This window comes from Rugamonas aquatica, from assembly GCF_009380215.1.
In the GTDB taxonomy this organism is placed as follows: Bacteria; Pseudomonadota; Gammaproteobacteria; order Burkholderiales; family Burkholderiaceae_D; genus Rugamonas; species Rugamonas aquatica_B.
The window spans coordinates 115344-173014 of the sequence record NZ_WHUG01000010.1; the positions used below are offsets into that span (position 1 = coordinate 115344).

47 protein-coding genes (1 of these 47 only partly in view) are annotated in these 57671 nt (G+C 63.9%); 21 read left to right on the forward strand and 26 right to left on the reverse strand.

Annotated features, from left to right (window positions below; genetic code table 11):
- The 17 genes from GEV02_RS22345 to GEV02_RS22425 form a co-directional block, all read right to left on the reverse strand.
- On the reverse strand, window positions 1-728 hold the 5' portion of the coding sequence (locus GEV02_RS22345) for an ABC transporter permease (RefSeq protein ID WP_152840163.1). It extends 364 nt beyond the left edge of the window; the window shows 728 of its 1092 coding nt (coding positions 1-728); its start codon is at window positions 726-728; the stop codon falls past the left edge of the window.
- Window positions 721-2271 (reverse strand): sugar ABC transporter ATP-binding protein, encoded by a 1551-nt coding sequence (locus tag GEV02_RS22350; RefSeq protein ID WP_152840164.1) that lies wholly within the window; start codon window positions 2269-2271, stop codon window positions 721-723. Before GEV02_RS22350 ends, GEV02_RS22345 begins: the two co-directional genes overlap by 8 nt.
- Before the next feature lie 4 nt (window positions 2272-2275).
- Complete coding sequence (locus GEV02_RS22355) at window positions 2276-3238, reverse strand: ABC transporter substrate-binding protein (protein WP_152840165.1); 963 nt, start codon at window positions 3236-3238, stop codon at window positions 2276-2278.
- A 107-nt stretch (window positions 3239-3345) separates the two neighbouring features.
- On the reverse strand, window positions 3346-5712 hold the full coding sequence (locus GEV02_RS22360; RefSeq protein WP_152840166.1) for a glycoside hydrolase family 127 protein: 2367 nt from the start codon (window positions 5710-5712) through the stop codon (window positions 3346-3348).
- Window positions 5709-6719 carry an arabinan endo-1,5-alpha-L-arabinosidase gene (locus GEV02_RS22365; protein WP_152840167.1) on the reverse strand — a complete coding sequence of 337 codons (1011 nt, stop codon included), beginning with the start codon at window positions 6717-6719 and terminating at the stop codon, window positions 5709-5711. Before GEV02_RS22365 ends, GEV02_RS22360 begins: the two co-directional genes overlap by 4 nt.
- Before the next feature lies 1 nt (window position 6720).
- On the reverse strand, window positions 6721-8292 hold the full coding sequence (locus tag GEV02_RS22370) for a glycoside hydrolase family 43 protein (protein ID WP_152840168.1): 1572 nt from the start codon (window positions 8290-8292) through the stop codon (window positions 6721-6723).
- A 4-nt stretch (window positions 8293-8296) separates the two neighbouring features.
- Window positions 8297-9844: an alpha-N-arabinofuranosidase gene (locus GEV02_RS22375; RefSeq protein WP_152840169.1), complete on the reverse strand. Its 1548-nt coding sequence runs from the start codon at window positions 9842-9844 to the stop codon at window positions 8297-8299.
- Between the two features lie 13 nt (window positions 9845-9857).
- Window positions 9858-11780, reverse strand: coding sequence for a glycoside hydrolase family 97 protein (locus GEV02_RS22380; RefSeq protein WP_152840170.1), 1923 nt, complete (start codon window positions 11778-11780; stop codon window positions 9858-9860).
- Window positions 11781-11933: 153 nt separating this feature from the next.
- Entirely contained in the window at window positions 11934-12701 is a 768-nt protein-coding gene (locus GEV02_RS22385) for an SDR family NAD(P)-dependent oxidoreductase (protein ID WP_152840171.1), read from the reverse strand.
- A 113-nt stretch (window positions 12702-12814) separates the two neighbouring features.
- On the reverse strand, window positions 12815-14383 hold the full coding sequence (locus GEV02_RS22390; RefSeq protein WP_152840172.1) for an aldehyde dehydrogenase (NADP(+)): 1569 nt from the start codon (window positions 14381-14383) through the stop codon (window positions 12815-12817).
- A complete protein-coding gene (gene araD1, locus GEV02_RS22395; RefSeq protein ID WP_152840173.1) occupies window positions 14380-15372 on the reverse strand; it encodes an AraD1 family protein in 993 nt (330 codons plus the stop codon). Before araD1 ends, GEV02_RS22390 begins: the two co-directional genes overlap by 4 nt.
- Window positions 15373-15480: 108 nt before the next feature.
- Window positions 15481-17223, reverse strand: coding sequence for an IlvD/Edd family dehydratase (locus GEV02_RS22400; protein ID WP_152840174.1), 1743 nt, complete (start codon window positions 17221-17223; stop codon window positions 15481-15483).
- 128 nt (window positions 17224-17351) lie between these two features.
- Entirely contained in the window at window positions 17352-18398 is a 1047-nt protein-coding gene (locus GEV02_RS22405; RefSeq protein WP_152840175.1) for an aldose epimerase family protein, read from the reverse strand.
- Window positions 18399-18491: 93 nt separating this feature from the next.
- Window positions 18492-19439: a glycoside hydrolase family 43 protein gene (locus GEV02_RS22410; RefSeq protein WP_152840176.1), complete on the reverse strand. Its 948-nt coding sequence runs from the start codon at window positions 19437-19439 to the stop codon at window positions 18492-18494.
- Window positions 19440-19458: 19 nt separating this feature from the next.
- Window positions 19459-20811, reverse strand: a complete 1353-nt coding sequence (locus GEV02_RS22415) for an MFS transporter (protein WP_152840177.1) — start codon at window positions 20809-20811, stop codon at window positions 19459-19461.
- A gap of 82 nt (window positions 20812-20893) precedes the next feature.
- The gene (locus tag GEV02_RS22420; protein WP_152840178.1) at window positions 20894-23791 is read right to left on the reverse strand and encodes a TonB-dependent receptor; all 2898 of its coding nucleotides are present in this window, start codon (window positions 23789-23791) and stop codon (window positions 20894-20896) included.
- 183 nt (window positions 23792-23974) lie between these two features.
- Entirely contained in the window at window positions 23975-25471 is a 1497-nt protein-coding gene (locus tag GEV02_RS22425; protein WP_408014863.1) for an AMP nucleosidase, read from the reverse strand.
- Between the two features lie 142 nt (window positions 25472-25613).
- Between GEV02_RS22425 and GEV02_RS22430 the strand changes: the two genes are divergently transcribed.
- Entirely contained in the window at window positions 25614-29636 is a 4023-nt protein-coding gene (locus GEV02_RS22430) for a Pls/PosA family non-ribosomal peptide synthetase (RefSeq protein ID WP_152840180.1), read from the forward strand.
- Window positions 29633-30205, forward strand: a complete 573-nt coding sequence (locus GEV02_RS22435; protein WP_152840181.1) for a 4'-phosphopantetheinyl transferase family protein — start codon at window positions 29633-29635, stop codon at window positions 30203-30205. The genes GEV02_RS22430 and GEV02_RS22435 overlap by 4 nt, the downstream gene beginning before the upstream one ends.
- On the opposite strand, the gene GEV02_RS22440 is transcribed toward GEV02_RS22435, so the two are convergent.
- Together GEV02_RS22440 and bla are read right to left on the reverse strand one after the other, a co-directional pair.
- Window positions 30202-30717 (reverse strand): hypothetical protein, encoded by a 516-nt coding sequence (locus tag GEV02_RS22440; protein ID WP_008449734.1) that lies wholly within the window; start codon window positions 30715-30717, stop codon window positions 30202-30204. The two genes, GEV02_RS22435 and GEV02_RS22440, sit on opposite strands and share 4 nt — an antisense overlap.
- A gap of 29 nt (window positions 30718-30746) precedes the next feature.
- Entirely contained in the window at window positions 30747-31634 is an 888-nt protein-coding gene (gene bla, locus GEV02_RS22445; RefSeq protein WP_152840182.1) for a class A beta-lactamase, read from the reverse strand.
- Window positions 31635-31739: 105 nt separating this feature from the next.
- On the opposite strand from bla, the gene GEV02_RS22450 reads away from it, so the two are divergent.
- Complete coding sequence (locus tag GEV02_RS22450) at window positions 31740-33272, forward strand: FAD-dependent monooxygenase (RefSeq protein ID WP_152840183.1); 1533 nt, start codon at window positions 31740-31742, stop codon at window positions 33270-33272.
- On the opposite strand, the gene GEV02_RS22455 is transcribed toward GEV02_RS22450, so the two are convergent.
- Window positions 33269-33997: a class I SAM-dependent methyltransferase gene (locus GEV02_RS22455; RefSeq protein ID WP_152840184.1), complete on the reverse strand. Its 729-nt coding sequence runs from the start codon at window positions 33995-33997 to the stop codon at window positions 33269-33271. The genes GEV02_RS22450 and GEV02_RS22455 overlap by 4 nt on opposite strands.
- Before the next feature lie 73 nt (window positions 33998-34070).
- Between GEV02_RS22455 and GEV02_RS22460 the strand changes: the two genes are divergently transcribed.
- From GEV02_RS22460 to GEV02_RS22470, 3 genes are read left to right on the forward strand one after another with little or no spacing between them, the layout of a single operon-like run.
- The gene (locus GEV02_RS22460) at window positions 34071-34664 is read left to right on the forward strand and encodes a YdeI/OmpD-associated family protein (protein ID WP_174999275.1); all 594 of its coding nucleotides are present in this window, start codon (window positions 34071-34073) and stop codon (window positions 34662-34664) included.
- A gap of 4 nt (window positions 34665-34668) precedes the next feature.
- Entirely contained in the window at window positions 34669-35940 is a 1272-nt protein-coding gene (locus GEV02_RS22465; RefSeq protein ID WP_152840185.1) for a D-amino acid dehydrogenase, read from the forward strand.
- A 40-nt stretch (window positions 35941-35980) separates the two neighbouring features.
- Entirely contained in the window at window positions 35981-36904 is a 924-nt protein-coding gene (locus tag GEV02_RS22470) for a tetratricopeptide repeat protein (protein WP_152840186.1), read from the forward strand.
- Between the two features lie 24 nt (window positions 36905-36928).
- Here the strand turns inward: GEV02_RS22470 and GEV02_RS22475 are convergent, their stop codons facing one another.
- Window positions 36929-37903 (reverse strand): LysR family transcriptional regulator, encoded by a 975-nt coding sequence (locus GEV02_RS22475; RefSeq protein WP_152840187.1) that lies wholly within the window; start codon window positions 37901-37903, stop codon window positions 36929-36931.
- A gap of 110 nt (window positions 37904-38013) precedes the next feature.
- Between GEV02_RS22475 and GEV02_RS22480 the strand changes: the two genes are divergently transcribed.
- Window positions 38014-38967 carry an MBL fold metallo-hydrolase gene (locus GEV02_RS22480; protein ID WP_152840188.1) on the forward strand — a complete coding sequence of 318 codons (954 nt, stop codon included), beginning with the start codon at window positions 38014-38016 and terminating at the stop codon, window positions 38965-38967.
- Between the two features lie 10 nt (window positions 38968-38977).
- Window positions 38978-39616: a response regulator gene (locus tag GEV02_RS22485; protein WP_152840189.1), complete on the forward strand. Its 639-nt coding sequence runs from the start codon at window positions 38978-38980 to the stop codon at window positions 39614-39616.
- 4 nt (window positions 39617-39620) lie between these two features.
- On the opposite strand, the gene GEV02_RS22490 is transcribed toward GEV02_RS22485, so the two are convergent.
- Genes GEV02_RS22490 through GEV02_RS22505 form a run of 4 tightly spaced genes read right to left on the reverse strand, consistent with a single transcriptional unit; the run spans window position 39621 to window position 42881 of the window.
- Window positions 39621-40277, reverse strand: coding sequence for a YoaK family protein (locus GEV02_RS22490; protein WP_152840190.1), 657 nt, complete (start codon window positions 40275-40277; stop codon window positions 39621-39623).
- A complete protein-coding gene (locus GEV02_RS22495) occupies window positions 40277-40690 on the reverse strand; it encodes a DoxX family protein (RefSeq protein ID WP_174999279.1) in 414 nt (137 codons plus the stop codon). Before GEV02_RS22495 ends, GEV02_RS22490 begins: the two co-directional genes overlap by 1 nt.
- Complete coding sequence (locus GEV02_RS22500; protein ID WP_152840269.1) at window positions 40690-42612, reverse strand: amidohydrolase; 1923 nt, start codon at window positions 42610-42612, stop codon at window positions 40690-40692. The genes GEV02_RS22495 and GEV02_RS22500 overlap by 1 nt, the downstream gene beginning before the upstream one ends.
- Window positions 42612-42881: a DUF1427 family protein gene (locus tag GEV02_RS22505; protein WP_152840191.1), complete on the reverse strand. Its 270-nt coding sequence runs from the start codon at window positions 42879-42881 to the stop codon at window positions 42612-42614. Before GEV02_RS22505 ends, GEV02_RS22500 begins: the two co-directional genes overlap by 1 nt.
- Window positions 42882-43065: 184 nt before the next feature.
- On the opposite strand from GEV02_RS22505, the gene GEV02_RS22510 reads away from it, so the two are divergent.
- Window positions 43066-44988, forward strand: coding sequence for a carbohydrate binding domain-containing protein (locus GEV02_RS22510; protein ID WP_152840192.1), 1923 nt, complete (start codon window positions 43066-43068; stop codon window positions 44986-44988).
- Here GEV02_RS22510 and GEV02_RS22515 read toward each other — a convergent pair.
- Window positions 44982-45647: a response regulator gene (locus GEV02_RS22515; protein WP_152840193.1), complete on the reverse strand. Its 666-nt coding sequence runs from the start codon at window positions 45645-45647 to the stop codon at window positions 44982-44984. The genes GEV02_RS22510 and GEV02_RS22515 overlap by 7 nt on opposite strands.
- Window positions 45648-45815: 168 nt before the next feature.
- Here GEV02_RS22515 and GEV02_RS22520 point away from each other — a divergent pair, with 168 nt between their 5' ends.
- From GEV02_RS22520 to GEV02_RS22575, 12 genes are all read left to right on the forward strand, one after another.
- The gene (locus tag GEV02_RS22520) at window positions 45816-46145 is read left to right on the forward strand and encodes a hypothetical protein (protein ID WP_152840194.1); all 330 of its coding nucleotides are present in this window, start codon (window positions 45816-45818) and stop codon (window positions 46143-46145) included.
- Between the two features lie 18 nt (window positions 46146-46163).
- Complete coding sequence (locus GEV02_RS22525; protein ID WP_152840195.1) at window positions 46164-46868, forward strand: LuxR C-terminal-related transcriptional regulator; 705 nt, start codon at window positions 46164-46166, stop codon at window positions 46866-46868.
- A 55-nt stretch (window positions 46869-46923) separates the two neighbouring features.
- Window positions 46924-47256 (forward strand): hypothetical protein, encoded by a 333-nt coding sequence (locus GEV02_RS22530; protein WP_235922884.1) that lies wholly within the window; start codon window positions 46924-46926, stop codon window positions 47254-47256.
- Between the two features lie 85 nt (window positions 47257-47341).
- Window positions 47342-49495 (forward strand): TonB-dependent receptor, encoded by a 2154-nt coding sequence (locus GEV02_RS22535; RefSeq protein WP_152840196.1) that lies wholly within the window; start codon window positions 47342-47344, stop codon window positions 49493-49495.
- Window positions 49496-49546: 51 nt separating this feature from the next.
- Window positions 49547-50200 (forward strand): MarR family transcriptional regulator, encoded by a 654-nt coding sequence (locus GEV02_RS22540; RefSeq protein ID WP_152840197.1) that lies wholly within the window; start codon window positions 49547-49549, stop codon window positions 50198-50200.
- 91 nt (window positions 50201-50291) lie between these two features.
- On the forward strand, window positions 50292-50834 hold the full coding sequence (locus GEV02_RS22545) for a carboxymuconolactone decarboxylase family protein (protein WP_152840198.1): 543 nt from the start codon (window positions 50292-50294) through the stop codon (window positions 50832-50834).
- A gap of 9 nt (window positions 50835-50843) precedes the next feature.
- Window positions 50844-51356, forward strand: a complete 513-nt coding sequence (locus tag GEV02_RS22550) for a peroxiredoxin family protein (protein WP_152840199.1) — start codon at window positions 50844-50846, stop codon at window positions 51354-51356.
- A 69-nt stretch (window positions 51357-51425) separates the two neighbouring features.
- On the forward strand, window positions 51426-52256 hold the full coding sequence (gene rhlP / locus GEV02_RS22555; RefSeq protein WP_152840200.1) for a rhombotarget lipoprotein: 831 nt from the start codon (window positions 51426-51428) through the stop codon (window positions 52254-52256).
- Window positions 52249-52770, forward strand: coding sequence for a rhombosortase (gene rrtA, locus GEV02_RS22560; protein WP_328595892.1), 522 nt, complete (start codon window positions 52249-52251; stop codon window positions 52768-52770). Before rhlP ends, rrtA begins: the two co-directional genes overlap by 8 nt.
- A 140-nt stretch (window positions 52771-52910) precedes the next feature.
- Window positions 52911-55307 carry a TonB-dependent receptor gene (locus tag GEV02_RS22565; RefSeq protein WP_152840201.1) on the forward strand — a complete coding sequence of 799 codons (2397 nt, stop codon included), beginning with the start codon at window positions 52911-52913 and terminating at the stop codon, window positions 55305-55307.
- Window positions 55308-56699, forward strand: coding sequence for a serine hydrolase domain-containing protein (locus GEV02_RS22570; protein ID WP_152840202.1), 1392 nt, complete (start codon window positions 55308-55310; stop codon window positions 56697-56699).
- On the forward strand, window positions 56696-57610 hold the full coding sequence (locus tag GEV02_RS22575; RefSeq protein ID WP_152840203.1) for a MaoC/PaaZ C-terminal domain-containing protein: 915 nt from the start codon (window positions 56696-56698) through the stop codon (window positions 57608-57610). Before GEV02_RS22570 ends, GEV02_RS22575 begins: the two co-directional genes overlap by 4 nt.
- The last annotated feature ends 61 nt before the right edge of the window (window positions 57611-57671 follow it).

Consider the following 57671-nt stretch of genomic DNA (forward strand, 5'->3'; position numbering starts at 1 on the left):
ACCGCTGTCTTCAAGCCCGCCAGCCGCGCGGCCACGGGGTTGATGCCTACCGCCTGGATGAACAGGCCCAGCGCCGTCTTGCGCATCAACAGCGCGGTAGCCAGGAACACGGCGCCGACGATGTAGAGCGAGAACGGCAGGCCGAAAAGGTAGCCGCTGCCCAGGAAGAAGAACGGCGTGTAGTAGACGGTGAGGATCTGGCCGTCGGTGAACAGTTGGGCCAGGCCGCGCCCCGCCACCATCAGGATCAGCGTGGCGACGATGGGTTGCAGCCCGAGGCCGGCGGCCAGCAGGCCGTTCCAGGCGCCGCACAGCAGCGCCGCGCCCATCGCTGCGCACAAGGCCAGGGCCATCGGCGTGTTGGCAGCGGAGGCGCCACCGATGAGCATCGCGGCGACGGTGCCGCTGATGGCCACCACCGCACCAACCGAGATGTCGATGCCGCGCGTGGCGATCACCAGCGTCATGCCGAGGGCGGCCAGCACCAGCGGCGCGGCGCGATTGGCGATGTCGATCAGACTGCCGTACAGGTGGCCGTCCTTGATCTCAAGGTGGAAGAAGCCGGGGACCAGCAGCAGGTCAACCAGCAATAGCAGGACCAGCGCCGCCAGCGGGCGGAATAAGGGATGGCGCACAAACATGGATGCAGTCGATGGTGAGGTGGGGCCGGCGCCACGCGTGGCAGCAGCGGTGCGCGGCATGGCGTTTTCCTTGAGTGGGCTATTCATGAACGTCTCCGGAGGCGATCACTTGCAGCACCGAGTTTTCGTCCAGCGCGCCACGGGGATACTGCCCCCCGGCTTTGCGGTCGCGCATGACGACGATGCGATCGCTGACCCGCAGCACTTCCGGCAGCTCGGACGAGATGAACAGGATCGCCATGCCCTTGCGGCACAGGGCCGTCACATAATCCATGATCTCCTGCTTGGCGCGCACGTCGATGCCGCGTGTCGGTTCGTCCAGGATCAGCATTTTCGGCTCGGTGGCCATCCAGCGCGCCAGCAGCACCTTCTGCTGATTGCCGCCGGAGAGAGTACCGATAGGCGTCTCGATGCTGGCCGTCTTGATGCCCAGCGCCTTGACGTATTCCTCAGCAAGCTGCTGCTGGCGTCTAAGCGGAATCGCGCGCAGGATGCCGGTGCGGGCTTGCAGCGCAAGGATCAGGTTCTCGCGCACCGACAGCTCCAGCACCGCGCCCTCATGCTTGCGGTCTTCGGAGCAGAAGCCGATGCCGGCAGCGATGGCGTCGCGAGGCGAAGCGAAATTGCACTCCTTGCCGTCGATGGCGATGCTGCCGCTGTCCGCCTTGTCCGCGCCGAACAGCAGGCGTGCGGCCTCGGTGCGGCCGGAGCCCAGCAAGCCGGCCAGGCCTAGCAGCTCGCCCTGCCGCAATTCGATATCCATCGGCGACAGCGCCCCCTTGCGGCCCAGGCCCACCGCGCGCAGGAAGGTCGTGAGTTTCGACGACGCGGATGGCGCCGGGGCTTGGGCCGGAGCCGCCGCCAGCGCCGGGGCGACAGCAGCCTGCGCCCCCACCATCTTGTTGACCAATTCAAGCCGCGACAGCTCGCTGCACGCGTACTCGCCCTCCCGCTCACCGTTGCGCATGACCGTGATGCGATCTGAAATTGCGTAAGTCTGGTCCAGGAAGTGCGTCACAAACAGTATCGCCATGCCCTGCTCGCGCAGCCCGCGCAGGACATTGAAGAGCAGTTCTACCTCCTTCTCATCGAGGCTGGAAGTCGGCTCATCGAGTATCAGCACCTTGGCCGACACCAGCAACGCCCGCGAGATGGCCACCATCTGCTGGATCGCCAACGGATAGCGCGCCAGAGGCAGCGATACATCGATCCGTATCTGCATCCGCTCCAGCAGTTCCGTCGCCTGCCGCTGCATGCCGGCCCAGTCGATGCCGCCGCGCTTGCGCGGATAACGGCCGATGAAGATATTCTCCGCCACCGACAGGTTCGGACAAAGATTCACTTCCTGATAAACGGTGCTGATGCCCAGGTTCTGTGCATCCAGCGTGGACGAAGGCTGTATCGCCCGTCCTTCCAGCAGAATCTGGCCCTGGTCCGGCGTGTACACACCGGTCAGCACCTTGATCAGCGTCGACTTGCCGGCGCCGTTCTGCCCCATCAGCGTATGCACCTCGCCCGGATATAGATTCAGCGCCACACCGCTCAAAGCCTGCACGCCGGGGAAAGCCTTGCTGATGCCGCGCAGCTCCAGTACCGGCACAGGCGCCGGCGCGGAAGATAAGATAGCCATCGGATCAGTATTTACGGTTCGGGAATTCCTTGGCCGCGACTTCGGCCGGGAACACGCCCTCTTGGGTCACAACGCGCTTGGGCACAGGCTTGTTCGCCACCACATCACGCGCCAGCTGCATCAGCTGAGGGCCCAGCAGCGGGCTGCACTCCACCGTCACATTCAGCTTCCCTGCGATCATCGCCTCGAAAGCGCCCTTCACGCCATCGATGGAAATCACAACGATGTCCTTGCCCGGCTTCATACCGGCTTCCTCGATCGCCTGGATCGCGCCAATCGCCATGTCATCATTATGCGCGTACAGCACGTTGATCTTCTTGCCCTCGGCCTTGAGGAAGGCTTCCATCACCTCCTTGCCCTTGGCGCGGGTGAAGTCGCCGGTCTGCGAGCGGATCACCTTCAGCTTAGGATTGCCGGCGATGACTTCCTCGAAGCCCTTCTTCCGATCCAGCGCAGGCGCCGAACCGACCGTGCCTTGCAGCTCAACGATATTTATAACTGTATCGGGCGTCTTCTTTGCGCGCTCCAGCAGCCAGCGGCCGGCGCGACGGCCTTCTTCCACGAAGTCCGAGCCGATGAAGGTCGCGAACAGCGAAGGATCGCTGACGTTGACGGCGCGGTCGGTCAGGATGACGGGGATCTTCGCGGCCTTGGCTTCGCGCAGCACAGTGTCCCAGCCCGATTCCACCACCGGCGAAAACGCGATCACGTCCACGCGCTGGGCGATGAAGGAGCGGATCGCCTTGACCTGGTTCTCCTGCTTTTGCTGGGCGTCCGCGAACTTGAGGGTGATGCCGTCCTTCTTGGCGGCGTCCTTGATCGAGACGGTGTTCGCGGTGCGCCACTCGCTTTCGGCGCCGACCTGCGAGAACCCGATCACCAGCGGCTTGGCCGCGAAGACCGGAGTGTTGAAGACGAAGGCGCCCAGGAATGCGGCGGCCAGTACGGTTCTGCGATTGCATGTCATAGCACAGTCTCCAGATGGATTTTTATGTATTTTCTGGATCACATACTATGAGAAACACGAATATCTATCCAATGACATTTTCTGGAAGTTTGATACTCGTTTTGACATCAGCGCAGTAAGCGCAAACCGTACAGGCGCCCGACCATGGAGCCCTCGCGCGCGACAAACTTGACCACCAGCTTGCCGCCGCTCGCCATGGACGATGGAATCGCGTAATCCTTGACGTCGATCTCCTTCAGTATCCCTGATCCCAGGGTCACTTCGGCCAACAGCCGATCATTGACGAATATATCGAAGCGCCGTCCGACACCCAGCGTCGAATAGGTCAATTGCAGCGTGCGTGCTTCGCTCTTCAGATCCTTAAACTCGTAGCTGAACCAGCCGCTCGCCTGCCGCCAATGCAAAGGCCCGTCGACGCCGGCCTCTGTGCCCTCGCCTTTGAAGAAGTGGTCGGACTCCGGCTGCTGCTCGCCCGGCGCCACCTGGTCGATGGTCTGCGCATTCAATGCCAGCCGCGCCGCCTCGTCCTTCGCGGCCTTGGTCTGCATGAAGGCCAGGTTGGCAGGCGTCGAATACGGCCAATACACCACATAGCGCGAATCGTGCAGCCGGAAGAACGGAATGAACGTGACGCTGCCGACGCTCTTGCCCTGCACCAGACCGGGCGCCGTGAACGTCAGCGGCCTGCCCGGCACCGGCTTGAAGCGGTCCATGAAGGCCTTGGTGTCGCTGACCAGCACCGGCGCGGACTCCAGCGGGCAGACCTGCCCTTGCGCCACGTGGCCCATGCGCGAATCGTCGGCGAAGAAGTTCAGCTTTTCACCGGCGAAGGGATTGGTCTTTGCCGCCAGCACGATGGGGCCGTGCAGCACCGCGTAGTAGTTGGACTTGTCCGGCATCTGCTCCAGATGGGTCTTCATCGGCAGGAGGATATCGACCTTGTCGCCGTCGCGCCATAGCCGGCGCAGGCTGACGTAGCGGTCCGCGCCCGCGTCGGCTGACACAGGCTTGCCGTTGACGGTGATACGCAAGGCGCCCCGCGCCACCCACTCCGGATAGCGGATCTTCATCGTAAAGGCTTTGCTGCCCTGGACCGTGATGGTGCTGCGGTCCTCGTCCGGGAAGCGGTTGGCCTGCGTGATCGTCACGCCTTGTGTGCGCCAGTTCAGCGTCGACGGGATGAACAGGTTCACATACAACTGGTCGCCGCGATGCACGTAAATGAATTCGCCGTACTTGGCATGGCTTTCGATCCCCGATCCCACACAGCACCACATGGCCTTGTCCACCTGCGAGTAGACGCGGTAGTGATTGGGCCGCATCGGCGTGAAGTAGACAAAGCCGCCGCTGTCCGGACGCTGCGAGGACAGGATGTGGTTGTACAGCGCGCGCTCGTAGTAATCGCTGTAGCTGCCCTTTGCGTCGCCGAGGAACAGCAGCTCGGTGAGCTTGAGCATATTGTAGGTGTTGCAGGTCTCCGGGCCTTCCACCTCATCGACCATGGACGAGAAATCCCTGCCGTCGTGGAAGTGCTCCTTGACGCTGTTGCCGCCGATGGCGACGGTGCGGTGATGGCGCACGGTCTGCCAGAAGAACTGCGCGGCCTGCTGCCACTCGCGCCGGCCGGTCATGTCGCCGATGCGTTTGAAGCCGATCACCTTGGGGATCTGGGTATTGGCGTGCAGGCCGGTGAGCTGGTCCTTGCCCTTTTCCAGCGGCTGCAGGATGGCCTGGTGCGAGAAGCGGATCGCCAGGTCCGTGTATTTTTTCTGCCCCGTCATCTGCGCGACATCGGCCAGCACCTCGTTCATGCCGCCATGTTCGCTGCGCAGCATGGTCTGCATCTGCTCTTCGCTCAGGTGCGACGTAAGCTCCAGCGCCCAGTCGGACATCGCTATCAGCATGGCGCGTGCATCCGCGTTGCCCGCATAGGTGTAGGCGTCGCGCAGGCCGGCGTACACCTTGTGCAGGTTGTACCACGGGACCCATTTGCCGTTGACGGAGAAGTTATCGGCATGGAGCTCGCCCCTGGCGATGGCCTGCCACGCGGCGCTGCCGTCCGGGATGCCGCCGATGTAGCCGTTGCCGTTGCGCTCCTGGCAGCGTTTGAGTTCCGCGACGAAGTAGTTCAACCGCCGCAGCACTTCCTCGTCGCCGGTGGACGCGTACATCAGCGCCAACGCGGACAGGTAGTGGCCGCCGAGGTGGCCGTCCAGGCCCGTGGACTCCCAGTTGCCGTAGCTGGGCTGCTTTGGTGGCAGACCAGCTTCGCGCAGGAATGGGGCCAGCAGGCGGTCGGGCTCCATCTCCAGCAGATAGTGGAGGTCCGTCCGCTGAGCTTCCAGAAACGGGCTGTCGCCAAGACGAACGTCGGCCAGGGGGAACAGCTGTAGCGGTGCGGCAGCGGCAGATGCGCCCAGCATCGCCGCGAGGATGAACGCAGCGCCCCTGCGCAACGCGACCGCCAACATCATGGCGTCGGCAGCTGCGTGCTGCGGTACCGGTTCAGGTCAGCCTGGTCCACCAACGGCCAGCCGCTGGCATCCCACTTCATTTCCATGATCTTCAGCTTTTGCAGGTAGTTGTCCGCCGTCTCGTAGGCGTGCAGCACCATGTAGTCCTTGCCATCGATGGTGTAGGCGCTGTTGTGGCCCAGGCCCTTCCAGTCCTTGTCACCGGCGATGACGGTGGAGCCGCCGCCTTTCATCATGTCCACGCCGTTTTTGTCGACATAAGGCCCGGTGACATCCTTCGACCGTCCGACCACGACATGGTAAGTGCTGTCGCCCTTGCGGCAGCACAGCCCGAACGATGCGAACAAGTAGTAGTACTCGCCCTTCCTGAAGATGAACGGCGCTTCGATTTCATCCGGCCCGGCCGACTTGTCCGCCACCGACGGCCCACGTGAACGGCTGGCGATAGCGTGCCATTCCTGCGGCTCCGCCAGGCCGGTCCAATCCGCGTTCAGTCTGACCAGTTTCAGCCCGCTCCAGAAAGAGCCGAACGCCATCCATGCACCGCCCTTGCCGTCTTCGACGATGTTCGGGTCGATGGCGTTCCAGTCGTCGCGCAGCGGCACCGATTGCAGCACCATGCCCTTGTCTTCCCAGCGGTAGTCCGGCGAGCGTGGGTTGAGCGTCTTGTTGATGGTGACGCCTATGCCCGACGTGTTCTTGCCGAAACCGGACACGGAATAGTACAAATAGTATTTACCGTTATGGAAGTGCACATCAGGCGCCCAGATATGGCCGTCGAAAGTCGGCGCGGCGCGCTTGGCCCACACCGGCTGCTCCTTGAAGACTGGGCCTTCCGGCATCCAGTCCTTCATATTCTTCGAGCTGTAGAAAGTGATGCCCGGCCCCGTGCTGAACACGTACCAGGTATCGCCCTCCTTCGCCATCACCGGATCATGGACGCTCACCTCCTTGGCGGAGCAAGCCGACAGCACCAGCAGGCCCAATGCAAATATCGCAAACTTCATTTCAACTCCCTGTACGCGCGCCCCAGATCGACACGCCGTCCACCGACTGTGCCGTCCACGTCACCACGAAAGCGCTGGCGTTGGTATTCCATTGGCGCGACAGCACGCCGTTGAAGGTTCCTGCTGCGCCCAGCGATATCGTGATCTTGTTGGCTCCATTATGCGTCCAAGTGCCGGCGGCAGCACCGGAAACCGTACCATCGGCGGCCAGCCTGATATTCTGCGACGCCTTGATCGCGGCCGTGATGTCCTTGCCGTGGTTGATCGTCTTGTAGGCGCCGGCGGCATCGGCCGCTGTCACGTCGGCCGACAGCACCGTCGCGCTCTTGCTGAGCGGCGCGTAACGGAACGGCGACACCACGATCCAGCCATCCTCGTTGATGAACATCTCGTGCACGCGGATCTGGTGCAGCTCGCCGGTGCCTGGGAAGCGCGTATGGAACACCAGGAAGTACTGGCCGGTCGCGGCCTCGTAGTAGGCCGAGTTGTGGCCGGGCGACACATAGCCCAGCGGCGTGCCGCTTTCGCCGTCGGCCAGCGCGAACTGGTGGTTCCCCATGATCTTCTGTCCAAATGGCGCGATGCTGGCGTCGTCGAACAGCGGCAGCGCAGGATTGGCCTTGACGTTCGCCATGTCGTTGCCCTTGGCGTCCACGTAGGGGCCGTCCGGGTTCAGCGAGCGCGCCACGCGCATATTGTAGGCGCCGTTGGCATCCAGTCCGCCAAAGGAGGTGAACAGGTAGTAGTACTTCGACTGAGGGCTGTACATCACGTACGCACCTTCGATGCGGCTGTGGTTCCCGCCCATCAGGTGCTTGCCGTAGCCTTGGCCCGGCTTCTGCAAGCCGGTGGCCGGGTCCATCGCCAGGATGAAGATGCCGCCCGAGTAGGAGCCGTAGACCATCCACAGCTTGCCGTCCTTGTCGAAGAAGGTGGTCGGGTCCACCACGTTCGGCATTGTCAGTGCATCGTAGACGTTGACGCCGTCCTCGCCCACCTGGCCCCACATGCCGGATTTGAGCAGGATCTGCTTGTTGACGTACGGGCCTTCGATCTTGTCCGCCACCGCCACGCCAAGTGCCGAGCGTGGGGAGTCACCCTTGCAGGCGTTGTAGTAGAAGTAGAACTTGCCGTCGCCGAGTTTGACCACGTCCGGCGCCCACAGGTCCGTCACCTGCGCCCAGGTGAATGTGTCCGCCAGCGCGGTGACGACGTTGTTGAACAGTGGGTTGGCGGCGTTGACGCCGTCGGCGATCTTCGTCCAGTTCATCAGGTCAGTCGATTTGGCGGCGGCCAGGTGCGAGCCGAAGACGTAGTACGTGCCATCCACCTTGATGATGGCGGGATCGTGCACGGAGGCCTCGCCGAACGTGATGCTGGTTGGCGTTGGCGTTGGCGTTGGCGTTGGCGTTGGCGTTGGCGTTGGAGTTGGAGTTGGCGTAGGAGCCGGCGCCGGTGTTGGCGTCGGCGCCGGAGCGGCCGTGCTACCGCCGCCACCACAACCCGCCAGCAGCAGCGCAACGCCGCCGGCGATGGCATTGCGGCGCGAGATCGAGATATCGTGTTCGCTCATGGCCTTACTCCACCGTGACCACAATGACAGCCTTCGCCGGAACCTTCACCGTCAGCTTGCCATCGACGGCCGTGGCGCTGTAAGGCGCCGGCTTGATGGCCTGCGGGGCCTGGAAGGTGTTGTGCGCGTCCATCGCGGCAGCGGTCAGCACGCGGCCCTTGACGGCCTTGATGGCCTGCCCCGGCACGTTGATCGCCACTTCCGCAGCCTGCGCTGGATTGGTGTTGACCAGCGCCAGATACAGCTTGCCATCCGTGCCGCGCGCGGCCGATGCGCTGATCTCCGGCACGCTCGCGCCATCGAGCGCGTACGGCGGATTGTTCGACAACGTCAGCGGCAGCGAAGCCGCGCCCTGGAATGGCACATACATCTCGAAGGCGTGATAGGTCGGCGTCAGCACCATCTTGTCCTTGTCGGTGATAATCATCGATTGCAGCACGTTGACCATCTGCGCGATATTGGTCATGCGCACCCGGTCTGCATGGGCATGGAAGATGTTGAAGTTAAGCGCTGCAACAACCGCATCGCGCAGGGTGTTCTGCTGAAACAGGAAGCCGGCGTTGGTACCCTTCTCCACGTCGTACCAGGTGCCCCATTCATCGACGAACAGGCCCAGTTTCTTCTCCGGGTCGTTCTTGTCCATCGCCGCGGAGTTCTTGCGGATGTGGTCTTCCATGCGCAGCGTGTTGGACATCGTGGACATCCACTCGTTCTCCGGGAAGCCGGTGGCCGCGCCCTTCACTTCCCATTTACCGGTCGGGATGGTGTAGTAGTGGAAGCTGATGCCGTCGGTCTGGCGCTTCAGCTGCTTGCTCAGCACCTCGGACCAGCTCACATCGTTGTCGTTGCCGCCGCTGGCGATCATCTTCGGACGGTATTGCTGCGGCGCGCGCAGGAAGGTCTCGACGTTCTTGTACAGGTCAGCGTAGTGTTCCGGCGTCATATTGCCGCCGCAGCCCCAGGCCTCGTTACCGATCGCGAAATAGGCAACCTTGAATGGCTTGTCGCGGCCATTCTTGCGGCGCAGGTTGGCCAGCGTGGACTTGCTGTCCGAGGTCAGATACTCGATCCACTCCGACATCTCCTGTGCACTGCCGGTGCCAAGGTTGCCGTTGACGTAGGCATCGGCGCCCAGCAGGTCGACCAGGTCGAAGAACTCGTGCGTGCCGACGGCATTGGATTCCTCCACGCCGCCCCAGTTGGTGTTGACCTTGACCGGCCGCTTCTCGCGCGGGCCGATGCCGTCCTTCCAGTGATATTCGTCGGCGAAGCAGCCGCCAGGCCAGCGCACCAGCGGCACGTGCATGGCCTTCAAAGCGCCGACAACGTCGTTGCGCCAGCCCTTGGTGTTCGGGATCTTCGATTTCGGGCCGACCCACATGCCTTCGTAGATGCCGGTGCCGAGGTGTTCGGCGAACTGGCCGTAGATGTCCTTGTTGATGACGGCGCCCGGCTTGCCGGCGTCGATGGTCAGGCCGATGGTGTCAGCTGCGAACGCGCCGCCCGAGGCGAGCAGGCACAGGGCGAGTACGCCATGTTTGATTTGGTTCATTGTGATCTCCTGTTTATAGTTTTATGACGAAGCCGCCGTGCGGCTTGATCGTTACTTCCACTTTCTTAACCGCTGCGATGCTGCGCTGGCTGAAACTGCGTTCGGCGTCGCCGTCGCCGATGATCGTGCCCTGCCTGGCGTTGGCAAAGGACAGGTCCAGCATCAGCGTCTTGTCTGCGCCGGTGGCATTGATGCCGGCGACGTACCAGGTGTCGCCGGAGCGGCGCGCTATGACGGCGTATTGGCCCGGGTAGCCATCCACCAGACGGCTATCGTCCCAGCTGCGCGGCAGCTCCTGTAGAAAAGATTTAACGTAGGCCGGCACGGTCGCCATGCCCTCAGGGATCTCGGCGAAGTGCTGGATGCCGGAGATGTACAGCACCGATGTCGCCAGTTCGAAGCCATTGCTGGAGCTGCGCTTGATCTTGGGGATATCGCCAAAGACCATCGGAGTGAAGTCCATCGGATCGAACAGATTGCGGGCGAACGGCAGCATGGCGGCGTGGGCCGGCATCTTGTCCTCGTCGACCTGCTCGAAGGTGGTGAACTCCATGCCGCGCACGGCTTCCATCGTCATCAGGTTGGGCCAGGTGCGGATCCAGCCGCGCGGCAGCGTGGCGCCGTGGAAGTTGACCAGCAAGCCAGCATCCGCAGCGTCGCGCAGGATGGCGATGTAGTAGGCGATCATCGATTGCGCGTCGCCGTTGAAGAAGTCGATCTTCACGCCCTTGACGCCCATATCGCGCAGGCGCTTGAACTCGGCCACGCGCTGCTCGTGCGTCAGCAACTGGCTCTTGGGCGAGTATTCGGTATCGTTCCACGGGCCGGACGAGTTATACCAGAGCAGAATGCCGACGTTCTTCATCGCCGCGTAGCCGACCAGCTCCTTGATCTTGTCGTAGCCGATCTTGCGGTCCCAGTCGGCGTCGATCAGGGTGTAATCCCAGTGCATGTCAGCGGCGTAGTCGATGAACTTCTTCTGCACGTCGTAGACAGTGGCGTCGTCCTTCATCAGCGCCCAGCTCCACGAAGCGTGGCCGGGCTTGACCAGTTGCTTGTCGAAGGCGATGGCCGGTGCGGCCAGGTCGGTGCCGAGCGTGGAGTTGACGACCGTCTTCAACGGCCCCAATGCCAGCAGGCGCCATGGCGACGTCAGCGTGCCGTCGACTTCCGCCAGCAAGCCACCGCCGGGGTAGACTTCAGCGGCCATCGGATTGCCGATGCTGTAGATGCCGCCCTTCGATTCGGGCGCCAGGCGCGAGGCCTGGAAGCTGCCGTCCATGCTGGCTTCGGAGATCGCCACCCAGTTGTCGCCACTTTTGAACAGCGCCGGGAACACCCAGCCCGCCGGTGACGGCGATGGCGTGCCGACCGGGATGTCCATCTGGTAGTGCTCTTCGTAGGATGGATTGGTGCGGCTCCACCCGGTCTGCGCGACGGCGATCGGTTGCAGCCAAGCCTTGGCTGCGGGAGGCAAGGCGAAGGTGGTGCGTTCCTGGATCAGCTTCTTGTGCGGCAGCGCAGGCTCGGCGACGATGTAGCGGAAGGCGACACCGTCGTTCGATACGCGGAACACGATGTCCATCGCCTGCTGCTGCGGGTTGCGCACAGTGTAGGTCTGCTCGTTGGCGCTGTAGCTGATGATGCTCTTTTTACCGACCGCCATCTGGTACTGGTCGTTGATGGAGCGGGCTTTGGAAGTCGCGGTCAACGTCAAGGCGCTGGCCAGGTCGGCCCCTTGCAACTGCAGGCCCAGGGTGGAAGCCAGCAGCACCGGCTTGCCGTCGCGCGAGATCGAGTAGCTCAACGCGCCACCGCCGACGGAATGCAGCGTGACGCTGACGTGGCGATCGGGACTGGTCAGCACCGGCGCCGCGACGGCAGCCGTCATTGCGCTGGCGGCGAGCGCCAGCGCGGAGAAACATGTCTTTACCATGTTCTTACCTTTTTTATGGTTATGTATCCCCACCGCCTCATCGGGCGGCTGTCTCCGGGGCTGGGGTCAAGTCTGACATTTGGACACGGCCTCTGCTGTAGCAACGACTAAAGCAGAGGCCGTGTCCAAATGTCAGACTTGACCCCATCGTTTTTATACCCAGCCTGCGTCGACGATGAACTCCTGAGCGGTGCACATGGCGCCGTCTTCGGCGGCCAGGAACAGCACCATCGACGCCACATGCTGCGGCATCAGTTTGGTCGGCAGGCACTGATTGCGTTTGATGTCCTGCTCGCCCGCGTCGTCCAGCCAGAGGTCGATCTGGCGTTGGGTCATCACCCAGCCTGGCGTCACCGTGTTGACGCGGATGCCGTGCGCGCCGAACTCGCGCGCCAGCCCGCGCGTGAGCCCGTGCACCGCCGCCTTGGACGTGGCGTACACCGGATAGCCTGCGTTTTTCACATGCCACGAAATCGAACCGACGTTGATGATCGAACCGGCGCCCTTCTTCTTCATGCCCGCCAATACGGCCTGGCAGGTGAAGAACATCGGCCGCTGGTTGATGGCGATGCGCTCGTTCCAGTAGTCCACCGTTACTTCCGCCGTTTCGTGGCGCTGGTCGTTGGCGGCGTTGTTGACCAGGATGTCGAAGTCGCCGACAGCGGCGACCATCTCGGACATGGTGTCCTGCAGCGCCGGAATGTCGGTGATGTCGCATTGGCGGAACAGCGGCTCGGGATAGCCAGCTTCCTTCACGCGGCGGACCAGCGCGAGACTGGCGTCGCGGGCGATGTCCACGAACGCCACTTGCGCGCCCTGCTCGGCGAAGGAAATCACCATCGCCTCGCCGATGCCGGTGCCGCCACCGGTGATGAATACACGCTTGCCACGCAAGCTGCCAAATTTGGCCAATTGGGTCATACAGTCTCCTGCTTTTTTTATCGGTATTTGCCAGCTCAGTATGGATTCCCGCTTTCGCGGGAATGACGAGGCGCGGTCGTTCCCGCAAAAGCGGGAACCCATACTGATTCTGCTTAGCTGCGCGTCAGTTCACCGTCGCGGCAGCGCCAGGCTGCGGCGCCGTTGTCGCGCAATACCTCCGGCAGCAGCGCCTGCGACAGGTTCTGATACGACACCGGACGCAGAAAGCGCGAGATAGCCCCCGTCCCCACGGACGTGCTGCGGCCATCGGACGTCGACGGGAATGGCCCGCCATGCACCATCGCGCTGCACACCTCAACTCCAGTCGGGAAGCCGTTGGCCAGAATGCGGCCCGCCTTGCGCTCCAATACAGGCAGCAACGCATGCGCCAGATCCAGATCGCCGTCGTCCAGTTGCAGCGTGGCCGTTAACTGGCCCTCCAAGCTCTCCAACACCTTGTGCAGTTCCACGATATCCTTGCATGCGACCACCAGCGAAGCCGGGCCGAATACCTCTTCCGACAACGCATGCTGCTCCAGGAAAGCCTCGCCGCTGGCGACGAACAGCGCCGGAGCGCCCTTGCCTTCCGACTGCGGCGCCAATGCCAGCGTCTTCACGTCCGTATGTTCCGCCAGTTGCGCGATGCCGCGCTGGAAGCTGCCGGCGATCCCCGGCGACAGCATCGCGCAGGCAGCGCCACCCGCCAGCGCCTGTGCCGCAGCATGGGAAAAGCGGTCCAGGTCCGGGCCGGCGATACCAATCACCAGACCGGGATTGGTGCACATCTGCCCCACGCCCAGCACCAGCGAAGCGGCGAAACCGGCGGCGATGTCCTCGGCGCGCGCAGCCAGGGCGCGCGGCAGCAGGAGCACCGGATTGATCGAACTCATTTCCGCATACACGGGAATCGGCACCGGCCGCGCGGCCGCAACGGCCATCAGCGCCAGGCCGCCACTACGCGAACCCGTAAAGCCGACCGCCTTGATGGCCGGATGGCGCACCAGCTCCTGGCCGATGCCGTTGCCGCTGCCGGTCAGCAGCGAGAACACGCCGGCCGGCAGTCCGCACAGTTCAACCGCCTTGACCACGGCGCGGCCCACCAGCTCCGACGTGCCGGGATGCGCGGAGTGCGCCTTCAGCACGACCGGGCAGCCGGCCGCCAGCGCCGACGCGGTGTCGCCGCCTGCTACAGAAAACGCCAACGGGAAGTTACTGGCCGCGAAGACGGCGACCGGACCGAGTCCGATCATGCGCATCCGCAGGTCCGGACGCGGCGGTGCCCGTTCCGGCAAGGCCTGGTCGATGCGGACATCGTTCCAAGAGCCTTCGCGCAGCAGGTTGGCAAACAGTTTCAGTTGGCCGACGGTGCGGCCACGCTCGCCCTCGACGCGCGCACGCGGCAGGCCGCTTTCGGCCATCACTCGCTCGACCAGCACATCGCCCAGCGCTATGATCTGGTCGCCGATGGTTTCAAGGAAGACGGCGCGCTTCTCGTCGCTCAACGCGCGGAAGGTGTCGAACGCGGCGTCGGCTAGGCGGCAGGCCTGATCGATCTGCGCGAAATCGACGCCGAAGAACTCCGGCTCCATCTGCTGTTGCAACGTTGGGTTGTAGGCGCGGATACCGCCGCCCGTACCTTTGACGGCCACGCCGCCGATCAGTGCTTCACCGGTGATGATCATAATGCTTTCACTTTCGCGACTTCGGTTTTGTACACGGCCAGCTTGTTGCGCAGGGCCGGGCCGAATTGCGACGCTTCGATTTCAAACGTCTCGCCGGGTTTGACGACGATGTTGTCGGCCACGCTCAGCGTCGCCGTGCCGAAGAAGTGGATGTGCACATCGCCGGGACGCTTGAACAGCGGGTACTTGAAGTGGTGGTGCTCCAGGTTGGCGATGGTGTGCGACATATTCTGTTCGCCGCTGAAGAAAGCCTTCTGCCAGCGCACTTTGCCTTCCACGTCGTAGATGCGCGACGTGCCTTCGATATGCGCAGGTGCTTCGCCGACCAGCAGCGCCGGGCCAAGGCCGCAGGCGCGCAGCTTGGAGTGTGCGAGGTACAGGTAGTTCTGGCGTTCGGTCACGTGATCCGAGAACTCGTTGCCGATGGCGTAGCCCACTCGGTATGGCTGGCCATCGTCGCCGATCACATACAGGCCCGCCACTTCAGGCTCTTCGCCGCCGTCGAGCGCGAAGTCAGGCATGTTCAGGGCCTGGCCGCTGGCGGCGACGATGGAGCCGTCGCCCTTGTAGAACCATTCCGGCTGCACGCCCGCTACACCCGCAGCAGGCTTACCGCCTTCCACGCCCATGCGGAACATCTTCATGGAGTCGCTCAGGGATTCGACATCGCCGCCGATTTTCTTGTGCATGGCGTCGCGGGTGTCGGCGCTGCCCAGGTGGGTCAGGCCGGTGCCGGTGACGTAGCAGTGGGCGTCGTCGCTGTGGTCCAGCGGCGGCAGCAAGCCCCCCGCTGCGGCCACGGCGTCGAACGCCAGCACGGCTTGGCCGGCGGCCTTGGCTGCCAGTTCGGCCAGCCCGACCGACTTGCGAATCGCGTCCTGCGCCAGCGCGTAGGTCGTGGCATAGCCTTCGATGACGCGGATGGTGTTCTGTTCCAGCACGCCGATCTGGCGCGCGCCTTGTTCGTTCTTGAATTGTACGAGCAGCATATAGTCTCCTTTGCATCCCGTCATTCCCGCGCAGGCGGGAATCCATGCTGAGCATGCACTCAGGCGTTCTATGGGTTCCCGCCTTCGCGGGAACGACGAGGGTGGTGGTTAGTGCGAATGGCGCGGCACGGCCGAGCCGCGGTTCCCGACCAGGAAGTCGAAGTCGCAGCCTTCGTCGGCTTGCAGCACGTGTTCGATATACAGTTTCTGGTAACCTGTCTTCGGCCCCGGCGCGGAGCCGGCGACGCGCACGGCCTGGCGTTCCGCCATTTCCGCATCCGAGATCTCCAGATTTAGCAGGCCACCCGCGCAATCGAGCGTGATCCAGTCGCCGTCCTTGACGATGCCCAGCGGGCCGCCGGCCATCGCTTCCGGCGCCACGTGCAGCACCACGGTGCCGTAAGCGGTGCCGCTCATGCGCGCATCCGAGATGCGGACCATGTCCTTGACACCGGCCGCCAGCAGTTTCGGCGGCAGGCCCATATTCCCTACTTCGGCCATGCCGGGATAACCTTTCGGGCCGCAGTTCTTCATCACCAGCACCGAGCTGGCATCGACTTCCAGCTCCGGATCAACGATGCGGCTCTTGTAATGCTCGAAGTCCTCGAACACCACGGCGCGGCCGCGATGCTGCATCAGCTCCGGCGTGGCGGCCGACGGTTTCAATACCGCGCCGCGTGGCGCCAGGTTGCCACGCAGGATGCAGATGCCGCCATCCTTCAGCAGCGGATTCTCCAGCGGACGTATCACCTCGTCGTCGTAGATCGGCGCTTCCTTGCAGTTTTCCCACAGCGATTTGCCGTTGACGGTCAGCGCATCCGGATGCGGCACCAGGCCGCCATCACCCATGCGGCGGATCGCGCCCGGCAGGCCGCCGGCGTAGTAGAACTCCTCCATCAGGAAGCGGCCCGACGGCAGCAGGTCGACGATGGTCGGCGTGCCGCGGCCCACGCGGGTCCAGTCTTCCAATTCCAGGTCGACGCCGATGCGGCCGGCGATGGCTTTCAGGTGGATCACGGCGTTGGTCGAACCGCCGATGGCGGCGTTGACGCGGATCGCGTTCTCGAAGTTTTCGCGCTTGAGGATCTTCGACAGCGTCAGGCCTTCCTTCACCATTTCAACGGCGCGGATGCCCGACATGTGCGCCAGGATGTAGCGGCGCGAATCGACGGCGGGGATGGCGGCGTTGTGCGGCAGCGTGGTGCCCAGCGCTTCGGCCATGCAGGCCATCGTCGATGCGGTGCCCATGGTGTTGCAGGTGCCTGCGGAACGGGAGTGGCCCGATTCCGCCGACATGAATTCGTGCATCGTGATTTCGCCGGCCTTGACCTGCTCGTGCAGCTGCCATACGGCGGTGCCGGAGCCGATGTTCTTGCCATTGAGCTTACCGTTCAGCATAGGGCCGCCGCTGACGACGATAGTAGGAATGTCAACCGACGCGGCGCCCATCAGCAGCGCGGGCGTGGTCTTGTCGCAGCCGACCAGCAGCACCACGCCGTCCATCGGATTGCCGCGTATGGATTCTTCGACGTCCATGCTGGCCAGGTTGCGGGTCAACATGGCGGTTGGGCGCAGATTGGATTCGCCGTTGGAGAACACCGGGAATTCAACCGGGAAGCCGCCGGCCTCCAGGATGCCGCGCTTGACGTGTTCCGCCAGCTTGCGGAAGTGGGCGTTGCAAGGGGTCAGTTCCGACCAGGTGTTGCAGATGCCGATGATGGGTTTGCCCTGGAACTCGTGATCAGGAATGCCCTGATTCTTCATCCAGCTGCGATACATGAAACCGTTCTTGTCCTGGGTGCCAAACCACTCGGCGGAACGCAGTTTCACCTTCTTGTCGTTATCAGACATGCATATCTCCTCAGTATGTTCCTGTACGGGGACGTGCTTGTCATGCCCCCGTATCGATAAGCCATACTAAGTTGTAGTGAGATATCTTTCCAATAAATTATTATTCGACTTTGATACCGGAATGAGTATCAGTCGTCGACGGAGAAGCGGTAGCCCATGACGGTGGTGTACTCCGCGCCGGGGCGCAGTATCGTCGATGGGAATTCGGCTTGGTTGGGCGAGTCGGGATAGTGTTGCGGTTCGAGGCAGAAGCCGCTGCGATGGCCGTAGATGCGGCCCTTGCCCTGCATGCCGTCGTGCAGGAAGTTCCCGCTGTAGAACTGGATGCCCGGCTCCTGCGTCACCACCTCCAGCACGCGGCCGGACGATGGATCGCGCACGCGGGCCGCCAGTTCCAGCGCGCCGGTCTGCGATTTGTTCAGCACGAAGTTATGGTCGTAGCCGGCGCCGTGGCGCAGCTGTTCGTCGTCCGCGTCGATGCGCGCGCCGATCGCGTGCGGCGTTCGGAAATCGAACGGCGTGCCGGCCACCGGTGGCAGTTCGCCGGTCGGTATTAGGCCGCCGTCCACCGGGGTGTAGGCGTCGGCCACGATGGTCAGTTCGTGGGCCAGGATGTCGCCCTTGCCGGCCAGGTTGAAATAGGCGTGGTTGGTCAGGTTGACCGGCGTGGCTTTATCGCTGATTGCGTGGAAAGCGATACGCAATTCGTTATCGTTGCGCAGTTCGTAGATCACCGTGACTTCCAGGTTGCCGGGGTAGCCTTGTTCGCCGTCGGGGCTCAGGTAGCTCAGGATCAGGCCTGCGGATTTGGGCGTGGCGAAGGATTCGGCTTCCCACAGGCGGCGGTGGAAGCCGTCCTGGCCGCCGTGTAAATGGTTTATACCGTTGTTGACGTCCAGCTGGTGGGTTTCGCCGTCCAGCGTGAAGCGGCCGTTGGCGATGCGGTTGCCGTAGCGGCCGATCAGCGCGCCGAAATAGTGGGATTCGCCCAGGTAGGCGGCGGGGTCGTCGAAGCCCAGGCAGATGTCGGCCAGCTGGCCGTTGCGGTCGGGGGTGTGGATTTCGGTGATGACGCCGCCGAGGGTGCTGATCTTGACGGTCAGGCCGTTGGCGTTGGTCAGTGTGTACAGCGTGGCGTCAGGGCCGAAGGGCGAACTGGTGATGGTTGGCTGCATGAGTGCTTTCTATGGCAACGGCGGCCGACGGGAATCGCTCCCGTGGCCGCCGCTTGTGTTCTATGGATTCCCGCCTGCGCGGGAACGACGCTTTTAAGCCAACGATGGCTTTCCGAAAACCGGCATGCCCTGCCCGTCCCATTTCAATGGCTTGACGTAGGTGTGCCGGTCCGGGTTCCACAGCGGATCGCCGATAATCTCGGTATAGGTGCGCGCATGATAAACCAACATGACGGTTTCGCCATCGTCGCCGACGGTGAAGCTGTTATGCCCAGGCCCGTACACGCCATGCTCGTAGCAGGTTTGCAGCACCGGCTGCGGTGTCTTGGTCCACGCGGCCGGGTCCAGCAGATCGGCATCCTCGTCCGCCCACAGCAGGCCCATGGCGTAGTTCTCGTCGGTGGCGCTGGCCGAGTAGCTGATGAAGATCTTGCCGTTCTTCTTCAGCACCGACGGCCCCTCGTTGACCCAGAAGCCGCGTATCTCCCAGTCGAATTCCGGCTTGCTCAGCATGACCGGCGGGCCGCCCAGCTGCCACGGCGTTTTCATCGGCGCGATGTACAGGTTGGAATTGCCTTCGATGGCCACGTCCTTCTGCGCCCACAGGTAGTACAGCTGCCCCTTGTGGCTGAAGGTGGTGGCGTCCAGGCAGAAGGTGTCGATGCCGGTGTCGATCTGGCCCATGAACTCCCACTCGCCTTCCAATGGATTCGGATTGGCGTTGCGGATCGCGTACATGCGGTGCTGGAACAGCTTGTGTTTGATCTCGCGGCTCGGCGCGGCGGCGAAGTAGACGTACCAGGCGCCATCGTTGAAGTGCAGCTCCGGCGCCCAAACCAGTTCGCTATACGGTCCGCTGTCCGGCTTGTGCCAGACATCGATCTTGGCCGCATCCGCCAGGCCGGCGATGGTCTTCGCGCGGCGCAGTTCGATGCGGTCGTACTGCGGCACCGAGGCGGTGAAGTAGTAATAGCCGTCGCTGTGACGAATGATAAAAGGATCGGCGCGCTGCTCGATCAGCGGATTCAGTACATCTTCCATTGCTTCGACTTCCAAAAAATTAGACTGCCACATAACCCTTGACTCCCATTTCCGCCTTGACCTCGGTGTAGTACTCGTCGTTGATACGGTACTTGAACATCAAAAGCCCCATCACGGTATGGAAGAAACCGGGGATCAGCGTCATCATCAGCACAATGCCGTGCAGCGCGTACGCGGTCTGCTCGACGTTGGGCACGTAGGCGAAATGCGTCAGCAGCTTGCCGACCAAAACACCGGCGATGCCCATGCCCGCCTTCTGGCAGACCGAGATGCCGCCGAAGGCGAAACCCGACACGCGCTTGCCCGTCTTGACCACGCCGTAGTCGATAGTCTCGGCGATGGCCGACCAGAACACCGGCGCATGCAAATCCACCACGAACGACAGCAGGAAATACAGCACGAAGGCCAGCACGGTGTCGCCCGGCCCGACGAAGAAGTAGATCGCGGCGCTGATGACGCCCACGCCGATCTGCGTCCAGCGGAACAGATTGACCTTGCAATAGAACTTGGTGATCCAGGTCGACGCGATCATCGACAGGATGGCGGCCACCACGCCGGTCGACAGGAAGGCCGAGATGGTCGGGCCGTCCGCGCCGAGATAGTATTTGGCATAGTAGATCGCCACCGAGCCGCGCACCACATAGCCGATGGTGCCGGTGACGCAGACGCCGCACAGGATCAGCCACTGGTCGTTCTTCACCAGCACCTTGACCTGCTCCCACAGCGACTGGCGCTGCACCACGTGCTGCACGCGCTCGCGGGTGGTGAAAAAGCAGAACAGGAACAGCAGCACGCCCATGCCGGCCATGACGGCCATGGCAAACTGGTAGCCAGCGGCAGCGTTGCCGCCACCCCAGCGCTCCGACAGCAGCGGCACGATGACCGTCACCATGAAGGCGCCGATCTTGGCGAAGAACAGGCGGTAGCCGTTGGCGGACAGGGTCTCCTGCGGCTCCTTGGACAAGGCGCTGGGCAGCGAGATGTACGGAATGCCCACGCCCGCCGTCATGATGGTCATGATGATGTAGGTGGAGTAGGCCCACACCAGCTTGGCGCTGTAGCCCCAATCGGGCGTGGTGAAGACGAAGAACACGCTGAGCCCATACGGCACGGCCAACAGCAGCAGCCACGGACGATAGCGCCCCCAGCGGCTGGTAAAGCGGTCGGTGATCTGCCCCATCGTCAGGTCGGCCAGCGCGCCGACGAACTTCACCACGCCAAACATCAGCGCCAGGTCGACCGTCTTCAGGCCGTAGATGTCCGTGTAGAAGAAGGTGATGATCAACATCATCGACGAGATCACCACGTTCAGCGCCATATCACCGGCGCCAAAGCCCACTTTTTCCAACAAAGACATTTTTTGATTCGACATCGAATACTCCAGCAGGTTGTCATTCCCGCGAGCGGGAATGACGTCAACACAACAAGACGGGAACGTTCTTGACCGTCGGGGCTTACATCTTCCAGCGCAAGCCAACCGAGACCGAACGTCCGATCTGGAGCGTACCGAAATTGGTCAACTGCGCGTTACCCGCACTGCCAAAGTGGTAGTACTGCTGCTGTACTTCGTTCGTCAAGTTGACTCCACTGATATCGACCGACATGTTGTCGTTGATTTTATAGGAGATCTGCATGTCGACGCTCTTTTCCGGATGACGCCAGATGCCAATCGGATTGGCAAACAAGGCGGCTTCGTTACTGGCCAGGAAGCCGGAGCGCCATACATAGGACAAGCGTGCGCTGACCGGGCCCTTTTCGTACGCCAGGGTGGCGTTGTAGGAACTGTTCGACACGCCGAAGAACGGTGTCTCAAGCTGGGAGACGATGACGCCGGCATCATTGGCGTCGGGCACGTTCTGCGACGAGGTCAGCCGCGTATAGCTGCCCTGGAATCCCAGACCGTCCAGCAAGCTCGGCAGCCCCTTCGGGAAGTAGATCAAGCCGAGCTCGGCGCCACTGATCGTGCCGTTGGAGGCGTTGACCGGCGAGTTGATGACGTAGTCATAGCCGTTCGTATGGTCGCCGCCCGAGGTCGAGTTGCGGAACGGGTCGTTCGCCGGATCGACGTGCACCTTGCGACGCAAGCCCACGACCAGGCCGTCGATCTTGCGCTTGAACGCCGTGCCGTAGAGTGCGCTGTCCTTCTGGAAATACCACTCAGCCGTCAGATCCAGGTTCTTGGAGTGCGTCGGTTTCAGGTCAGGATTGCCGCCGCTGCCCGAGCCATAACCCACCTTCGACACGTCGTCACCGAGCTGCAGGACAGGATTCAGATCGCCGAAGTTCGGGCGGCGCAGGGTTTCACCATAGTTAAAGCGCAGCACCACGTCCTTGGACGGATCGTAAATCAGCGTCATGCTGGGCAAGACCTTGCTGGTCGACTTGCTGGCACTGGACGGCGTGACCGCCTTGGTGCTGGCATCAACCTTGTAGAAGGTCATGTCGGTATCGACCTTCACGTAGCGCACGCCGAAATTGCCGCGCAGGCGATGGCCGAACAGCTCGTTCTGGGTATTCCCCATCATGAACAGGTTGCTCGTCTTTTCTTCGACCGCGAACGTCTGCTGCAGGCTCAGCTTGTCCGTGGTCAGGAAGTTCTGATCGACCGAGTTAAACAGCTTGCGCCAGTCGTCGATATGGTCGCGAATGTAGTAGGCATTCGGCTCCACCCACGAGCGAGGAACGTCCGAAATGGCCGTGCCGAAGTTCGAGTTGGTGGAGGAATACTCCGGCCCCAGCGTGGCGAGGTTGCGGTTCAGAGTGCTCGATTGGGTGCGGTTAGCCTCCGACGCCTTGCGGTCGTCGAAGCGCACGCCGAAGTGGATCGTCTCCAGCGCACCCCAGCCGGCATCGTAGACGCCTGACAGATTGGCCGTCGCGGCGCTGCCCTTGTTGCGATTGGCGTTATCGTAGAACTGCGCGACATTCCACTTGCTCGCGTCGGTCAGGTCGGCATCGTTATTGAAATGGAAGGCCGTGTTGCCGCCGCCGGCATTGAAGTCGACGTCGATCGAAGGGGCAACGCGATCAATGCGGGTGGCTGTGAATTCCGAGTGAAAGGTGCTGCTCTGATACGACAGATCGCCTTCCAGCTTCAGACGGTTGCCAATGTTCCACTTGCCGTTCAAGGCATAAACGTAGGAATCGGTTGCCGACGTGGTGTAGTCGCCGCTGTTGAAGCCATAGACGTTATTAACCTTACGGGTCTTGATGACGTTGGTTCCCGGGTACGTCGTGATCGAGCCCGCAGGGTTGCTGCCGAGATCGCCCCACCAGTCGACAAAGCTGAACAGCAACTGATTGAAGGACTTGTCACGATAACCGTTGTACATCGATTCGAAGGTGTAGACCGAATCGCTGTTAGGCTTCCACTGCAAGGCGAGATTGGCGGCCTGACGCTCGCGCTTCCCCTGAACGTCGCTCTGGAAAACGGCGTCACGCGCCAGGTAATACGGATAGGCTTTGCCGTTGAAATCCAGTGTTGAACCCGCGGCCATCGGCAAGCCGGTATGGGTGCCAGGCGCCCAGATATTGTTGTCGAAGATGCGCTGCAAGGGCGTGTAACCTGGCGGAACTTCGGAAGCATTGGGGCTGACAAACGGCACCATGGCGCCAGGCGTCACGCTTTCATTGCGGTACTTCGTCTCGCTGGCCGACAGATTGACCAGGGCGCCGACTTCGCCGATGCCGGTTTCCCAGCGGTTGCTCAACATGCCGCTGAGCTGCGGATTCGCCTTTTTGGCTGGATCGAGATAGGTTTCGCGCGCCGACAGCGACACTTTCGGCCCCTTGAAATCGAATGGCCGCAGCGACTTGACGTCTACCTGACCGGCAATTCCGGTGTCCAGCTGGCTGGCGTCACGCGTCTTGTAGACGTCGATCTGGCGCACCAGCGTCGACGGAATGTCCTGCAGCGCCACCTGCGTGCCGGACGCTGTGAAAATATTGCGGCCGTTCCAGGTGGTCTGGACGTCGGGCAGGCCACGAATGGACAAGGTGCCGACTTCGCCGCCGGCGCGGTTGGTGACCTGTACGCCCGTAACGCGCTGCAGCGCTTCGACGACATTGTTATCGGGCAGCTTGCCGATGTCTTCGGCAACGACCGATTCCACGACCTGGTCGCTGGTGCGCTTGATCGCCAGGCTCTTGATCAGCGATGCCTTGACGCCCGTGACGACCACGGTCGCGGTGTCGGTCGCGGTATCTTTCGGCTCTGTCTTTTCGGCGGCCGCTTGCGCCCACACCGAGGCGCTGCTGAGCACGCCGGCTGCGGCCAGCACGGCGACGCCGGTTTTCAGGACGAGGCGATGCTTCGCCTGGGACTCGAAAGTCCCGGTCAATAGTTGGTTCATACGTCTCCTGTGTTATCTGTTTTATAGTTTTGTGCTACGACCTCAAAATCATCTTAGGGTCTGAGCAAAAAACAAACCAATCAATTTTTTCGGGTTTTTGATACCAAAAAAAGTATCAGCACAGGCAGGAAAAACAATAAAAAAGCCCGCGCTTGGCGGGCCTCATGCATTTTTTGCATGACTTTACTGGAAGGCGACCTCCGTAAAGCTGCGTAACTTGCGGCTGTGAAGCTTGTCCACCCCCAAAGCGCGCAGCAGTTCCAGCGCGCGGATGCCGATCCGTAAATGCTGGTCAACACGGTCGCGATAAAACTGGTTAGCCATGCCGGGCAGCTTGATTTCACCGTGCATGGGCTTGTCGCTCACGCACAACAAAGTCCCGTACGGCACGCGGAAACGGAAGCCGTTGGCGGCGATGGTGGCGCTTTCCATGTCCAGCGCGATCGCCCTGCTCTGGCTGAAACGGCGTTCCGGCGTGCGCTGCGGCAGCAGTTCCCAGTTGCGGTTGTCGGTGCTGGCGACGGTGCCGGTGCGCATCACGCGCTTGAGATCATGTCCGGTCAGCTGCGTGACCTCGGCCACGGCGGCCTCGATCGCCACCTGCACCTCGGCCAGCGGCGGAATCGGCACCCACAGCGGCAAATCTTCGTCGAGCACATGGTCCTCGCGCACATAGCCGTGCGCCAGCACGTAGTCGCCCAGCTGCTGGGTGTTGCGCAGGCCGGCGCAATGGCCCAGCATCAGCCAGGCGTGCGGCCGCAGCACGGCGATGTGGTCGGTGATGGTCTTGGCGTTGGCCGGGCCGACGCCGATGTTGACCATCGAAATGCCGGTGCCGTCAGCGCGGATCAGGTGGTAGCCCGGCATCTGCGGCAGGCGCGGCGGCGGTGCGCCGTGCGCGTCGTTGGCCTGCACCTCCTGGCCGACGCGGCGCGTGACCATATTGCCCGGCTCGATGAAAGCGATGTAATCGTCGCCCGGCGCGCCGGACGCCTGGCTCATCAGCTCATGTCCCAGCTTGACGAATTCGTCGATGTAGAACTGGTAGTTGGTGAACAGCACAAACTTTTGGAAGTGCTCGCACGAGGTGCCGGTGTAGTGGCGCAGGCGTTGCAGCGAGTAGTCCACGCGCGGGGCCGTGAACAGCGACAGCGGCTGCGCCTCGCCCGGCGGCGGCTCGTGGGTGCCGTTGGCGATGCCGTCGTCCATCGCGGCAAGGTTGGGCAGGTCAAATACGTCGCGCATCAGCAGGCGCCGTTCGGCGCTCATATTGCCTTCGATGTGCTCGTGCTCGGCGAACGAGAAATGGATAGGGATCGGCTGCGAACTGGTGCCCACTTCGATGCGCAGGTGGTGGCTGCCGTGGTTCTTCAACAGCAACTTGAACTGCTGCTGGTAATAGCGCGCGAACAGGTCGGGCCGCGTCAGCGTGGTCTCGTAGGTGCCGGGGCCGGCGACGAAGCCGAAGGCCAGCGTCGAATCTGCGCGGGCCACGGTGTCGGTATGGACGCGCACGAAGGGATAGCAGCCGCGCACATGCTCGCCGACATCCTCGCCGGCGACAAAGCGTTTCATGGCGTCGCGCAGGTGGGCGACGTTGGCCTCGTAAATGGCCAACACCTGTTCATAGGCAGCAATCGGATCGTCAAATTGCAGGGGGGCGATAAACGGACGGGTCATGGACATTTGGCTCCTTGGTGGCGCAGGTAGTTCCTTATATTTCCTATTGTAAAGGCTGTAAGCGGAACTTGCATTCTCCCTCTAGGGGAACGCACAGGCGTACCGTACAATGACACCCGCCAACACAAAATAAAGTATCAGCATGAACGACCCAGTATCGCCGCACATTCCGCAATCGCATCCAGACATTCTGTACGGGGCGCCGCAAGGCGAACTGCTGCGCGAAGAAATACTGGCCGATCTGCTGGAAGCGAGCGCCGCCCGCAACCCCGGCCAGACCGCGCTGATCTTCGGCGAGCGCCGCCTCAGCTACGGCGAACTCAACGCCCAGGCCGACCTGGTGGCGGCGCGTCTGATCGATGCGGGCGTGCAGCCGGGCCAGATCGTCGGCCTGTGGCTGCCGCGCGGGATCGAGCTGCTGGTGCTGCAAGCCGGCATCGCCAAGGCCGGCGCGGCCTGGCTGCCGGTCGATGAAGACACGCCGGTCGACCGCCTGCAAGTGTGCCTGGACGACGCCGACGGCGCCGGCGTGCTGACCTGCGCCGCCTTCGCGCCGCGCCTGGCCGATATCGGCCGCCCCGTCTGGACCGCCGAAACACTGCTGGCCGCGCCGGCCGATGGCGCCACGCTGTCGCGCCGCGGCGCGGTTTCGCCCGACGTGCCGGCCTACGTCATCTACACCTCCGGCTCGACCGGCAAGCCGAAAGGCATCCTGATCACCCAGCGCAGCATCTGCCACTTCCTGCGCAGCGAGAACGCAGTGCTCGGCGTGACGGCGCAGGACAAGGTGTATCAAGGCTTCTCGGTCGCCTTCGACATGTCGTTCGAAGAAATCTGGATCGCCTACCTGGCCGGCGCCACGCTGTGGATCGGCCCCAAGGAAATCAGCGGCGACCCGGAAACGCTGCCGCGCATGCTCGATGAAAACCAGGTCACGGTGCTGCACGCCGTGCCTACGCTGCTGGCGCTGTTCAATCAGGAGGTGCCAAGCCTGCGCCTGATTAACCTGGGCGGCGAGATGTGCCCGGAATCGCTGGTGGAGCGCTGGTCGCGCGCCGGTCGCCAGATGTTCAACACCTACGGCCCGACCGAAGCGACGGTGTCGGCCAGCCTGGCGCGCCTGCAGCCCGGCCATCCGGTGACCATCGGCACGCCGCTGCCCAACTACGGCCTGCTGGTCATCGACGTCAACGCCCTGCCCGCCTTGCGGCTGCTGCCGCGCGGCGAAATCGGCGAGTTGTGCATCACCGGCCCAGGCCTGGCAGCTGGTTATCTCGGTCGCCCCGACCTGACGGCGGAAAAATTCCTGGTCAATCCCTGGTCCAGCGGCGCGCATGACGGCCGCCTGTACCGCACCGGCGACCTGGCCCGCATCGACGCCGACGGCGAAGTGCTGTGCCTGGGCCGCGCCGACGACCAGGTGAAGATACGCGGCTTCCGCGTGGAGCTGGGCGAGATCGAAGCCGTGCTGGCGCAACAGGAAGGCGTGGGCACCGTGGCCGTCCTGCTGCGCAAGGACGACGGCATCGACCAGCTGGTGGCCTACATCGTGCCGGAAGCGGGCGTGGAACTGGACAGCAAGGCGCTGCGCGCCAGCCTGGCCGCCAAGCTGCCGCCTTACATGGTCCCGGGCCGCTACGAAATGCAGGAAGCCATGCCGCGCCTGACCTCCGGCAAAATCGACCGCAAGGCGCTCAAGGCGATGCCGCTGAGCGCTCCGCCGGCCGGCGGCAGCGAAGACTCCGACTTGCCCGAGACCCCGGCCGAGGAAGCACTGTTCGCCGCGCTGGCCGCGCTGTTCCCCGGCCAACCGGTGCTGCGCCAGGCCGACTTCTTCACCGACCTTGGCGGCCACTCCTTCTTTGCCGCGCGCCTGGCCTCGGCCCTGCGCGCCGACCCGCGCTTCGCCCACATCACCGTGCGCGACATCTACCAGCAGCGCCAGATCGGCAAGATCGCGCAAGTGCTGGCCGACGCGCCCAAGGCGGCCGAAGTGGAAGCCGACTGGACGCCTCCCTCCACGCTCAAGCGCTGGACCTGCGGCCTGGCGCAAGCGGCCGCCATGCCGGCGCTGGTGGCGCTGCGCATGGCGCAGTGGCTGGCGCCGTTCTTCACCTACCACTTCTTCACCGGCGATCCGGGCGACTCCGTGGTGCGCGCCATCGCCGCCTCGGTCGGCGTGTTCCTGCTGGCGACCATCGGCGAATTCGGCATCGCCATCGCCGGCAAATGGCTGATCGCCGGCCGCCTGAAAGCGGGCGACTATCCGCTGTGGGGCGTCACCTACTACCGCTGGTGGCTGGCCGACCGCTTGGTCGAAGCCGCGCCGGCCTATCTGCTGAGCGGCTCATCGCTCAACGCCTGGTGGCTGCGCGCGCTGGGCGCCAAGGTGGGCAAGGACGTCATCATCGGCTCGATGACGCTACGCTCGCCAGACCTGCTGAGCATCGGCGACAACGTCAGCATCGGCAACGCCGTCAACTTCGAGAACGCCCGCGTGCAGCGCGGCCGCCTGCTGCTGGGCCAGATCACGCTGGGTGATGACGCCTGCATCAGCTCCTTCGCCGTTTTGGAGGGGAATACGCAGGTCGAAGCGCTGGGCCACCTGGAAGGCCAGTCCGCGCTGGGTGACGGCGCCCGCGTGCCGGCAGGCCGCGTGTGGGCCGGTTCGCCGGCGCGCGACACCGGCGCCTTCGACACCAACCGACTGCCGCCACGCCCGCAGGTCGGCGCCGCGCGCCGTTTGGGCGAAGGTCTGTTCTTCATCTTCGGCATCCTGCTGATCGTCACGCTGTTCTTCATGCCGGTGTTCCCGAGCTTCGTGCTGATCGACTGGTTCGACGAACAGGGCTGGCTGCCGTGGATACAGGGCGACGACGTGCGCATCCAGCTGCTGCGCTACTTCCTGCTGGCCTTCCCCGCCAGCACGGTGTTGATCGTGCTGACGGCGATACTGTCGGCCGGCATCCGCTGGAGCGTGCTGCCGCGCCTTCAGCCGGGGCGCTCGGCCATCCACAGCAACACCTACTGCGCCAAGTGGCTGGTCAGCCAGATCCAGGAATCGAGCTTGAACGTCCTGCACGGCATTTACGCGACGGTGTTCGCGCCGTACTGGTATCGCCTGCTGGGCGCCAAGGTCGGCAAGGATGCGGAGATCTCCACCGCGCTGGGCGTGGTGCCGGATATGCTGACCCTGGGCGACGAAACCTTCATCGCCGACGCAGTGATGCTGGGTGACGAAGAAATCGATGGCGGCTGGATGATTATGAAGCCGACCGTGATTTCGCACCGCAGCTTTGTCGGCAACGGCGCCTACATCCCGGACGGCACGGTGCTGCCGGAGCATGTGCTGATCGGCGTGCATTCGCGCGCGCCGGACAACGACCAGATGAAGAGCGGCGATACCTGGCTTGGCTCGCCGCCGATCAACCTGCCCGCGCGCGAGCAGACCAGCGGCTATCCCGAGAATCTGACCTTCCACCCTTCGCCTATGCGCCGACTGGGTCGCGGGCTGATCGAGGCATTCCGCATCGTCGCCCCGCATGCGCTGGTGATTGCGGTCGGCTACACGCTGGTGCTGGCGGTGATGCCGGCAGCAGGCGCGGGCCGCTGGGCCGAAGTGACGTGGGACTTGACGCTGGCGGGCCTGGGCTACGGCATCGGCAACTACATCTTCGTGGTGGCGCTCAAGTGGCTGCTGATCGGCCGTTACCGCAAACAATCGGAGCCGATGTGGACGCCGTTCGTGTGGCTGTCCGAAGGTGTGACCAATCTATACGAAGGCATCGCCGTGCCGAACTTCATGCGCTACCTGCGCGGCACGCCGTGGTTGCCGCTGGCGTTCAACGTGCTGGGTTCGCGCATCGGCAAGGGCGTGTATCTGGACACCACCGACATCACGGAATTCGACTGCGTGCACATCGGCGACCACAGCGAACTGAATGCGCTGACCTGCCCGCAGACCCACCTGTTCGAAGACCGCGTGATGAAGATCGACCGCGTCACCATCGGCAAAAACGTCTACATGGGGCCACGCAGCGCGGTGCTGTACAGCGCCGTCGTCGGCGACAACGCCCGCCTCGGCGCGCTGACGCTGGTGATGAAGGGTGAGCAGATTCCGGCCAACGGCTACTGGGCCGGCTGCCCGGCGGCGCCGGCGAGATGATGGAGCTGGTCGTCCATGCCTGGCCCGGCCCTGTGCCGGCGCTGCGGGATGGCCTGTTCGTCATCGGTGTTGAAACAAGCGCTCTGCGTGAACGCGCGCGTGAACAAATCCGGCTGGCGGCGCGCACGGCATTGGCCGCAGTGCTCAGCGTCGACGCCGGCGCAATCGCCATCGACAGCACGCCCGGCGAGGCGCCCCGCATCAAACTGGCTGGCGACGAGCACGCCATCGGCTGCTCATTCACGCACGAAGAAGGCTATGCGCTGGCCGCCATCAACCTGCATGGAGCGGTCGGCGTCGATGTGATGAGGGTGCAGGACATCCAGGACTGGGACAACGTGGCACGCGACTATCTCGGCCCGGAGGTTTGCGCCGCGCTGGCTGCTGCCCCCGCCGGCAAGCGAGCTATCGGGTTCGCACAGGCCTGGACGCGGCACGAAGCCTGGCTGAAATGCCACGGCCGTCAGCTGAGCGAGTGGCAAGCCGGCGACGAAGCGTCTACCGGCATCGCCTTGCGTGGTCTGCCTGAAGGATTGGTGGGCCATCTCGCGATGGCCGGCGCGAATTAGTTCGGCGCGTCGAGGAAGAAGATGGCGGTAAGTTTGGCCGGGGTTTTCTCAGTCGGCTTGTCGATCTGCACCTGGGCGCAGTCCTCGGCCACCAGGCTGCGCCAGTTGCCCACGCCGGCGGCGGAGAAGATCGTGTGCGCCTTGGAGCTCATGCTCATGTCGATCGCCAGGCGGGCATTGCGCTCGCCGGTCTTGGCGTAGTTCACGCCGCGCAGTTCGATGCCATAGGCCGTCAGCCATGGCTCCCACAGGCCCGATTCCACGCCTTGCACGATGCGATTCAACATCTCTTCCAGCGTCAGGCCCTTCTTCTTCACCGAGCGCAGCACCGCCAGCGACGGAGCAAAGCGCGCATCGGTGCCTTGCTTACCTGCGCCGCTGTCGCCAATTGCCTTGGCTTCCTTGGAAAACGCCGCATCGCGCTCGGTGTAGTCGCGCATGCGCGAGTAGAAATCGGCGTTCAGGAATGGATTGGCTACCCGGCCCGCAGGCGCTTGTTTTTGGTTCGTCATGATCAGGCCTTAATGTGTAAGGCCGTAGTTTAACCGACCCGGAACGCTTCCACGACAATCTTGCTCGCCTCGGCGAGGATCTCGCTGCGCGCTTTGTCGTCCTTGCCGGGCTGGGTGAGGTAGACCACCAGCACAATCGGCGCCTTACCGGGCTGCCAGATCACGCCGATATCGTTGGTCGTGCCGTAGTCGCCGGTGCCGGTTTTATCGGCCACCTGCCAGCCTGCGGGCACGCCGGCGCGGATACGGGTGTCGCCGGTGGTGTTCCCCAGCATCCAGTCCTTCAGCTGCTTGCGCTGCGCTGCGCCCAGCGCGTCGCCCAGCACCAGTTTGTTCAGCGACTCCGCCATTGCCTCCGGTGTCGTGGTGTCGCGTGGATCGCCGGGCAGCGCGGTGTTGAGCTCCGTCTCGATGCGGTCCAGGCGGAATTCCGTGTCGCCGATAGAGCGCGCAAACGCCGTCACTGCGGCCGGCCCGCCGATCTGCTTCATCAGCAGGTTGGCCGCCGCGTTGTCGCTGTACTGGATGGTGGCTTCGCACAGCGCCGCCACCGTCATGCCTTTGCCGACATGCTGTTCGGTGATCGGCGAATACGCGACCAGATCGGATTTGCGATACGCCACGCGTTTCTTCAGCAACGCCGGTTCGCGCGCCAGCACGGCGGCGGACAGCATCATCTTGAACGTGCTGCAAAACGGGAAGCGCTCGTCGGCACGGTGCAGCAGGCGACGACCGTCGGCCGTGTTCAGCGCGGCCACGCCCAGGCGGCCACCTGATTCCGCCTCCAACTTGGCCAACAGCGCGGCGGCCGACAGGGGCGTGGAGGCCGGCGGGCTATCCAGCAGATCGGCGGCGCTTGCGAAGGGGGCGGCGGCCAGCGCCAGCAACAGGGCACGGCGGGAAGCGAAAACGGTCATGGTGAACAGGTATAGTTAAAACAATATTTCGGATCATACCAGCCGATCCTTAAGCCTGTATTCAATCGAGCGCACCCCAATTTGCGCCGGGCGTAGACTCATCGCATGGCCCCTCAAGTTCTCATCATCGGCGCCGGCCCCACCGGCCTGGTGCTCGCCATCCGGCTGGCGCGGCATGGTATCGCCGTCCGCATCGTGGACCAGAACAGCGGCCCGGGCCAGGCGTCGCGCGCCATGGCGGTGCATGCGCGCACGCTGGAGTTCTACCGCCAGCTTGGTTTTGCCGATGTTGTCGTCAACCTCGGCATCAAGATCGAAGCCATCCACCTGCGCGAAGCCGGCGAAGACATCGCCGAACTGCGGCTCAAGGACATGGGTGCAGGCCTCAGCCCCTACCCTTTCGTGCTGGCCTTCCCTCAGGACGATCACGAACGCTTCCTGGTCGAGCAGTTGAAGGCCCTCGGCGTAGAGGTTGAATGGAACACCGCGCTGGAGTCGTTCACGCAGGACGAATGGGGCGTGCGCGCCGTGCTGGTGCGGGGCGGCGAGCGCATCGCATGCAGCAGCGTCTACCTGTGCGGCTGCGACGGCGCCCGCAGCCGCGTGCGCGAATCGCTGAAGCTGGACTTCAGCGGCGGCACCTACGACCACCTGTACTACGTGGCCGACGTCAAAACCTCGGGGCCGGAAAACCGCGACCTGGTCGGCCACCTGGGCGCCAACACCTTCGCGCTGATGCTGCCGGTGCGCTCACGCGGCATGCAGCGGCTGATCGGCATCATGCCGCCGCAAGCGGAAGCCCTGCCCGAGCCGGGCTTCGAAGACATCCGGCCGGTGCTGGAGCCGCTGCTGGGCATCCAGGTGGAACAGGTGAACTGGTTCTCGACCTACCGCGTGCATCATCGCGTGGCCTCGCAGTTCCGCGTCGGCCGCTGCTTCCTCGCCGGTGACGCCGCCCACATCCACAGCCCGGCCGGCGGCCAGGGCATGAACACCGGCATAGGCGACGCCGTCAACTTGTCATGGAAGCTGGCCCTGGTGCTGCAGGGACGCGGCGACCCTGCCCTGCTCGACACCTACCAGGCGGAGCGCATCATTTTCGCCCGCAGGCTGGTCGCCACCACCGACCGCGCTTTCCAGATGATCGTCTCGCAGGGCGCTGGCGGACAGTTGCTGCGCAGCTGGCTGGTGCCGCATGTGTTCCCGGTGCTGACCGGCTTTACGGCCGCGCGCCGAGCGCTGTTCAAGGCTTTGTCGCAGGTGCAGATTCATTATCCGGACAGCCATCTGAGCGGAGGCCGCGCCGGCGAAGTGATAGGCGGCGACAGGCTGCCGTGGGTGCCGCAGCCGGATGGTCGCGACAATTTCGATGCGCTGCAAACGCTGGATTGGCAGTTGCACGTGTACGGCGAGCCCTCGCCCACGCTGAGCACCGCCGCGCACGAACTGCTGCTGCCGCTGCACGCCTACCGATGGACCGATGCCGCCGGCGACGCGGGCCTGCTGCGCGATGCGGCCTACCTGATCCGCCCGGACATGCATGTGGCGCTGGCCCTGCCGCGCCAGGAACTCGATTCCCTGCGCGGCCTGGTGGCGCGCTACCACCTGCGCTTCGGGGCCGGCAAGTCCGAAATCTAGCGCTGCGCCGCGACCAACAGCATCATCGGCCGGTCCAATTCTTCGGCCAGGCCGGGATTGGCGGCCACCTGGTCTGCCGTCGGCGCCCATTCCTGCACATGGCGCACATTGAAGCCCGCATGGATCAGCACATTGAGCGTGGTGCCGATGGTGCGGTGATATTTCAGCACGCCCTTGGCCAGCCAGTCGGTGCGCCGTGGTCCTTCAATGGAATAGCCGTCCAGCGGCCAGATCCTGCGGCCGTCGGCGGACGCCGTCCATCCTGGTTGCGAGGGCGCCATGTAGACCGGATGCTCGATCGTGAACACAAACTGCGCGCCCGGAGCCAGCGATTGATGGATGGTCGCGGCTAGCTTGCCGAAATCCTCGATGTAGTGGAAGGCCAGTGAGCTGTAGGCAAAATCGAACGCGCCGGCGGGCAGCGACAGCTGCTCCAGATCGGCGATCTGATAGTCGATATTGGCGGCCTGCGTGCTGGCCTTGGCCCGGGCGATCATCTGTTCGGACAGGTCCAGCGCCAGCACCTGCGCGGCGCCCTGCCCGCTGGCCCAGCGGGCGAACCAGCCGAAGCCGCAGCCCAGGTCGACCACGCGCTTGCCTTTGAGCTCAGGCAGCATCGCGCGGATGGCCGGCCATTCGGGTGCGCCGTCCAGGCCATGCACGGAACGCGGCAGCTGGCTGTAGCCGGCGAAGAATTCGGGTTGGTCGTAAATATTCTGTGCCATGCGATCCTCCATGCCCCGGCGGCGGGCCGGGTATAATTATTTTTTTGCCACTGTTGATACCAAGAGGTGCACTATGACAGAGAAGACTTTGAACGCCAAGGTTGATGAATACGTCAGCAAGCCAGGGCAATGGCAGATCGCATATCAAAAACTGCGCGCCATCGTACTCGCCTGCGACCTGACCGAAGAATACAAATGGGGCAATCCCTGCTACACGCTCGACGGCCAGAACGTCGTCCTGATCCACGGCTTCAAGGAATACTGCGCGCTGCTGTTCTTCAAAGGCGCGTTGATGCAGGACCCCAAGGGCATTCTGATCCAGCAAACCGAGAATGTGCAAGCGGGGCGCCAGATCCGCTTCACCAGCGCCGAACAAATCGCGAAAATGGAAGCGTCCTTGAAAGCCTACATCCGCGACGCCATCAAGGTGGAGCAATCCGGCGTGCAGGTGGAATTCAAGAAGACCGCCGAATTCGCGATGCCGGAGGAATTCCTGAACCGGCTGGAGGAATCGCCCGAACTGCAGGAAGCCTTCGCCGCATTGACGCCGGGACGCCAGCGCGGCTACCTGCTACACTTCTCGTCGGCCAAGCAGGCCAAGACCCGCGAGTCACGCGTGGACAAGTGCATCCCGCATATCCTCAAAGGCAAAGGGCTGGACGACTAGCTTCATGAAAAACATAGCCATCATCGGCGGCGGCATCACCGGTGTCACCACCGCTTACGCTCTCGCCAAGCGCGGCTTCGCCGTGACGCTGCTGGAGCGCCATCGCTACGCCGCGATGGAGACTTCGTTCGCCAATGGCGGCCAGCTGTCCGCATCCAATGCCGAGGCATGGAACCACAGCGGCACCATCATCAAGGGCCTGAAGTGGATGCTGAAGAACGATGCGCCGCTGCTGGTCAACCCTAAACCCAGCTGGCACAAGCTGTCCTGGTTCGCCGAGTTCATCGCCGCCATTCCCCACTACCGCGATCACACCATCGCCACCACCAGGCTGGCCGTGGCAGCGCGCGCGCATCTGTTCAGCTGGGCCGAGGAAGAAGGCATAGACTTCGACCTCAAACGCCAGGGCATCCTGCACATCCACCGCGACCGCGCCGGCTTCGAGCACGCGGCCGGCGTGTCCAGGCTGCTGGCGCAAGGCGGCCTGCCGCGCCGCGCCGTCACGCCGCAGGAGATGCGCGCCCTCGAACCGACGCTGGCCGGCCAGTACTACGGCGGCCACTACACGGAAAGCGACAGCACCGGCGATATCCACAAGTTCACCACAGGCCTGGCGCAGGCGGCGCAGCGCCTGGGCGTGGACCTGCGCTTCGGCCAGCGCGTGACCTCGGCCAGCGCAGATGCCCAAGGCATCAGCATCACCGTCGAGCAAGATGGCGCCAGCGACACCCAGCGCTACGATGCGGTGGTGGTCTGCGCCGGCACCGCCAGCCGCGAGGTGGCGGCCATGCTGGGCGATCGCGTCAACGTCTATCCGGTCAAGGGCTATTCGATCACCGTCAACCTGGACGATGCAGCCAGCCAGGCCGCCGCCCCCAACGTCAGCCTGGTGGATGACGCCACCAAGCTGGTCGCCAGCCGCTTCGGCGTGAGCCGCTTCCGCGTGGCCGGCACGGCGGAGTTCAATGGATTCAACCGCGATATACGCGCCGACCGCATCGCGCCGCTGGTCAACTGGGTGCAGCAGTGCTTCCCCGGCGTGAGCACCCGCAGCGTGACGCCGTGGGCCGGGCTGCGGCCGATGATGCCGGACCTGATGCCCCGCGTGGGCCGGGGCAAGGCGCCATCGGTGTTCTACAACACCGGCCACGGCCACCTGGGCTGGACTTTGTCGGCCGCCACGGCCGACATCATCGCCGACGCCGTGCTGGCCGCCCTGGGCGCGCCGACGGCTTCGGTTAGCCAACGTACCGCACAGGCCTTGAAATTGGCGTAAACTGCCATCATATCCAGCCTGTCTTACAAGGAGATCTGACATGACGGCAAAATCTTTCGCACGTATGACCCTGCTGGCCAGCGCCCTGGCGCTTGCAGTGCCGGCGTTTGCGGCCGAACCCACGGTACACGATGTGTATGTCGCCGCCGAAGCAGGCAAATACACCGAAGCCCAGGAGCTGATGGACCAAGTCCTGAAAGCCCACCCGAACAGCGCCACCGCGCACTTCGTCGAGGCTGAGCTATTGGCCAAGCAAGGCAAGTTCGCCGCCGCACAGGGCGAGCTGGCCACGGCTGAACGGCTGTCGCCCGGCCTGCCCAAGGTGAATCCAAGCGCCCTGGCCAAGCTGCGCACGCTGCTGGCCGACGGCCAGAAGCCGAAAGCCAACTACTCGCAGCAGCAACCGGCACGCAGCAACGCCGCTTACAACAACGGTAACTACGGCGCTCCGCAGAGCAGCGGCATCCCCTGGGGCACCATCCTGATCCTCGGTGGCGGCCTGCTGGGCTTTATCTGGCTGGCGACGCGCTTCATGTCGCGCCGTAACGCGCAGAACGACGCATCCTACAACCCGGCCGGCTACAACCCCGGCGGCGGCGCTGCACCCGGCTATGCGCCGGGCGCGGGCTACCCTCAACAGGGCTATCCGCAGCAGGGCTACGGCCAGCCGCAGCAAGGTAGCGGCATGGGTTCGCGCATCATGGGCGGCCTGGCGACCGGCGCGGCGGTAGGCGCGGGTATCGTGGCCGGCGAAGCGATCGCGCGCCAGTTCACCGGCGGCAGCCACGATTCGGGCGCCCAGGCGGCGCCGCGCAACGACATCGTCTACGATGATCCATCGCGCGACGAACTGCTGCGCCGCGACGACATGGGCGGCAACGACTTCGGCGTCAGCGGCGGCTGGGGTGATTCCGGCGGTGGTGGCGGCGACAGCGGCGGCGGTGGCGGCGGCGACTGGGATTAACCCAGCCCCGGCATCACCATCACTTCACGGGGCGCGGCGCTCGCCCGCCCCGGCAGCTTCCATCGCAAGATCCCAGTACGGCGGATCGCCGAAATACTCCCTCAAATGACGTATCAATAGCTGCGCCTTGATCTGGTTGGAACGGCCGGGCATGTGCACGGCATGGATCGCCGATTCGGTCGGTTCGCGCCGGCCCAGGGCTGCGGCCCGCACCACCGGCGCCATCGGGAACACCGGCACCAGCTGACCGGCAACGATGGCGTCGCTCACCAGCCAGTTCGCCAGATGCACCACGCCCGCGCCACCGATGGCTGCGTGCAGCAGCGAGTCGGTATCGTCGCAGCGCAGCGTGCCCTTGATGGCCAGCGGCTGGTTCTGGTTCACGCCGTCGAAACGCCACCAGCCGCGCGGCGCCGAGCGCCCGGTGACGGTCAGGCAGTTGTGGTTGAGCAGATCCAGCGGCGTCTGCGGCCAGCCGTGGCGGGCCAGATAGGCCGGGCTGGCGCTGACCACGCGGTTCTGGATCGCCAGCCGCGTCGCCACCAGGCCGCTGTCCGGCAGCACGCCGGCGCGCACCGCCACGTCCACGCGGCGCGCAGCCAGATCGACGATGTCGTCGCTGACGTGCAGTTCCACTTCCAGCAAGGGCCAGTGCTGGAGGAAGCCGGCGATGGCCGGCGCCACGTGCAGGCGACCGAACGCGGCTGGCGCCGTCACCGTCAGCAGGCCGCGTGGTTCGCTGTCCAGCTCCTGCACGGCGGCCTTGCCGTCGGCCAGTTCGGCCAGGATGTTGCGGGCGCGGGGCAGGAAGCGCACGCCCGCATCGGTCAGGATCACCTGACGCGGGCTGCGCAGCAGCAGGCGGGCGCCCAGTTCGGCCTCCAGCGCGTCGAGCTTGCGCGATACCGACGATACCGCGACCTTCATCTCCGCCGCCGCACGCGACAAGCTACCGTGCTCCACGACTGCCAGCAGGCACTGTAAGCTGTCTATCATCATTTCCCCTCTGTTTTGCAAATATCGCAAATTGCATTTGCCTTAATGGATATTGTGCCATTTTTTGCAAAGATGCATACTGCGTTTAGTAAATTCTTTGATAAGGAAAACCCATGAAACTCATCAGCAAATTCACCCCGCTTGCCGCCGCCATCGCTTTGGCCGTCGCCGCCCCCGCCATGGCCGCCGCGCCGCTGGCCGGCACCAACGCGCCCGGCTTCTTCCGCATCATGCTGGGCGACTTTGAAGTGACCGCGATCAGCGACGGCACCGTCGATCTGCCGATCAACAAGCTGCTGCAACAGGCGCCCGCCAAGACCGACCAGGAACTGGCCCGCTCCTATCTGGCCAGTCCGCTGGAAACCTCGGTGACGGGCTACCTGGTCAACACCGGCTCCAAGCTGGTGCTGATCGACACCGGCGCCGGCAACCTGTTCGGACCGACGCTGGGCAAGCTGCTGGCCAACCTCAAGGCTTCGGGCTACCAGCCGGAGCAGGTCGATGAAGTGCTGATTACCCACATGCACCCGGACCACGTCGGCGGCCTTGCAGCCAACGGCCAGGCGGCCTTCCCCAACGCCACCGTCCGCGCCGACAAGCACGACGCCGACTTCTGGCTCAGCCAGGCCAATATGGACAAGGCGCCGGCCGAGAACAAGGGCTTCTTCCAGGGCGCGATGGCGTCGCTGTCGCCGTACGTGGCCAACCAGCACCTGCAGCCGTTCAACGGCGCGGGCGAAATCACGCCAGGCATCCGCGCCGTGGCCAGCTACGGCCACACGCCGGGCCACATCAGCTACATGGTGGAGAGCAAAGGCAAGAAGCTGCTGGTGGTGGGCGACTTGATCCACGCGGGCGCGGTGCAGTTCGAGCATCCCGAAGTGACGATCGGCTTCGACACCGATCCGAAGACCGCTGCCTACGCCCGCAAGCAAGCCTTCACGGCGGTTGCCAAGGAGGGTGCGCTGATCGGCGCGGCCCACCTGCCCTTCCCCGGCCTGGGCCATCTGCGCAGCGCCGGCCAGGCTTACCAGTGGGTGCCGGCAAACTACACCCAACTGCGTTAAACTGGATCGTATGGAAACAAGTAACACCCCTCGCCCCATCAGCGTCCTTGTCGTTGACGACCACCCCTTGCTGCGCACGGGGTTGGGCGAAGCCATCGCCAGCCAGGCCGATATGCGCGTGGCCGGCGAGGCCTGCAACGGCCGCGACGCGGTCGAGTTGTACCGCACCCTGCGTCCCGACGTGACCATCATGGACATCGCCATGCCGGAGATGTGCGGCGTGACCGCGTTGCGGGAGATACGCCGCGAGCATCCAAGCGCCCGCATCGTCATGCTGACCACTTACAAGGGCGACGTGCAGATTCTGCGCGCCGTGCAGGGCGGCGCGGCGGGCTTTTTATTGAAGAGTACTTTGCGCAAGGATTTGCTGGATACGATACGTGGCGTGCACCAGGGGCAGCGTCGCATACCGCCGGAGATCGCGATGGAACTGGCCCAGCACATGGGCCAGGGGCCGTTGAGCGCGCGTGAAACGGAAGTGCTGAATCACGCCGCCACCGGCCACTCCAACCGCCGCATCGCCGAGCAGCTGGCGATTTCGGAGGAGACGGTGAAGGCGCACATGAAGAACGTGCTGGCCAAGCTGGCCGCGAACGACCGCACCCACGCGGTGACGATCGCCCTGCGGCGCGGGATCATCTCGATCTGAACTCTTAGTCGCTGGCCGCGCAGGCCAGCCATAGCAGCAGCGCGCAAGGCAGCAGCAGGCCATTGAAACCGGCCAGCATGAAGGCCAGCGCGCCGCTGATGCAGCCGACGGCAAACGCCAGCACCGGCCACACCAGCTTCTTCAAGCGCCCCCGCGCATCGGCATCGCCGCGCAATGTGTCGACCAGATCGATCACCAACTGCGTCACATTGCCGGTCATGACGGTGGTGGCGGCGACCTTCCCCAGCAACAGCTTGCCGTAGGCGTTCTGCACCGCCATCGCGCCCGCGCACAGCAAGCCTGTGAGCATGGTCAGCGGCGCGTCGGGCCTGTCGACAGGTGCGGCCAACCAGGCGCAGGCCACGCTGGCCGTCATCAACAAGGTCTGCAACAGCAGGCTGTTACGCAGCTGGCGGCTGCCATTGCGCTCCCAACGCAGTATCAGCAAGCGCGCCAGCGCCACCCCCAGCACGAACACCGGAAACACCAGCAGCTTGAGCCAGATATCCGGCGCCGGCTGCGCCATGCCCCGCCCCAGCAGCACGAAGTTGCCGGTCACGTGGGCCGTGAACAATCCGAACAGGCCGATGAAGCCCAAGGTGTCGACATAGCCGGCCAGGAAGCCGAGTGCCACGCTTTGTTTCGTATCGCCGCGCTCCATCAAGCCTCCTCGCGCAAATCGTGCCACGCCACCAGCAGGAAGGCGCCCGCCAGGCCGAGGTGCTCATAAAAACCGTTGGCCGCCATGAAGCGCTCCGGTCCCGCGATTTCCCAGTAGCGGTTGGCGAGCAAAGTGGCCATCAGCGTGAACACGGCCAGGTAGCCCGCGCCCAGCCAGCGATAGAAGCCGCTCAGTATCATCAGCGATGCACCCAGCTCGCCGGCGATCACCAGCGCGGCCATCGGGCCGGCCGGCGACAGGCCGAAGTGCTGCATCTCGCCGATGGCGGACTGGAAGTCCATCAGTTTGTTGATGCCGCCTTGCAGATAGGCGGCGCAAATCAGCAGCAGGCAGATCCAGCGCAGCCACGGTGTGGCCAGCGGCTTCAACATCGGTTTGAATGGCGCCCCCATCACACCGCCCAGCAGGCGCAACCCAGCGCGCCCCAGAAGCTCTTCAGGTCCGCCGTCGGCAGCTTGCTGGTCCACGCCGTCGCGTGCTGGTGGCCATGGACGTTGCACTGGTTGGCGCAACCGCAGGCGGCCTGCTGCTGGCGCAACTGCTGCTGTTCGCGCTTGCGCAGTTCAAGTTCCTTCAGCGCGGCGCGGTTGTTACCGATCTGCTCACCCCAACCGGCGTAGCCGCCGAAGCGGCGCACCGGCGACCAATCCGGCATCGCCGGCGGCGGCGCCTCGTCGTAGCTGGCGAATTCGCCGGCCGCGTAGACGATCTTGCCGCCGACGATGGTCAGGCGCGAGCTCATGTCGGCGATCTCGCTTTCGGCGCAAGCGTAGAAGTCCTTGTCCGGCACGATCAGGTCGGCCAGCTGGCCGGCCTCAATGCGGCCCTTCTTGCCCTCTTCATTGGAGAACCAGGTGGTGTTCTCGGTCCACATGCGCAGCGCCGTTTCGCGGTCCAGGCAATTGGCGCGCGGGTACATCTGCATGCCGCCCACAGTCTTGCCGGTGATGAGCCACGACAGCGATACCCACGGGTTATACGAAGCCACGCGCGTGGCGTCGGTGCCGGCCGAAACCTTCACGCCCGCTTCCAGGATTTTCTTCACCGGCGGCGTGGCTTCGGCCGCGCCGTGGCCATAGCGTTCGACGAAATACTCGCCCTGGTAGGCCATGCGGTGCTGCACGGCGACGCCGCCGCCCAATGCGGCAATGCGGTCGATGGACTGGTCGGAGATGGTCTCGGCGTGGTCGAAGAACCAGTTCAGGCCCGTCAGCGGGATGTCCTGGTTGACGCGTTCGAACACGTCCAGCGCGCGGCTGATGGTTTCGTCGTAAGTGGCGTGCATGCGCCACGGCCAGCGGTTCTGCGCCAGCACGCGCACCACGCCTTCCAGGTCGTCTTCCATATTGTCCGGCATGTCCGGACGCGGCTGGCGGAAGTCCTCGAAGTCGGCGGCCGAGAAGGTCAGCATTTCGCCTGCGCCGTTGTGGCGGAAGTAGTCGTCGCCCTGCTGGTACTTGACGCTCTGCGTCCAGTTCAGGAAGTCTTCCTTTTCGTGCGCGGGCTTTTGCGTGAACAGGTTGTAGGCCAGGCGTATCGTCAGCTGCCTGGCGTCCGACAGCTGCTGGATCACCTGGTAGTCCTCAGGATAATTCTGGAAGCCGCCGCCGGCGTCGATGGCGCCGGTGACGCCGAGGCGATTCAGTTCGCGCATGAAGTGGCGGGTCGAATTGACCTGGTATTCCAGTGGCAGCTTGGGGCCTTTCGACAGCGTCTGGTACAGGATGGCCGCATTCGGTTTGGCCAGCAGCAGGCCGGTGGGATTGCCGGCGCCATCGCGCAGGATCTGGCCGCCGTGCGGTTCCGGTGTGTCCTTGGTGTAGCCGACGGCGCGCAGCGCGGCGCCGTTCAGCAGCGCGCGGTCGTACAGGTGCAGGATGAACACCGGCGTATCCGGCGCCACCGCGTTCAGTTCCTCGATGGTCGGCAGGCGCTTCTCGGCGAATTGATGTTCGGTGAAGCCGCCCACCACGCGCACCCATTGCGGCGCCGGCGTGATCGCCACTTGCGCCTTCAGCATGCCCATCGCATCGGCCAGGCTGCGCACGCCGTCCCAGCGCAGCTCCAGGTTGAAATTCAGGCCGCCGCGGATGATGTGGCAGTGGTTGTCGATCAGGCCTGGCAGCACGCGCTTGCCTTGCAGGTCGATGACGCGGGTGCGCGGGCCGGCCAGCGCCATGATCTCGTTGGCACGGCCGACGTGGGTAAAGCGGCCATCCTTGATGGCGACGGCTTCGGCGTGCGGGTTGCTGCGGTCCAGCGTGGTGAACAGGCCGCGATGCAGGATCAGGTCAGGCGTTTGGTCTTGGCTCATCATGCGTTCCCTTTGGTTTCATCGTTCTTTTGCGCGGACGGCAGCTGGCCGAAGCAATGCGGCTTCACATGCTGTTCGAACCAGGAGACTTGCTTGGCTTCCGGCTGCCACAGCTGACGCAGCAGCGGCGGCAGCTGCTCGCCGAGCAGGATGCCCAGCAGGCCGACCAACGCCACCACCGGCGGCGCCGGCGAGCGCACGTTCAGGAAGCCATAGATTAATCCAACCAGCAGGCCAACGGCCAGCGACACGACATACATTTTGGACATGGGAATTTCCTCGAAAAGAGAGTGAGACGGCATGTCCACAGTCTAGAGGTCAGGCCATCTTTTGCCATCACCGGGAATGATCGGCGATCGCTGTCCCTTTAGTGAGAGACGTTACAAAATAATCATTATTTTTAAAATAATTTATAGCATAATGAATAACCGTAATTTTTTTATAAGGAAACGTATGCGTGCTCCCAAGCTTTCTTCCCTGGCGTTAAGCCTGAGCCTGATCTTCGCTGGTCAAGCCGCGCAGGCCCAAACCGACAATCCAACCGTTGGCGAGCAAGAGTCGGCCACCGGAGGCAGTCAGCGCGAAGCCTGCCCATCCTCCGCCATCTGTTTTAAGAAACGATGGATCTATGTGTACGCCAACATGGGTGGCCTCAAAGCTGAGAACGATATTTATTTTCAAAAACTGAGCTACCTGATCAACAACGCCAAGAGACTGGGCTATACCGGCATAGCAATCACGTCGAAGAGCTTTGGTGCGCTGCTGGCGGAAACGCCAGACAACGACCATCGCTACTATCAAGAGAACTTTGCGGCGCTGGTGGAATTGGCGAAGACCAAAGGCGTCGATTTGATTCCGGTAGGCGGGACGCCGGACGTGCCACTGATCCGTAATGCCAATCTGATGGAGGCCTTCCCTGTCGATAAGCAACCATTCGTGGTCAATGGCCAGGAGGCGCGGCTTCAAGCCAGCGCCCCAACCGCCCCTCCCATCGTGAGCAACGGCGACTTCGCCGCTGGCGACAACCAGATCTGGGGCGTAAGCCCGGGCAACGTTGCTGGCACCGCCCTCACGTTGAAGATCGTTGATGATGAGGGCCACGATCCCAAAGGCACGGCGAACAACAAATCGGCCAAGTTCATGTCGACGGTGGCCGGCAGCGGAACGGGCTATGCGCGGCTGATGCAGGGGTTCTGGAAACTCAAACAACATACTGCCTACCGCGTCTCGTTCTGGATCAAGACCAGCAACTTCAAGCAACCTATCGTCGTTCATGCGACAGATCTCACGGGAAAAAACGAGATCTATTACAACTACTCCTACCCGACCGGCTATGGAACTGATAGCAATGGCGAGTGGAACCCCAAGGCAAATATTGTGGCGGGCACCCAGGAATGGACGCGCTACGACCTCGATGTCAACACCCTCAATTACAAGGGCTTCCAGCTTCTGTTCACGGTACCCAACGGACCTTCCAGCGATGGCGCCGCCTGGGTGGACGACGTCGAGATACATGAAGTCGGCCTGCCGCATCCAATCCGCCGTACGTCACTGCCTGTCATCGTCACTTCGCGCGATGGCGCCACGGTCTACGATGAATTCGACGACTATACGGTGCAGCCTGAAAAACTGGTCGTCGTTCCAACAGGTCGGCTACAAAACGGCCAGGAGTTGCTGGTCTCGTCATACCAGTCGAGCAAGCACTTCACGTCCGCGCACACGACGCCGGCATCAGCCTGTTCGGATCTGTATTTCGACGAGCAAAAAGCCGTCTACGACAAGATCAGCAAGCTATTCAAATACTCGTCCGACTTCTTCATCTATCACGATGAGTGGCGGATAATGAACTGGGATAAATCTTGCGACACCGGTACTGCCGGTGCCTATCTGGCTCGCACGACTAAAAGAATGCTGGAAACCGTGCGCGCCGTAAAGCCCGACGTCGCCACGTATATTTGGAACGATATGTACGATCCGTATGCCAACGCCCAGAAGGAGTATTTCGCCGTCAACGGCGACCTGACCGATGTGTTAAATGAAAAGAATGGCCTGGGCCCCACCTTCACCATCATGAACTGGATCCAGACGAACCAGCCGGAGTCGTTGAAATATTTCTCCGACATGAAGTTCAGGCAGATGGTCGCGCTGTACTACGCCGACCCTAGTCTCAAGAAAACCGAAAACTGGCTCGACAGCCTGCTGACTGCCGAAAAAAACGGCGTCAAAAACGTGGACGGCTTCATGTACACCACCTGGTCCGACCTCGTGAATACTGACGACTACCTAAAATTGCAGGACGTCACCAAACTGATGCAGAGCGAAAAGTACAAGCGCTTCTGGCCAACCAAGGATGACGTAGTCCCTCCGGCTCAGTAACCCCTTCCATCCTGGCCACAGGCATGCAGGTCAATGATGCCGCGTTCGATCGACAGCGTCACCGCGTGGGTGCGGTCGCTGGCGTTCAGCTTGGCCAGGATATTCTTCATGTGCACCTTGACGGTTTCCTCTGAAATCGCCAGGTGCACGCCGATGCGCTTGTTGCTCTGGCCTCCGGCCACCAGCTGCAGCACTTCGATCTCGCGCTTGCTCAGCGCCCCCTCATACCAATGTTCGGCGATACCGCTGGCCACCGCAGCCTGGATGCTGCGCCGGCCTTCGTGCACGTTGCGCACCGTCGCCAGCAACTCCTTGCGCAGCATGTTCTTGAGCAGATAACCCGATGCGCCGGCGGCGATCGCGCGCCGGGCCAGCACATCGCCCTCGTACGTGGTCAGCACGACGATGCGGGCGTCAGGGAATTCGCTGCGGATGGCGATGGTGGCGTCGATGCCGCTCATGCCAGGCATCTGGATGTCCATCAGCGTGACATCGGGCCGCAGCCGGCGATAGCACTCGATGGCCTGCTCTCCCGTCGTGGCCTCGGCCACCAGGCACATGTCCTCCTCGGCGGCGAGGACGCTGGCTATGCCTTCGCGGAACATCGGATGATCGTCCACGCTCAGTACAGTAATCGGCGTTGTCTGGGCCGTAGTCATTGGCGTTCTCAAAATCTTGCGGGGAAGCGGCAGCATGACACAAATGTGCCACTTCGACCATACCCCCATCTAGGTAGTGTCCGCACCCCGTATCGGGGCGTGGCAAAACGTTACAGAAAGCTTAATCTTCAGCCTGGGTTAGCGATACATCGTAAAGGACAAACGAATATGCGTGGATATACAGCCAGTTTTCCACGAGGGAGCGCGGGCGCGGGCCTGCTGCTGTTGCGGCTCGCGCTCGCGGCGCAGCTGCTGTGGCAGGGCGCCGGCGCGGCTGCGGCCTGGTGGCAAACCCTGCTGGTGGCGCTGCTGTCGCTGATGCTGTGCGCCGGCCTGCTGACGCCGGTGGCGGCCGCGCTGTGCGCCTGCTACCACCTGATGAGCTTTGACCATAACGGCTTGACCGGCGCAGCCACCGCCATTGCGCTGGTGTTGATGGGGCCCGGCGCCTACGCGGCCGACGCCCGCCTGTTCGGGCGCCGCAAGATTTTAATGTAACGACTTGGGAGAATTGACATGCGACTGGATACCAAAAACTGGCCACACACCGCACTGGGCGGCATGGGCGCGGCGGTTGCCGGCACCATCGCCAACTACGACAGCAAGGTGCGCGTAGTGATCGCGCACAGCGACGCCATCGTCAGCGCCGGACTGGCCGCGCTGCTCGGCGCCGAGGGCGACATGCTGGTGGCGCAGGCCGAAGCCGGCGCCCTGCCACAGCCGGTGCAGGCCGACGTCATCATCCTCGATCACAAGGGCGCGCTGGAGCACATGCGCCGCTGCGCCAACGCGCCGCAGCACGGCGGCACGCAGGCGCGCGTGCTGATCGTCACGCAGATGGAACGCGAATGGGAAGTGCGCACCGCGATGATGGCCGGCGTGCACGGCTACCTGCTGCAAAACTGTTCCCCCGACCAGGTGCCGGCGGCGGTGCGTTCGCTGAACCGGGGCATACGCTACCTGAGCGCGGACCTGAGCCGCTGCGTGGCCGACAGCTTCACCCGCATCGGCCTGACCAGCCGCGAGACGGACGTATTGCAGCTGCTGGCGCAAGGCCAGTGCAACAAATCCATCGCCCGTGAACTGGGCATCGGCGTCGGCACCGTCAAGACCCACGTCAAGGGTCTGTTCGACAAGCTTGGCGCCACGGCACGTACCCATGCCGTGGTGCTGGCCACCCGGCGCGGCCTTGTAGGCGACGGCGCCATCAGCCAGCATTGACATCATTACGAGATTGTCATTGGCGTATCCTGCGCAAGCGCTGTAGAATCGCCGCATGCAAGCACATACACGCTCCGTAGGCACATCACATCACAAGACGCGCACCCAGCGCGTCCTGATGTTTTTCGTGCTGGTGTTCCTGTCGCTGCAACTGATCGGGGCGAGTTCGCACAAGCACTCGTACACCGAAACGCAAAACGATTGCGCCGCGTGCGTGATCGCGCATATGCCGGCGGGTGTTCCGCCGCCGGCCATTGCGGTGCTTCCGGTGGCGATGCTGGCCGCCCTCCTCGTCCTCGTTCCGCAGCGTTCCGTTCGGGCCTTCCGAACCGACTTCCTCACCCCGCCCTCGCACGCGCCGCCCGGCGTTGCCGCTATCTCCTTCTGATTCGCTTTTTTAGCACCGTTTAACACGGCCGCATTTTTGCGTCCCGTGCGCGCACCCGCGCGCCTGTACATTTCAAGGATTTACCATGCACCGCACGCCACAACTCCGTACCATGCCACTGCTGCTGGCAGCAGCTTTCTATACCCACCACGCCAGCGCCGCAGAAAATGCCGCCACCGATGGCAGCCCGATGATGCAGCAGGTGGAAGTCACCGCCGCCCATCTGAAAAGCGCGCGCATCGACCTGTCGCCCAACGTCGGCACCACCGTCTACTCCATCGACCGCCACATGATCGAGCAGCTGGGCCAGGGCGACAACACGCCGTTCAACGAAGTGCTGCTGCGCCTTCCGGGCGTGAGCCAGGACTCGAAAGGCTCGGGCTCCATCCACGTGCGCGACGATCACGCCAACGTGCAGTACCGCGTCAACGGCGTGCAGCTGCCGGAATCGATCACCGGCTTCGGCCAGTCGATCGACACCCGCTTCGTCCAGCAGACCGATTTCATCACCGGCGCGCTGCCGGCGCAATTCGGCCTGCGCACGTCGGGCATCGTCGACATCCAGACCAAGGAAGGCACGGTCAAGACCGGCGGCCGCATCGGCGTGCTGGTGGGCAGCCATGATTACGTGGCGCCGAGCGCGGAATTCTTCGGCACGCAGGGCGCCTTTAACTACTACCTGTCCGGCAGCTATCTGTCGAACGCGCTGGGCATCGAGAATCCGCTGCCCACCCGCAGCGCGCTGCACGACCGCACCAAACAAAGCAAATCCTTCGGCGCGCTGTCGTGGTTCCTGGACGACCAGACCCGCCTGGGCCTGATGTTCGGCACCTACAACGGCCGCTTCCAGATTCCGAACAACCCGGACCAGGCCCCAGCCTTCTCGCTGACCGGCCAGAGCGACGCCGCCGCAGGCACCAGCAAGCTGCCGTCGGCACAGCTGGACGAGCGCCAGCGCGAGACCAACCGCTTCCTGGTGCTGTCGCTGCAGAAGAGCGTGGGCGACTTGAACTATCAGGTATCGGCCTTCCACCAGTACTCCGAGCTGCACTACACGCCGGATGCGCTGGGCGATTTGATCTACAACGGCGTGGCTTCCGATACGCTGCGCTCCAACTCGGCCAGCGGCGCGCAGTTCGACGCCAGCTACAAACTGACCGACAGCCACACCGTGCGCGCCGGCCTGGCCTACTCGCGCCAGACCACCCACAGCGACAACGCGGTCGCCGTGTTCAACACCGACGACAGCGGCGCGCAGGCCGGCACCGATCCACGCACCATCATCGACAACAGCAGCAAGACCGGCAAGCTGTCCAGCTTCTACCTGCAGGACGAATGGCGCATCGCCGCGCCGCTGACGCTGAACTACGGCCTGCGCTTCGACAAGGTATCGGCCTACGTCGATGAGCAGCAATGGAGCCCGCGCGTCAACCTGGCCTACCAGCTGGCCAAGGGCACGGCGCTGCACGCAGGCTACTCGCGCTACTTCACCCCGCCACCGCAGGAACTGGCAGTGCAATCGAGCATCGACAAGTATGCCGGCACCTCCAACGCGCCGCAGGTGCCGGTGTCGGACAACGTCAAGGCCGAGCGCACCAACTACTACGACATCGGCTTGAGCCACCAGTTCAGCGAAGAACTGACCGTGACGGCCGACGCCTACTACAAAAAAATCCGCAACATGCTGGATGAAGGCCAGTTCGGCCAGGCGCTGATACTGTCGCCGTTCAATTACGAGCGCGGTTACGCCAAAGGACTGGAGCTGTCGGCCGTGTACAACCGCGCCAACTGGGGCGGCTTCCTGAACCTGACCACGCAGCAGGCCAAGGGCCAGAACATCATCTCGGGCCAGTCGCTGTTCGGGCCGGACGAGCTGGCGTACATCGCCAACCACTACATCTACGTCGACCACGACCAGACCTACACGGTATCGGGTGGCGCCCACTACCACTGGGGCGACACCAAGTTGAGCGGCGATTTCCTGTACGGCAGCGGCTTGCGCAAGACGCCCGACGGCGCCGCGCCGAACTCCGGCACGCTGCCGCACTACACCACGGTCAACCTGTCGCTGACACACGACTGGAAGAATACAGCAGTCGGCAATATCGAAGGCCGCCTGGCCCTGGTCAACGCCTTCGATAAATCCTATCTGCTGCGTGACGGTTCCGGCGTAGGCGTGGGCGCTCCGCAGTACGGTGCTCGCCGCACGCTTTACGCTGGAATTTCGGTTGGATTCTGATTTTAGTTAGGAGTCCTTGATAAACCGGAATTCCTGTGTATAATCGGCGGCATGGACAGCAAAACCAACAAGCCGTGGCAGGATACGCCTGATGTCTCAGCGCGCATCATCTCCTCTATCGGACGCATCGCCAGTGTGATGCGCTCCGGTATGTGGGAGTTCGCCACCGCCGAAAACCTCAATCCGGCGCAGGCCGAGATACTGCAGCTGCTGCAAGGCCGCAAGCAGGGAGTGCGCTTGTCCTGGCTGGCGTCGCAGTTGTCGATCAGCGCGGCCAGCGCCAGCGATTCGGTGTCGGCCCTGGCGGCCAAGGGTTTGCTGTACAAGGCCAAGGCGGAAGACGACGGCCGCGCCACCGCGCTGTTCCTGACCGACGACGGCGCCGCCATGGCGGCCCGCATCGGCGGCGCGTTGGGCTTTGCCGAAGATGCCGCCGCCGCCCTGCCCGCCGCCCAGCAGGCCGAGTTGCTGACCGGCTTATTCAAGCTGATCGCCCAGTTGCAGAAGACCGAACGCTTCCCCGAGATGCGGGCCTGCCTGTCATGCCAGTACTTCGAGGCGAACCGCCATCCCGGCAAGCCGGCCCCGCATCACTGCGGGCTGGTGAACGCGCCGCTGTCGGTGGCGCTGCTGCGTATCGACTGTCCCGAACAGGCGCCGGCCGATCCGGCCACGCGCCAGCGCAACTGGAAGGTGTTTGCCTGAGATTTTTTTTGACCATATTAGTTAGGACTCCTATTTGTTTTTTACCGCAGTGCTTTTGTAGTGCTTTTTTAAACCCATGAAAGGAAATACCATGAACCGCATCGCTCTCGTCTCCCCCGCCGACACCACCGGCGAACGCCAACAGCTGCTGGCGCAAATCCACGGCGCGTTCGGCGCCACGCCGAACATGTTCAAGGCCGTCGCCAATTCGACCGCCGCGCTGAAAAGCATGTGGGGCGCTTTCGGCGCCCTGGGCGGCGGCGTCATCGACGCCAAGCTGGGCGAACAGATCGCCGTCGCCATCGCCGACCGCAATGAGTGCGATTACTGCCTGGCCGCGCATACGGCGCTGGGCCGCAAGGCCGGCGCCAGCGCCGAGGAGATGAGCGCGGCGCAAGCCGGCCAGTCCGCCGATCCACGAACCGCCGCCGCGCTGCGCTTCGCCACCGCCGTCGTCAGCAACCGCGCGCAGATAGCCGATGAGGAAGTGGAAGCGCTGCGCGCGGCAGGCTTCGACGATGAGGCCATCGTCGAGATCATGGCCCACGTCGCGCTGAACCTGTTCACCAACTACGTCAACGTCGCCTTCAAGGTGCCGGTCGACTTCCCTTCGGTGAAACTGCGCGCCAAGTAAGGAGCAACCATGCACGCTATCGCCCCCGAACTCCAGGTTGCGGCCTGGCTGAACGCCAAGCAGCCGCTGTCGCTAAGGCAGCTGCGCGGCAAAGTCATCGCCATCTATGTCTTCCAGATGCTGTGCCCCGGCTGCGTTTCGCACGGCATCCCGCAGGCCAAGACGATACGCAGCACTTTCGACGAACAGGACGTCGCCGTGCTCGGACTGCATTCCGTGTTCGAGCATCACGACGTGATGACGGAGAAAGCCCTGGCAGCCTTTTTGCACGAATACCGCATCCAGTTTCCGGTGGCGATAGACCAGCCGGCGCAGCGCGGCGCCATTCCTCTGACGATGGAACAGTACCAGCTGCGCGGGACGCCGACGCTGCTGCTGATCGATCGCCAGGGGCGGCTGCGGCTAAACCATTTCGGCCGCGCCGACGACATGCAGGTCGGCGCGCTGATCGGCCGCCTGCTCACGGAAGCGGCGGTGCAGCCGGAGGTGCACTGCGACGATACCGCCTGTAGCATCCGCTAGTACTCGGGCGGCCGCACTTTCACACACGGGATTCAGGAACGCATAATCCGCCACTACCGGAGAATCCACATGCGTATCCTGAATGTCCTGATCATCGTGCTGGCGGCGGCTTTGCTGTCCAGCTGCGCGTCCATGAGCTATAGCCGCAGCGTCAAGCAGACGGGCAGCATCGTCGACTACCTCTACCCGGACGCCAAGTCCGCGCCGGCCATGACGCCCACCGTCACGCGCCTGCGGCCGCCGGTGCGGGTCGGCATCGCCTTCGTGCCCGGCGCCGGCTGGGGCAACGGCATGCCGGAAACGGCCCGCTTGAAACTGCTGGAGCGCGTGCGCGACTCCTTCTCCAGGCATCCCTACATCGGCAAGATCGAAATCATCCCGACGCAGTACATGCGCGCCAGGGGCGGCTTCACCAATCTCGAACAGGTGGCGCGCATGTTCGACGTTGAAGTGGTGGCCCTGCTCTCCTACGACCAGGTGCAGTTCAACGATTCCAACGCGCTGTCGGTGCTGTACTGGACCATCATCGGCGCCTATGTGGTGCACGGCGACCAGTACGACGTGCAGACCATGCTGGACGCCTCGGTGTTCGATGTGCAGAGCCACAAGCTGCTGTTCCGCGCGCCGGGCACCAGTCAGGTGAAGGGCAGCGCCAGCTGGGCGGGCTTCAGCGAAAAATCCCGCGCCGCGCAGACCGAGGGCTATAACGCCGCCGTCGACCAGCTGGTCCCCAACCTGCAGGCGGAGCTGGACAACTTCCGCGAACGCATCAAGCGCGACGCCAACTACCAGGTCGAGAACAAGGAAGGCTACAAAGGCGGCGGCGCGATGGGCTGGTTCATGCTGGCATTGGCGGCGCTGCTGGCGGGCGTGGCATGGATGCAAAAGCGCAGTGAATAATCTCCTTGAGTTCGACCGCCACGCGCTGCTGGCCGGCCAGTGGTGGCGGCTGTGGACCGGGCACCTGGTCCACTACACGCCGCAGCACGCGCTGATCGATTTCGCGGTGGTGCTGGCCGCCGCCGTGATCGTGGTGCAGCTGAGCGCCACGCCGGCCATCGGCATGCGCCGCCTTGCGCTGGCGCTGGGCTGGGGCGCGCCGTTCATTTCGGTGGGCATGCTGCTGATCGCGCCGGCCTGCCTGACCTATCGCGGCGCCTCGGGCATCGCCTCCATGCTGGTGGTGATGGCGGGCGGCGCTTTGTGGCCGCGCGCGGCGCGCTCGGTGCGTGCCGCACTGGTGCTGATGGCCGCCACGCTGCTGGCCAAGATCGGCGCCGAGGCCGCGGGATACGCCCACGGCTTGAGCGATCTGCCGGCCGACGTGGTGGTGGCCTGGCAGGCGCACCTGCTGGGCGTGGTCGCGGGCGCCATCACGTTCGCGGTGCGCAAGCCCCGGCTGCAACTGGATTAACTATCAATATAAATCCGACTTGTTTGTGTTTCACAAGCCTCAACATTGCCGTTAATTCTTGTGTATCTGGCATGGATATAGGCATAATCGTTCCGACTTAAACGATCCCTGCCCGATGTGTATCCTAACTGGAGTACGACATGAGCATCCCAGCCCGCACCGTCATTTCCGCCAGCCTGGCCGCTGCCTTCCTCGCACCGTCCGCGTGGGCGGCGGATGAGATTCAGTCGGTGGTCGTCACCGCACAATCCCGCAAGCAGTTCGTGCAGGATGTGCCGATGACCATACAGGTGTTGACCGCCAAGGACATCGACGCCATCGGCGCCAAGGACCTGGGCGATTTGAACGGCTACATACCGGGCCTGGTGGTGGACGCGGTCGAACCGACCCAACCCTCCTTCGGCATACGCGGCGTGCAGACGGGCGATTTCGGCATCGCCACCGATTCGCCGGTCGGCATTTATGTCGACGGCGTCTACACCGGCAAGACCGGCGGCGCGCTGATGAACTTCATCGACGTCCAGCGCATCGAGGTAATCAAGGGGCCGCAAGGCACGCTGTTCGGCCGTAACAGCGCGGCCGGCGCCATCGCCATCACCACCAATGAACCGGGCAAGGAACTCGACGCCGCCGGCCGCATCAAGCTGGGCAAATACGGCCGCGCCAATGCCGACGTGATGATGAACCTGCCCATCACCGACACCTTCGCCGCCCGGCTGGTGGCGGTGCGATCGGGCAGCGAGGGCTGGGTCGACAACACCTCCACCGGCAAGAAGTCCGGCGGCGACAAGGACTGGGCCACCCGCCTGACGCTGCGCAAGGACTTCGACGCCGCCAAGCTGGTGTTCGCGTGGGAGCACGAGAACATGGAGCAGTATGGCCGCCCTGCCTTCGGCGTCATCAAGGATCCACGACTGCCGCTGGGCGGCTACACCGGCGTCTACGACGCGGCCTACACCGCCAACTTCGTCAACCCTTTCAACGCGCCGCTGCAGAATGACCAGCAAGGCACCGAAGGCCGCATGTTCGACGGCGCCACGCTGCGCTTCGAAACGCCATTGGCCGGCATGGTGTTCAACTCCACCACCGCCTACCGCCGCTTCACCACCCACAACATCACCGACAACGACGGCGGCAACCGCCCCGACCTGTACCTGACCACGCAGGACGCCAAGCGCGCCCACAGCTTCCAGCAGGAGTTCAAATTGTCCGGCAAGAGCGGCCAGCTGGATTGGATCGCGGGCCTGAGCTTCTTCCACAACAACGAGCACCAGGACGCCGGCGCCTTCGTCACCACCGGCACGCTCGACACCCTGGGCCAGTTCGCCGGCGGCCAGCCGAATTTCGCCATGCTGTTCGGTGGCCTGGGCGCGGCGGGCGTGCCGGGCGTCGGCCCCGATACGGTGTTCAGCTGGGACGAGACGCACTACAGCGACGTCCGCACCAAGTCGGCCTCGATCTACGGCGACACCATCTGGCACCTGTCGCCGTCGACCAACGTCACCGCCGGCTTGCGCTACACGCAGGACAAGAAGCAGATGACGTGGTTCGTGCCGGGCCGCGTGTCGCCGCAGCTGGACAACTTCCTCAACAGCTACGGGCCACTGGCCGGGCTGGATGCATCGGCCTTCCCGTCCAATGTGATCTTCAGCACGGCGGCGCAACTGGCGGCGTCGCCGGTGACGCGCGAGAAGGACTGGACCGACTGGAGCCCGCGCCTGGTGCTGGACCATAAGCTGAACCAGGACACGCTGCTGTTCACGTCCCTGTCACGTGGTTACCAGGCCGGCGGCTTCAACATCTTCACGCCGCCCAATCCGGCCGCGCCGGCCGCCGCAGGCAAAGACCCGAGCTTCGCGCCGGAGAAGATGACCAACTTCGAAGCCGGCGTGAAGCTGGCCCTGCCCGCTCTGCGCGCCACCGTCAACGCCTCGCTGTTCGCCTACAAGTTCAAGAACCTGCAGGACATCCAACTGTACAGCGTGGGCACGGTGCCGACCTATAACGTGGTGTCCAGCGACCAGAAGGCGCATGGCCTGGACCTGGAAGGCCGCATCCGCATCTCGCCACGCGTGACGGTGTTCGGCGGCATGGAGTATATCGACCAGACCTACACCCGCTACCAGCGCCTCGACGCCGCCGGCAACGTCACGCTGGACCTGGGCGGCCAGCCGGTCGGCACGCCGCGCGTGACAGCGATGGCGGGCGTGAACCTCAACTGGGAAACGCTGGGTGGCCGCAGCAGCCTGAATTTCCAGGGCACGCACGCGACCGCGCAACGCTGCAACAACGACACCGCCAAGCTCCAGTGCCTGAGCACCGCGCAGCTCAAGACCGGCAAGGCCACCAGCAAGTTCGATCTGCGCCTGGCCTGGGACAGCCCCAGCTCGCGCTACGGCGTGGCGCTGTTGGTCAACAATGTGTTCGACCAGCGCTACATCACCAACCTTGGCGGTGAAACCGAACAGTATGGCGCGCCTTACGCCTACCTCACGCCGCCGCGCATGATCGCGGTGGAATTCCGGGCCAGCCTGTAGATGGCGCGTTGGTTCAAGCTGACTGCGGCGGCGGTACTGGTGCTCGCGGGCGGCGCGGTGCTGACGCTGGTGCTGCATCCGCCCGAGCTGCTGCGCGTGGGCGCGGGCTATGGCGCCAAGATGATCTGCTCCAATGTGTTTATCGCGGGCCGCTCGGCGCAGGCCGTGCTGGCCGACGATGTGCAGGCGCCCGGCCATCCCATTCTCAAGCTGCTGCAACTGAGCGTCGACGAAGACCGCAAGCTGGTGCGCGCCGATCTGCTGGGCTTTATCGGCAAAGGCCTGGCCGTGTACCGGCCTGGCACCGGCTGCGCGGTGGTGCCGGATGGCGATGTCGGGAAGGCCATGCAGTACCAGTTCGCGCCATTGAAGATGTGGACGCCCTCGTCCAGCGTGCCGTGGCCGACTGGCTCGCAGCCTGAGGCCGTGCCGGCGGTGCAGGCCTTGCTTGAGCAGGATGCGCTGGCCGGTCCCGGCATGCGCGGCATGGCGGTGATCCACCAGGGCCGGCTGATTGCGCAGCGCTATGGCGCGGGCTTCCACGCCGGCATGCCGCTGCTGGGCTGGTCGATGACCAAGACTGTCAGCGCGGCGCTGGTCGGCATGCAGATCGCCGACGGCACGCTCAAGCCGCAGCAGAACGGTTTCTGGCCGGACGTCGCCGATCCGCGCGCAGCCATCACGCTGGCGCAGCTGATGGCGATGAGCAGCGGCCTGCAATTCAACGAGAGTTATGGCGCTGTCTCCGACGTGACGCGCATGCTGTACCTGGAGCCGGACATGGCGGCCTACAGCGGCGCGCTGCCGCTGGCGCAGGCGCCGGGCAGCACCTGGAACTACTCCAGCGGCACCACGCTGCTGCTGTCGCGGATCTGGCAGCGCGCGGCGTCCGACGCCAAACATGCGCCGACATCGGCGGCCGTGCTGTCGCTGCCCCGTGAGCGCCTGTTCGATCCGCTGGGCATGAGCAGCGCCGTGATGGAAGCGGATGCGCGCGGCAATATGGTCGGTTCCAGCTACATGTATGCGAGCACGCAGGACTGGGCGCGCTTCGGCCAGTTCCTGTTGCAGGACGGCGTATGGCAGGGCAAGCGCCTGCTGCCGGAAGGCTTCGTCGCCGGCATGCAGCAGGTGGCGCCGGCTTCGGGCGGCCAGTATGGACAAGGCCAGGTGTGGCGCTGGGGCCCGTCCGGCGCCACACCGGAAGGACAGAACCCTGATCTGCCGTTCAAGCTGCCGGCCGACACCTACTGGCTGGAAGGCCACGACGGCCAGAGCATCGCCATCGTGCCGTCGAAGCAGCTGGTGGTGGTGCGGCTAGGTCTGACGCCGCACCGGCTGAACTATCAGCCGCAGGCGCTGCTGGCCGCCGTGGTCAAGGCGCTGGAATGATGGCTTCAGCCGGCGGCGCGGTTCCCTACAGCCTGTTGCGCCACCAGGGCGCGATGCTCAGGGCCACCGCCAGGATGCTGTTGCAGGCGGCCCGCAGGTCGCTGCTGCCAGCGTCCGCGCGCCACCACGCCGACGCTCCGCCCGCTGCACACGCCATCGCGCCGCTACAGCGCTGCATCGCCGCGCCGCCGGCGCAGCTGGTCGAACACTACATCCGCTGGTGCGGCGCGGCCGGCCGCTACCACGGCGCGCTGCCGCCGCACATGGTGTCGCAATGGAGCCTGCCGCTGGTGAGCGAGCTGCTGATGCAACTGCCCTACCGGCTCACCGGCATCATCAACCAGGGCGTGTCGATGACCGTGCACGGCACGCTGCCACGCGGCGAGGCGTTGACGCTGCACGCTTCGGTCGAGCAGGTCACTCATGCCGACGGCTGGGCGAGGATAGTCGTCGCCATCGTCACCGGCACGGCGCAGGAAGCGCGGCTGGTGGAGACGCGGCTGCACATGCGCGTGCGCCTGCCCGGCCCGCGCAGCGCGCGCAAGGCGCCGGTGCGTCCGCCCGATCCGGCGTGGCAGAACGCCGGCACATGGCGGGCCGGGCCCAGCGACGGCCTGCGCTTCTCGCTGCTGACCGGCGACTTCAATCCCATCCACTGGTGCGGGCCGCTGGCGCGGCGTTCGGTGTTCGGCGCCAAGGTGCTGCACGGCTTCGGCAGCCTGGCGCGCAGTTGCGAAACGCTGGCGCCGGACAGCTTCCGCGAAATCGAGGTGCGCTTCCTGCGCCCCGTCGTGCTGGACGGCGACGCGCTGTCGGTGCAGCTGGCGCCCGGGGCCGATACCGATGGCCGGCGCGCGCTGCGGCTGGTCGGCGCGGACAATGCGGTGCACCTGGCGGGATGGCTGCGCTGAGCTTGCGTGCCGCTACCGGCCGGTGTATCGTCACCGCAGTTCAACCACTACCAAGGATGCA

Coding starts and splice junctions, on each gene's coding strand:
- GEV02_RS22350 (WP_152840164.1), bottom strand. CDS start 2,271: ATGGCTATCTTATCTTCCGCGCCGGCGCCTGTGCCGGTACTGGAGCTG.
- GEV02_RS22355 (WP_152840165.1), bottom strand. CDS start 3,238: ATGACATGCAATCGCAGAACCGTACTGGCCGCCGCATTCCTGGGCGCC.
- GEV02_RS22360 (WP_152840166.1), bottom strand. CDS start 5,712: ATGATGTTGGCGGTCGCGTTGCGCAGGGGCGCTGCGTTCATCCTCGCG.
- GEV02_RS22365 (WP_152840167.1), bottom strand. CDS start 6,719: ATGAAGTTTGCGATATTTGCATTGGGCCTGCTGGTGCTGTCGGCTTGC.
- GEV02_RS22370 (WP_152840168.1), bottom strand. CDS start 8,292: ATGAGCGAACACGATATCTCGATCTCGCGCCGCAATGCCATCGCCGGC.
- GEV02_RS22375 (WP_152840169.1), bottom strand. CDS start 9,844: ATGAACCAAATCAAACATGGCGTACTCGCCCTGTGCCTGCTCGCCTCG.
- GEV02_RS22380 (WP_152840170.1), bottom strand. CDS start 11,780: ATGGTAAAGACATGTTTCTCCGCGCTGGCGCTCGCCGCCAGCGCAATG.
- GEV02_RS22385 (WP_152840171.1), bottom strand. CDS start 12,701: ATGACCCAATTGGCCAAATTTGGCAGCTTGCGTGGCAAGCGTGTATTC.
- GEV02_RS22390 (WP_152840172.1), bottom strand. CDS start 14,383: ATGATCATCACCGGTGAAGCACTGATCGGCGGCGTGGCCGTCAAAGGT.
- araD1 (WP_152840173.1), bottom strand. CDS start 15,372: ATGCTGCTCGTACAATTCAAGAACGAACAAGGCGCGCGCCAGATCGGC.
- GEV02_RS22400 (WP_152840174.1), bottom strand. CDS start 17,223: ATGTCTGATAACGACAAGAAGGTGAAACTGCGTTCCGCCGAGTGGTTT.
- GEV02_RS22405 (WP_152840175.1), bottom strand. CDS start 18,398: ATGCAGCCAACCATCACCAGTTCGCCCTTCGGCCCTGACGCCACGCTG.
- GEV02_RS22410 (WP_152840176.1), bottom strand. CDS start 19,439: ATGGAAGATGTACTGAATCCGCTGATCGAGCAGCGCGCCGATCCTTTT.
- GEV02_RS22415 (WP_152840177.1), bottom strand. CDS start 20,811: ATGTCGAATCAAAAAATGTCTTTGTTGGAAAAAGTGGGCTTTGGCGCC.
- GEV02_RS22420 (WP_152840178.1), bottom strand. CDS start 23,791: ATGAACCAACTATTGACCGGGACTTTCGAGTCCCAGGCGAAGCATCGC.
- GEV02_RS22425 (WP_408014863.1), bottom strand. CDS start 25,471: ATGACCCGTCCGTTTATCGCCCCCCTGCAATTTGACGATCCGATTGCT.
- GEV02_RS22430 (WP_152840180.1), top strand. CDS start 25,614: ATGAACGACCCAGTATCGCCGCACATTCCGCAATCGCATCCAGACATT.
- GEV02_RS22435 (WP_152840181.1), top strand. CDS start 29,633: ATGATGGAGCTGGTCGTCCATGCCTGGCCCGGCCCTGTGCCGGCGCTG.
- GEV02_RS22440 (WP_008449734.1), bottom strand. CDS start 30,717: ATGACGAACCAAAAACAAGCGCCTGCGGGCCGGGTAGCCAATCCATTC.
- bla (WP_152840182.1), bottom strand. CDS start 31,634: ATGACCGTTTTCGCTTCCCGCCGTGCCCTGTTGCTGGCGCTGGCCGCC.
- GEV02_RS22450 (WP_152840183.1), top strand. CDS start 31,740: ATGGCCCCTCAAGTTCTCATCATCGGCGCCGGCCCCACCGGCCTGGTG.
- GEV02_RS22455 (WP_152840184.1), bottom strand. CDS start 33,997: ATGGCACAGAATATTTACGACCAACCCGAATTCTTCGCCGGCTACAGC.
- GEV02_RS22460 (WP_174999275.1), top strand. CDS start 34,071: ATGACAGAGAAGACTTTGAACGCCAAGGTTGATGAATACGTCAGCAAG.
- GEV02_RS22465 (WP_152840185.1), top strand. CDS start 34,669: ATGAAAAACATAGCCATCATCGGCGGCGGCATCACCGGTGTCACCACC.
- GEV02_RS22470 (WP_152840186.1), top strand. CDS start 35,981: ATGACGGCAAAATCTTTCGCACGTATGACCCTGCTGGCCAGCGCCCTG.
- GEV02_RS22475 (WP_152840187.1), bottom strand. CDS start 37,903: ATGATGATAGACAGCTTACAGTGCCTGCTGGCAGTCGTGGAGCACGGT.
- GEV02_RS22480 (WP_152840188.1), top strand. CDS start 38,014: ATGAAACTCATCAGCAAATTCACCCCGCTTGCCGCCGCCATCGCTTTG.
- GEV02_RS22485 (WP_152840189.1), top strand. CDS start 38,978: ATGGAAACAAGTAACACCCCTCGCCCCATCAGCGTCCTTGTCGTTGAC.
- GEV02_RS22490 (WP_152840190.1), bottom strand. CDS start 40,277: ATGGAGCGCGGCGATACGAAACAAAGCGTGGCACTCGGCTTCCTGGCC.
- GEV02_RS22495 (WP_174999279.1), bottom strand. CDS start 40,690: ATGGGGGCGCCATTCAAACCGATGTTGAAGCCGCTGGCCACACCGTGG.
- GEV02_RS22500 (WP_152840269.1), bottom strand. CDS start 42,612: ATGAGCCAAGACCAAACGCCTGACCTGATCCTGCATCGCGGCCTGTTC.
- GEV02_RS22505 (WP_152840191.1), bottom strand. CDS start 42,881: ATGTCCAAAATGTATGTCGTGTCGCTGGCCGTTGGCCTGCTGGTTGGA.
- GEV02_RS22510 (WP_152840192.1), top strand. CDS start 43,066: ATGCGTGCTCCCAAGCTTTCTTCCCTGGCGTTAAGCCTGAGCCTGATC.
- GEV02_RS22515 (WP_152840193.1), bottom strand. CDS start 45,647: ATGACTACGGCCCAGACAACGCCGATTACTGTACTGAGCGTGGACGAT.
- GEV02_RS22520 (WP_152840194.1), top strand. CDS start 45,816: ATGCGTGGATATACAGCCAGTTTTCCACGAGGGAGCGCGGGCGCGGGC.
- GEV02_RS22525 (WP_152840195.1), top strand. CDS start 46,164: ATGCGACTGGATACCAAAAACTGGCCACACACCGCACTGGGCGGCATG.
- GEV02_RS22530 (WP_235922884.1), top strand. CDS start 46,924: ATGCAAGCACATACACGCTCCGTAGGCACATCACATCACAAGACGCGC.
- GEV02_RS22535 (WP_152840196.1), top strand. CDS start 47,342: ATGCACCGCACGCCACAACTCCGTACCATGCCACTGCTGCTGGCAGCA.
- GEV02_RS22540 (WP_152840197.1), top strand. CDS start 49,547: ATGGACAGCAAAACCAACAAGCCGTGGCAGGATACGCCTGATGTCTCA.
- GEV02_RS22545 (WP_152840198.1), top strand. CDS start 50,292: ATGAACCGCATCGCTCTCGTCTCCCCCGCCGACACCACCGGCGAACGC.
- GEV02_RS22550 (WP_152840199.1), top strand. CDS start 50,844: ATGCACGCTATCGCCCCCGAACTCCAGGTTGCGGCCTGGCTGAACGCC.
- rhlP (WP_152840200.1), top strand. CDS start 51,426: ATGCGTATCCTGAATGTCCTGATCATCGTGCTGGCGGCGGCTTTGCTG.
- GEV02_RS22565 (WP_152840201.1), top strand. CDS start 52,911: ATGAGCATCCCAGCCCGCACCGTCATTTCCGCCAGCCTGGCCGCTGCC.
- GEV02_RS22570 (WP_152840202.1), top strand. CDS start 55,308: ATGGCGCGTTGGTTCAAGCTGACTGCGGCGGCGGTACTGGTGCTCGCG.
- GEV02_RS22575 (WP_152840203.1), top strand. CDS start 56,696: ATGATGGCTTCAGCCGGCGGCGCGGTTCCCTACAGCCTGTTGCGCCAC.